This window comes from Pontitalea aquivivens (assembly GCF_046507575.1).
Taxonomy (GTDB): domain Bacteria; phylum Pseudomonadota; class Alphaproteobacteria; order Rhodobacterales; family Rhodobacteraceae; genus Pontitalea; species Pontitalea aquivivens.
The window spans coordinates 1-56,085 of the sequence record NZ_JBKFEY010000013.1; the positions used below are offsets into that span (position 1 = coordinate 1).

General features: G+C 66.6%; 55 protein-coding genes (1 of these 55 only partly in view). 19 read left to right on the plus strand and 36 right to left on the minus strand.

The annotated features are described in order from the left end of the window. The 9 genes from ACK8OU_RS13360 to ACK8OU_RS13400 all read right to left on the minus strand — a co-directional run. A partial coding sequence (locus ACK8OU_RS13360) for a TadE/TadG family type IV pilus assembly protein (RefSeq protein ID WP_410303915.1) occupies positions 1-428 on the minus strand: 428 nt, incomplete at its 3' end. 2 nt (positions 429-430) lie between these two features. Then, positions 431-859 (minus strand): TadE/TadG family type IV pilus assembly protein, encoded by a 429-nt coding sequence (locus ACK8OU_RS13365; protein WP_410303916.1) that lies wholly within the window; start codon positions 857-859, stop codon positions 431-433. Positions 860-1,014: 155 nt separating this feature from the next. Further along, on the minus strand, positions 1,015-1,197 hold the full coding sequence (locus tag ACK8OU_RS13370; protein ID WP_410303917.1) for a hypothetical protein: 183 nt from the start codon (positions 1,195-1,197) through the stop codon (positions 1,015-1,017). Then, on the minus strand, positions 1,184-2,617 hold the full coding sequence (locus tag ACK8OU_RS13375) for a type II and III secretion system protein family protein (RefSeq protein WP_410303918.1): 1,434 nt from the start codon (positions 2,615-2,617) through the stop codon (positions 1,184-1,186). The genes ACK8OU_RS13370 and ACK8OU_RS13375 overlap by 14 nt, the downstream gene beginning before the upstream one ends. A gap of 27 nt (positions 2,618-2,644) precedes the next feature. Then, positions 2,645-3,676: a Flp pilus assembly protein CpaB gene (gene cpaB / locus ACK8OU_RS13380; protein WP_410303919.1), complete on the minus strand. Its 1,032-nt coding sequence runs from the start codon at positions 3,674-3,676 to the stop codon at positions 2,645-2,647. A 200-nt stretch (positions 3,677-3,876) separates the two neighbouring features. Continuing rightward, positions 3,877-4,122, minus strand: a complete 246-nt coding sequence (locus ACK8OU_RS13385; RefSeq protein ID WP_410303920.1) for a Flp family type IVb pilin — start codon at positions 4,120-4,122, stop codon at positions 3,877-3,879. 373 nt (positions 4,123-4,495) lie between these two features. Beyond that, positions 4,496-6,088: a TadE/TadG family type IV pilus assembly protein gene (locus ACK8OU_RS13390; protein ID WP_410303921.1), complete on the minus strand. Its 1,593-nt coding sequence runs from the start codon at positions 6,086-6,088 to the stop codon at positions 4,496-4,498. 123 nt (positions 6,089-6,211) lie between these two features. After that, a complete protein-coding gene (locus ACK8OU_RS13395; protein ID WP_410303922.1) occupies positions 6,212-6,691 on the minus strand; it encodes a prepilin peptidase in 480 nt (159 codons plus the stop codon). A gap of 27 nt (positions 6,692-6,718) precedes the next feature. Next, positions 6,719-7,243 (minus strand): hypothetical protein, encoded by a 525-nt coding sequence (locus tag ACK8OU_RS13400; RefSeq protein WP_410303923.1) that lies wholly within the window; start codon positions 7,241-7,243, stop codon positions 6,719-6,721. A 262-nt stretch (positions 7,244-7,505) separates the two neighbouring features. Here ACK8OU_RS13400 and ACK8OU_RS13405 point away from each other — a divergent pair, with 262 nt between their 5' ends. The 4 genes from ACK8OU_RS13405 to ACK8OU_RS13420 are packed head-to-tail and all read left to right on the plus strand — an operon-like array spanning position 7,506 to position 11,347. After that, complete coding sequence (locus tag ACK8OU_RS13405) at positions 7,506-8,387, plus strand: FAD binding domain-containing protein (protein ID WP_410303924.1); 882 nt, start codon at positions 7,506-7,508, stop codon at positions 8,385-8,387. Beyond that, positions 8,384-8,863, plus strand: a complete 480-nt coding sequence (locus tag ACK8OU_RS13410; protein ID WP_410303925.1) for a (2Fe-2S)-binding protein — start codon at positions 8,384-8,386, stop codon at positions 8,861-8,863. The genes ACK8OU_RS13405 and ACK8OU_RS13410 overlap by 4 nt, the downstream gene beginning before the upstream one ends. Then, positions 8,863-11,112, plus strand: a complete 2,250-nt coding sequence (locus ACK8OU_RS13415; protein ID WP_410303926.1) for a xanthine dehydrogenase family protein molybdopterin-binding subunit — start codon at positions 8,863-8,865, stop codon at positions 11,110-11,112. Before ACK8OU_RS13410 ends, ACK8OU_RS13415 begins: the two co-directional genes overlap by 1 nt. Next, positions 11,105-11,347, plus strand: a complete 243-nt coding sequence (locus ACK8OU_RS13420) for a MoaD/ThiS family protein (protein ID WP_410303927.1) — start codon at positions 11,105-11,107, stop codon at positions 11,345-11,347. The genes ACK8OU_RS13415 and ACK8OU_RS13420 overlap by 8 nt, the downstream gene beginning before the upstream one ends. A 17-nt stretch (positions 11,348-11,364) precedes the next feature. On the opposite strand, the gene ACK8OU_RS13425 is transcribed toward ACK8OU_RS13420, so the two are convergent. Next, positions 11,365-11,790 carry a DUF2267 domain-containing protein gene (locus ACK8OU_RS13425; RefSeq protein WP_410303928.1) on the minus strand — a complete coding sequence of 142 codons (426 nt, stop codon included), beginning with the start codon at positions 11,788-11,790 and terminating at the stop codon, positions 11,365-11,367. A 132-nt stretch (positions 11,791-11,922) separates the two neighbouring features. On the opposite strand from ACK8OU_RS13425, the gene ACK8OU_RS13430 reads away from it, so the two are divergent. Further along, positions 11,923-12,471, plus strand: coding sequence for an HPF/RaiA family ribosome-associated protein (locus ACK8OU_RS13430; RefSeq protein ID WP_410303929.1), 549 nt, complete (start codon positions 11,923-11,925; stop codon positions 12,469-12,471). A gap of 30 nt (positions 12,472-12,501) precedes the next feature. Here ACK8OU_RS13430 and ACK8OU_RS13435 read toward each other — a convergent pair whose 3' ends face one another. Next, positions 12,502-13,740 (minus strand): aminopeptidase, encoded by a 1,239-nt coding sequence (locus ACK8OU_RS13435; RefSeq protein WP_410303930.1) that lies wholly within the window; start codon positions 13,738-13,740, stop codon positions 12,502-12,504. 66 nt (positions 13,741-13,806) lie between these two features. Next, the gene (locus tag ACK8OU_RS13440; protein WP_410303931.1) at positions 13,807-14,619 is read right to left on the minus strand and encodes a Crp/Fnr family transcriptional regulator; all 813 of its coding nucleotides are present in this window, start codon (positions 14,617-14,619) and stop codon (positions 13,807-13,809) included. 278 nt (positions 14,620-14,897) lie between these two features. On the opposite strand from ACK8OU_RS13440, the gene ACK8OU_RS13445 reads away from it, so the two are divergent. Beyond that, positions 14,898-15,581, plus strand: a complete 684-nt coding sequence (locus ACK8OU_RS13445) for a Crp/Fnr family transcriptional regulator (RefSeq protein WP_410303932.1) — start codon at positions 14,898-14,900, stop codon at positions 15,579-15,581. Positions 15,582-15,607: 26 nt separating this feature from the next. On the opposite strand, the gene ACK8OU_RS13450 is transcribed toward ACK8OU_RS13445, so the two are convergent. Both ACK8OU_RS13450 and ACK8OU_RS13455 read right to left on the minus strand, forming a co-directional pair. After that, positions 15,608-16,537 carry an endonuclease/exonuclease/phosphatase family protein gene (locus tag ACK8OU_RS13450; RefSeq protein WP_410303933.1) on the minus strand — a complete coding sequence of 310 codons (930 nt, stop codon included), beginning with the start codon at positions 16,535-16,537 and terminating at the stop codon, positions 15,608-15,610. 57 nt (positions 16,538-16,594) lie between these two features. Continuing rightward, the gene (locus ACK8OU_RS13455) at positions 16,595-17,272 is read right to left on the minus strand and encodes a sugar transferase (RefSeq protein ID WP_410303987.1); all 678 of its coding nucleotides are present in this window, start codon (positions 17,270-17,272) and stop codon (positions 16,595-16,597) included. Between the two features lie 343 nt (positions 17,273-17,615). Between ACK8OU_RS13455 and ACK8OU_RS13460 the strand changes: the two genes are divergently transcribed. Genes ACK8OU_RS13460 through ACK8OU_RS13480 form a run of 5 tightly spaced genes read left to right on the plus strand, consistent with a single transcriptional unit; the run spans position 17,616 to position 23,638 of the window. Next, positions 17,616-18,956: a lipopolysaccharide biosynthesis protein gene (locus tag ACK8OU_RS13460; protein ID WP_410303934.1), complete on the plus strand. Its 1,341-nt coding sequence runs from the start codon at positions 17,616-17,618 to the stop codon at positions 18,954-18,956. After that, on the plus strand, positions 18,941-19,969 hold the full coding sequence (locus ACK8OU_RS13465; protein ID WP_410303935.1) for a sulfotransferase family protein: 1,029 nt from the start codon (positions 18,941-18,943) through the stop codon (positions 19,967-19,969). The genes ACK8OU_RS13460 and ACK8OU_RS13465 overlap by 16 nt, the downstream gene beginning before the upstream one ends. Positions 19,970-19,972: 3 nt before the next feature. Next, the gene (locus tag ACK8OU_RS13470) at positions 19,973-21,220 is read left to right on the plus strand and encodes a glycosyltransferase (RefSeq protein WP_410303936.1); all 1,248 of its coding nucleotides are present in this window, start codon (positions 19,973-19,975) and stop codon (positions 21,218-21,220) included. Next, positions 21,217-22,494 (plus strand): O-antigen ligase family protein, encoded by a 1,278-nt coding sequence (locus ACK8OU_RS13475; RefSeq protein WP_410303937.1) that lies wholly within the window; start codon positions 21,217-21,219, stop codon positions 22,492-22,494. The genes ACK8OU_RS13470 and ACK8OU_RS13475 overlap by 4 nt, the downstream gene beginning before the upstream one ends. Further along, complete coding sequence (locus tag ACK8OU_RS13480) at positions 22,484-23,638, plus strand: DUF1972 domain-containing protein (RefSeq protein WP_410303938.1); 1,155 nt, start codon at positions 22,484-22,486, stop codon at positions 23,636-23,638. Before ACK8OU_RS13475 ends, ACK8OU_RS13480 begins: the two co-directional genes overlap by 11 nt. On the opposite strand, the gene ACK8OU_RS13485 is transcribed toward ACK8OU_RS13480, so the two are convergent. The 6 genes from ACK8OU_RS13485 to ACK8OU_RS13510 all read right to left on the minus strand — a co-directional run bounded on the left by ACK8OU_RS13485 (position 23,619) and on the right by ACK8OU_RS13510 (position 29,919). Continuing rightward, on the minus strand, positions 23,619-24,551 hold the full coding sequence (locus ACK8OU_RS13485) for a phage head spike fiber domain-containing protein (protein ID WP_410303939.1): 933 nt from the start codon (positions 24,549-24,551) through the stop codon (positions 23,619-23,621). The two genes, ACK8OU_RS13480 and ACK8OU_RS13485, sit on opposite strands and share 20 nt — an antisense overlap. 2 nt (positions 24,552-24,553) lie before the next feature. After that, a complete protein-coding gene (locus ACK8OU_RS13490; protein ID WP_410303940.1) occupies positions 24,554-24,817 on the minus strand; it encodes a spike base protein, RCAP_Rcc01079 family in 264 nt (87 codons plus the stop codon). Positions 24,818-24,893: 76 nt separating this feature from the next. After that, positions 24,894-27,011: a GNVR domain-containing protein gene (locus ACK8OU_RS13495; protein WP_410303941.1), complete on the minus strand. Its 2,118-nt coding sequence runs from the start codon at positions 27,009-27,011 to the stop codon at positions 24,894-24,896. 36 nt (positions 27,012-27,047) lie between these two features. Continuing rightward, a complete protein-coding gene (locus ACK8OU_RS13500; RefSeq protein ID WP_410303942.1) occupies positions 27,048-27,890 on the minus strand; it encodes a metallophosphoesterase in 843 nt (280 codons plus the stop codon). After that, complete coding sequence (locus ACK8OU_RS13505; protein WP_410303943.1) at positions 27,887-29,233, minus strand: O-antigen ligase family protein; 1,347 nt, start codon at positions 29,231-29,233, stop codon at positions 27,887-27,889. The genes ACK8OU_RS13500 and ACK8OU_RS13505 overlap by 4 nt, the downstream gene beginning before the upstream one ends. Then, a complete protein-coding gene (locus ACK8OU_RS13510; protein WP_410303944.1) occupies positions 29,230-29,919 on the minus strand; it encodes a hypothetical protein in 690 nt (229 codons plus the stop codon). The genes ACK8OU_RS13505 and ACK8OU_RS13510 overlap by 4 nt, the downstream gene beginning before the upstream one ends. A 242-nt stretch (positions 29,920-30,161) precedes the next feature. Between ACK8OU_RS13510 and ACK8OU_RS13515 the strand changes: the two genes are divergently transcribed. Further along, positions 30,162-30,566, plus strand: a complete 405-nt coding sequence (locus ACK8OU_RS13515; RefSeq protein WP_410303945.1) for a hypothetical protein — start codon at positions 30,162-30,164, stop codon at positions 30,564-30,566. A gap of 12 nt (positions 30,567-30,578) precedes the next feature. On the opposite strand, the gene ACK8OU_RS13520 is transcribed toward ACK8OU_RS13515, so the two are convergent. Further along, complete coding sequence (locus tag ACK8OU_RS13520; protein WP_410303946.1) at positions 30,579-31,082, minus strand: hypothetical protein; 504 nt, start codon at positions 31,080-31,082, stop codon at positions 30,579-30,581. Between the two features lie 277 nt (positions 31,083-31,359). On the opposite strand from ACK8OU_RS13520, the gene ACK8OU_RS13525 reads away from it, so the two are divergent. The 3 genes from ACK8OU_RS13525 to ACK8OU_RS13535 all read left to right on the plus strand — a co-directional run bounded on the left by ACK8OU_RS13525 (position 31,360) and on the right by ACK8OU_RS13535 (position 35,236). After that, positions 31,360-32,781: a mannose-1-phosphate guanylyltransferase/mannose-6-phosphate isomerase gene (locus ACK8OU_RS13525; protein ID WP_410303988.1), complete on the plus strand. Its 1,422-nt coding sequence runs from the start codon at positions 31,360-31,362 to the stop codon at positions 32,779-32,781. After that, on the plus strand, positions 32,768-34,144 hold the full coding sequence (locus tag ACK8OU_RS13530) for a phosphohexomutase domain-containing protein (protein ID WP_410303947.1): 1,377 nt from the start codon (positions 32,768-32,770) through the stop codon (positions 34,142-34,144). The genes ACK8OU_RS13525 and ACK8OU_RS13530 overlap by 14 nt, the downstream gene beginning before the upstream one ends. 78 nt (positions 34,145-34,222) lie before the next feature. Beyond that, complete coding sequence (locus ACK8OU_RS13535; protein ID WP_410303948.1) at positions 34,223-35,236, plus strand: NAD-dependent epimerase/dehydratase family protein; 1,014 nt, start codon at positions 34,223-34,225, stop codon at positions 35,234-35,236. A gap of 9 nt (positions 35,237-35,245) precedes the next feature. On the opposite strand, the gene ACK8OU_RS13540 is transcribed toward ACK8OU_RS13535, so the two are convergent. From ACK8OU_RS13540 to ACK8OU_RS13555, 4 genes are all read right to left on the minus strand, one after another. Further along, a complete protein-coding gene (locus ACK8OU_RS13540; RefSeq protein ID WP_410303949.1) occupies positions 35,246-36,874 on the minus strand; it encodes an MFS transporter in 1,629 nt (542 codons plus the stop codon). Between the two features lie 69 nt (positions 36,875-36,943). Beyond that, on the minus strand, positions 36,944-38,017 hold the full coding sequence (gene tcuB, locus ACK8OU_RS13545; protein ID WP_410303950.1) for a tricarballylate utilization 4Fe-4S protein TcuB: 1,074 nt from the start codon (positions 38,015-38,017) through the stop codon (positions 36,944-36,946). Then, positions 38,007-39,416: an FAD-dependent tricarballylate dehydrogenase TcuA gene (gene tcuA / locus ACK8OU_RS13550; RefSeq protein WP_410303951.1), complete on the minus strand. Its 1,410-nt coding sequence runs from the start codon at positions 39,414-39,416 to the stop codon at positions 38,007-38,009. Before tcuA ends, tcuB begins: the two co-directional genes overlap by 11 nt. Before the next feature lie 49 nt (positions 39,417-39,465). Continuing rightward, entirely contained in the window at positions 39,466-40,140 is a 675-nt protein-coding gene (locus ACK8OU_RS13555) for a GntR family transcriptional regulator (RefSeq protein ID WP_410303952.1), read from the minus strand. An 81-nt stretch (positions 40,141-40,221) separates the two neighbouring features. Between ACK8OU_RS13555 and ACK8OU_RS13560 the strand changes: the two genes are divergently transcribed. After that, positions 40,222-41,265 carry an AbrB family transcriptional regulator gene (locus ACK8OU_RS13560; RefSeq protein ID WP_410303989.1) on the plus strand — a complete coding sequence of 348 codons (1,044 nt, stop codon included), beginning with the start codon at positions 40,222-40,224 and terminating at the stop codon, positions 41,263-41,265. Between the two features lie 15 nt (positions 41,266-41,280). Here the strand turns inward: ACK8OU_RS13560 and ACK8OU_RS13565 are convergent, their stop codons facing one another. Further along, on the minus strand, positions 41,281-41,514 hold the full coding sequence (locus tag ACK8OU_RS13565; RefSeq protein ID WP_410303953.1) for a hypothetical protein: 234 nt from the start codon (positions 41,512-41,514) through the stop codon (positions 41,281-41,283). Between the two features lie 165 nt (positions 41,515-41,679). Between ACK8OU_RS13565 and ACK8OU_RS13570 the strand changes: the two genes are divergently transcribed. Then, on the plus strand, positions 41,680-42,936 hold the full coding sequence (locus ACK8OU_RS13570) for an MgtC/SapB family protein (RefSeq protein WP_410303954.1): 1,257 nt from the start codon (positions 41,680-41,682) through the stop codon (positions 42,934-42,936). Between the two features lie 3 nt (positions 42,937-42,939). Here the strand turns inward: ACK8OU_RS13570 and ACK8OU_RS13575 are convergent, their stop codons facing one another. The 9 genes from ACK8OU_RS13575 to ACK8OU_RS13615 all read right to left on the minus strand — a co-directional run bounded on the left by ACK8OU_RS13575 (position 42,940) and on the right by ACK8OU_RS13615 (position 53,987). After that, entirely contained in the window at positions 42,940-44,712 is a 1,773-nt protein-coding gene (locus tag ACK8OU_RS13575; protein ID WP_410303955.1) for an acetate/propionate family kinase, read from the minus strand. A 170-nt stretch (positions 44,713-44,882) separates the two neighbouring features. Then, positions 44,883-45,803: an FAD:protein FMN transferase gene (locus ACK8OU_RS13580; protein ID WP_410303956.1), complete on the minus strand. Its 921-nt coding sequence runs from the start codon at positions 45,801-45,803 to the stop codon at positions 44,883-44,885. 1 nt (position 45,804) lies between these two features. Then, the gene (locus ACK8OU_RS13585) at positions 45,805-46,380 is read right to left on the minus strand and encodes a nitrous oxide reductase accessory protein NosL (RefSeq protein ID WP_410303957.1); all 576 of its coding nucleotides are present in this window, start codon (positions 46,378-46,380) and stop codon (positions 45,805-45,807) included. After that, positions 46,377-47,198 carry an ABC transporter permease gene (locus tag ACK8OU_RS13590; RefSeq protein WP_410303958.1) on the minus strand — a complete coding sequence of 274 codons (822 nt, stop codon included), beginning with the start codon at positions 47,196-47,198 and terminating at the stop codon, positions 46,377-46,379. Before ACK8OU_RS13590 ends, ACK8OU_RS13585 begins: the two co-directional genes overlap by 4 nt. Continuing rightward, positions 47,195-48,091 carry an ABC transporter ATP-binding protein gene (locus tag ACK8OU_RS13595; RefSeq protein WP_410303959.1) on the minus strand — a complete coding sequence of 299 codons (897 nt, stop codon included), beginning with the start codon at positions 48,089-48,091 and terminating at the stop codon, positions 47,195-47,197. Before ACK8OU_RS13595 ends, ACK8OU_RS13590 begins: the two co-directional genes overlap by 4 nt. Then, entirely contained in the window at positions 48,057-49,391 is a 1,335-nt protein-coding gene (locus ACK8OU_RS13600; protein ID WP_410303960.1) for a nitrous oxide reductase family maturation protein NosD, read from the minus strand. Before ACK8OU_RS13600 ends, ACK8OU_RS13595 begins: the two co-directional genes overlap by 35 nt. Before the next feature lie 2 nt (positions 49,392-49,393). Next, positions 49,394-51,346, minus strand: a complete 1,953-nt coding sequence (nosZ, locus tag ACK8OU_RS13605; protein ID WP_410303961.1) for a TAT-dependent nitrous-oxide reductase — start codon at positions 51,344-51,346, stop codon at positions 49,394-49,396. Next, positions 51,339-53,606: a 4Fe-4S binding protein gene (locus tag ACK8OU_RS13610; protein WP_410303962.1), complete on the minus strand. Its 2,268-nt coding sequence runs from the start codon at positions 53,604-53,606 to the stop codon at positions 51,339-51,341. The genes nosZ and ACK8OU_RS13610 overlap by 8 nt, the downstream gene beginning before the upstream one ends. A 3-nt stretch (positions 53,607-53,609) precedes the next feature. Beyond that, positions 53,610-53,987 (minus strand): hypothetical protein, encoded by a 378-nt coding sequence (locus tag ACK8OU_RS13615; RefSeq protein WP_410303963.1) that lies wholly within the window; start codon positions 53,985-53,987, stop codon positions 53,610-53,612. 188 nt (positions 53,988-54,175) lie between these two features. Here ACK8OU_RS13615 and ACK8OU_RS13620 point away from each other — a divergent pair, with 188 nt between their 5' ends. Next, complete coding sequence (locus ACK8OU_RS13620; protein ID WP_410303964.1) at positions 54,176-54,931, plus strand: cyclic nucleotide-binding domain-containing protein; 756 nt, start codon at positions 54,176-54,178, stop codon at positions 54,929-54,931. 28 nt (positions 54,932-54,959) lie between these two features. On the opposite strand, the gene ACK8OU_RS13625 is transcribed toward ACK8OU_RS13620, so the two are convergent. Beyond that, entirely contained in the window at positions 54,960-55,655 is a 696-nt protein-coding gene (locus ACK8OU_RS13625) for a Crp/Fnr family transcriptional regulator (protein ID WP_410303965.1), read from the minus strand. 223 nt (positions 55,656-55,878) lie between these two features. Between ACK8OU_RS13625 and ACK8OU_RS13630 the strand changes: the two genes are divergently transcribed. Then, positions 55,879-56,085: the start of a tetratricopeptide repeat protein gene (locus ACK8OU_RS13630; RefSeq protein ID WP_410303966.1), read on the plus strand. Its footprint extends 1,233 nt past the window's final position; the window shows 207 of its 1,440 coding nt (coding positions 1-207); its start codon is at positions 55,879-55,881; the stop codon falls past the right edge of the window.

Sequence of the window (56,085 nt, forward strand, 5' to 3'; positions counted from 1 at the left end):
CGGGTATAGGTGACGACGACATTATCGGCACTTATACGCGGGTTGAAATCGCACATGCCCGAGGTTGACCCGGCAGTCGGACCACAAACGCCGTCACTGCCGCTGATTAACCGCTTCATTCCCCCGTCAATGCAGGGCGTAAGCCCCGCCCCACAGCGCAGCGAAAAGCCGACGTCACCGACCGGAACCGGGTCGCCGGGTTCCGGTTCGCCGCCATAAACGGTCATCTGGGCGAAATCCGGGTGGATCGGGTCCGACACCGCCAGAAGCCTTGCGCCCAGTTGCATCGCCTTGGCGGTCTGGTTCCACTGAAAGATCACGAAGCCGAATTCGACAAAGGCCGCGATCATCAACAGCATGATCGGCAGGGTCAGCAGCGCCTCGGTCAGGCTGAGGCCACGTTCGTCCCGGCGAAACCGTCGCAGCACCCCTACCATCCGATGTACCTTTCGGTATGGGTGTAGGTGAAGGTGATCGGTTCAAGCCCCAACAGGCCGAACATCGGCGAGGACGCATAGATCAGCCGCCCCGTCACAACCACAAGGTCATCGGGGCCGGGCGGGCTGGGGAAGGCATCCTGTGCGGGCGCGATCACCAGATCGGCATCGCGATACCAGTTCGGCACGCGCAAGGCGCCAGTGCCGGCGGGGTTGCCATAAAAGGCAATCTTGCGCGCGATGTCTGCGCTGCAGGTGGCGCTGAACTGCCCCGTCACGGGCCGACACCGCGACCAATAGCGCGCGGCATCGCGCACCCCGGTCTGGACCAGCTGGCGTTGCCAGAAGATATTGCCGAATTCCAGAACCCCGACCGTCAGGGCCGTCACCACCGGCACCGCGATCAATGTTTCGACCAGCACCGAGCCGTCGCGATCAGACGCGAACCCCCGCAGCATATGTCGAAACCGTCGCAGCACTGCGCACAACCCCAATGTGGCGGGACCGCGCCCGCCGGTTACAGTTCAGATCCGCCATAGCGACCCACCAGACCAACCCGACGGACCCATGCCCGGCCTTACCCGCCAAGCTTCGGGTTCGATGCCTGTGGCGGGAACGGGTTGATCGTGTGGATCGCCGTGTTCCCTTCGGGCGCATCGCCCACCCCAAGCGTGATTGAATCGCGCCGCGTCATGTAATCGGCACAGCCCGACAGCGCCGCCAGCGACAGGGCCAGCACAAGGCCCTTATTTCTTGACAATAAGCGCATCGTCGAACTCCAGATCGATCATGTGGCCAAAGGGGCCGATGACACCGTTACCCTCTTCAAAGGCCCGGATCATGTTCTTGTTCACCTCAAGCATGCCCAGCAGGAACAGCTCGACGTCATTGGACGACCGCGTATTGTCCAACGGCGAGGACAGCGGCTGGTTCGGCGTTCCCGGCTGCACCAGACGCGGCGTGACCAGGATCACCAGATCGGTTTCATTCTTCTGGAAGGCGGTGGACCGGAACAGCGTGCCCAGCACCGGGATCTGGCCGATCCAGGGCACCTGGCGCACGTTGCGTTCGTTATCCACCTGCAGCAGCCCCGCGATTGCAAAGCTTTGCCCATCACGCAGGCTGACCGTCGTATCGGCCTTGCGCGAGATGAAGGCCGGCTGACCATTCACCGAAACCGAGGTGTCGATATCGCTGACCTCGGGGCGGATCCGCAGGCTGATCAGCGAATCGTCCAGGATCTGCGGGCGGAAGTTCAGCCGCACCCCATATTCGCGGTAATCCGTTTCGGTGGCGATCGCGCCATTCTCGGCAGTGACCGCCGTGGTGATCGGAACCTCGCCGCCCACCACGAAATTCGCCTCGATTCCGTTCGAGGTCACCAGCGTCGGGTTCGCCAGCCGCCGCGCCAGACCCTTGTCTTCCAGCGTGTTGATGATGACGTCGATTTCCATCCCGGCGACTTCCAGCAGGTTGCCGATGAAGTTGCCAAAGGGCACCGCATTCTGCCCGGCATTGCCGCTGGTCTGGCCACGGATCACGCCGTTTTCGCTGGCGATCAGGTTCACGCCCAGCATGCGCCCGGCATTGCGGCTGACCTCCAGGATACGCACATCCAGCTGCACCTGCTGCGGATCGGTGACGCGGATCGCATCGACCACCGGGTTTTCGGTATATTGCTGTGCGATTTCCAGGATCCGCTGCTTGTCGACATTGTCGCGCACCGACCCCGACAGCCGCACCCGGTTGTTCACATTGGTTACCGTCACCGCCGCCGAGGGCACGGCACGGTCGATAGCACGCTGCAATTCGCCGAAATCGACCCGCACGCGCAGCACGATCACGCCCATCTGCCGCTTGTTGGCATCAAAGAAGGTGACATTGGTCGCGCCCGACTGGTTGCCCTCGACGTAAAAGGTCTTGTCGGTCAGCGGAAAGACCGCCGCCACATCGGGATTGCCCACCAGAATATCGGTAAAGGACTTGTCGGTTTCCACGGTCAGGGTGAAGCCCGGGCTAAGAACGATCGGCTCGCGCTGGCCGCCCTCGCCCAGCACGACAAAGCGATCCTGCGCCGCGGCCTTGCCCGCCGGCAGAACCGCCATCCCCAGCGCCAGAAGCATCAGGCAGGCCACCCCCCTGATCCAGCCTGCGCCTGCCGCTTGCATCCGTTTCGCCATCTGCCCTGCTCCGATCCCGTTTGCTTGTCAGTTGCCGGCGTTCGCCTTGACCTTGTATTCCACCCGCTGCCCCGCATGCAGCACACCGATCGTCGAATAGGCGGGCGGCGGCGGCGTCACCGGCACCTCGACCACGCGTTCCACGATCACGGGGTCCGGCGCGGGCCCGTCTTCGCCGCGCGCCTGGATGTTCTGTTCCACGGTCGCCAGACGGTCCGTCACCTCGGTGCCCACCTGGCGCAACATGTCCTGCAGCGTGGCGATCTGCGCCTCCAGCTGCGACTGTTCCACCTGGGCGGCCATGCTGCGGGCCAGCTCGGGCTCGCCCAGATCGATCGCGGTCACCCGTTCGGGCATCTCGATTTCCGTCGAGACCGCATTGCGCAGCGCCAGCGACAGCGTGCCCACCGATGCCGCCAGCGTCAGTTTTTGCGCCTCGGGGGTCGATACCTCGAACGTCACGGTGCGCACCACGCTGGGCTGATCCTTGCGGTCATCGGCGATCTGGTCGATGGCCAGCACCTTCACACCCTGCAACAGCACATCGACAAAGGCCTCGCCGTCATTGCCACCGCTGCGCGTCAGCAGCACATCCACCCGGTCGCCGGGCAGCACAAAGCCCGCCACGCCCAGCACATCGTTCACCCGGATCGACACCGCCTTCATCCCCGGCGTCAGCGCCGTGGACAGCTTTGCCCGCTGCCCGGGGTTGGTGACCTTGGACGTCAGGACCGGCTCGCCCTCTTCCATCGATTCCAGAACGAAACGGGCGTTGTCATCGCCGGTGCCGACCAGCGGCGGAATCGCCGTGAACGCCCCCGGCGGCTTGCGGTCGGCGGGCCAGACGATCGTGTCAAGTTTATCCGGCGTCAGCCGTTCGCCAAAGCGCAGCGGCTTGGCGGCAACCACGATCACATCCTTCGGCGCCTCATCGCCCGATTGAACGGCCTCGGCAAAGATCCGTTCGCGCTGTTCGGTCAACCAGTCGCGCGCGACGAACACGGCGACAAGACCCAGGATGATCGCGATGATCAGGCTGATGACGGTGGTTCCGCGCATGTATCCGGTATCCTGCTTGCCCCTGTGTCGCCCGATTTCAGCGGCACCGGCGCGGCCCGCCGGGCCCTGCGCAAGCGCCCACCGCGGGCCACTTGTTCTCAAGTTGACGTTTCCTGCAAAAGGATCGGAAATCAACCCTTTTGAGAGGGCTCCGCCCCCGGAAGGGACCCGGGGGCGGAAAGGGTGTCAGGTTTGCAACATTAGGGGGTAACGACCCCATTGTTCGAAGCCGCAGTGTTTCCATCAGGATCGGTAACGTTTTCGCCAAGCCAACTTGCCCAGAGGCCCCAGCCACCGCCGAGGTTAGCACCAAACAGCAGAACCGCAGCAATCACGGCCGCAGTCAGCAGACCCAGCAGGATCAGATATTCCGTCAGCGCCAGACCGTCCTCGTCCTTCTTGAAATGGCGAAAATGCAGCGACGCGTATGAGATGAGTTTGATCATGTCTATCCTCGTTTCCTTTAATTCATTCGGTCAATCGCCATCCGGCGCATTGCCGAACGCCCCCAAGCCGGAAGGTCAGATTGCGGCCATCCGAAAGACCACCGCCCGCCCTTTCGAGCTTTAATCAAATCCTAAGCAAAAAATCAGTTTGAGACCATGACGCAAATCAACCCCCGCCACAATCGCCCGAATGTCACGGCAACTTTGTGGCATTTTCAGCAGAACTGTCCCCAAAACCGGAACACTGATCGCGCAATCACAATCATGGGTTGCATTTAAAAACTTTCACTCTCTGCATCTCAAAAGATCGGATTCAAGCAATGATTGTAAATCGATCCACAACTACAATCCTGGGGCAATTTTGATTCGCCCCTTACCGCACCAGAACCGCCTCATCCCGGACAAAGGCATCCAGCGTCCCATTGCCGCCATTGCCGGTGATGTCGATGATCTCGACGTCGATGGTGCCATCACCCGTGCCCTGTTTCTGCATCGGGTTGACCATGAAGATGCTGGCAAAGGAATTGACCGGAAACTGCGTCACACCATTGCCGCCATGGGCAAGGCAATCGACGATCGCGGCAAACATCACGCGCGGGTCGTCCAGCGGATCCGTGGGCAGATCGGCGGGGTCGGGGTTACTGCATTGCGGGAAACCGCTTTCGCGCCGCCCATTGGCGCCAACTGGGACAGACCGATCAGCGATCATATCCTGTTCAATCTCATACCGATACACGTCATAGCGTGACGGCAGAACCTTGCCGTCGGAATGCATGACGTTCTTGAAACTGCTCATCTCCTCACGCTCTTCGCGGGTCAGTTCGGGCCGTTCGGTGGTCAGCGGCGTGGCCTGTGCGTGGTTCTTTTCCCAGTATTCGGCAATCGGCCAGTCCCCGGACCCGATCGCAGCGCCCGGCACACCCTGGCCAGGGGGCGCCATGATCGAATTGTCCGGGAATGCCTTGAACGGCAGAAACGCCGGGTCAGAGGTCAGCGACGTGTTGCAATCGCTGTTCCCGAAATAGCCCTTTCGCACATTCGCCGCCGACCGAAATTCATCCTTCCGGCTGTTGAACGGCCCATCGTAAATGTCGAACCGCACGTTCAGGCCCTGTGAAATACTGACCGCCGCCCCGGGCTTGGTCGTCACGGTTGAATTGTCGTAGCAACTGGGGTTATGCCCGCCGGCAAAGACATTGCGGATGGTATTGGCGCTGGCGCTGGAATCATCATTCGCACCGCGCACCTGAAGAAACCCGAAATTGCCGGGCTTGGCGGTGCTGTTACCCGGCGGGTGCAACTTGATCAGCCGCGCATGCAGATCGCCGCGCGCGAAGGCGCTTTGCAGGTCGGCCCCCTCGGGTTCTTTCTCGAACGGGTTGCAGATGAACAGCGGGGTCACATCGCAGGCCGCCGTACGATAGGTCGCCACAGCCGAGGCCCCCACAGGCACATCTTTCTCCTCGTTCGCAAGCCAGGGGACAAAGCTGACAAGCGCCCGGACAAAGAAGGAATGCAGGGGCCGGGATTCGGAATAGACATAGACATAGCGCGCATTCGCACCGCCGGTGTCATGGTTTTCCGGCGCGATGAACGTGTTCGGGTCAAGCGGGTCGTCGTCGCTGACGGGAATCGCGGTCAGGAATTCGACCCGGAAATCACCCCCCGTATCGGCCGAATAGGCCAGATCAATGTGAACATCATCGCCGACGATGCCAAGAAAGCTGACCGAATTGGTGATCTCTTCCATCGCGGCCTTGGCGCGCACGATCGCATCAACGCCGCCGTCAAGTTCACGCGCACCGGCAAGGGCCAGCGCATCCGCCGCGGCGGCGTGATCGGAATGGGCATTGTTCCCCCGACCGACATCGATGATCAGCAGCGCAAGCCCCATGAACGCCGGCAGCATGATCAATGTGAGCGCCAGCGCATAACCGCGTTCGTTCCTGAAAAAACGTCTCATCATCTTTCGGTCTCCGCGGTTTTGCCCGCCGCCCGCTGCGGAAAAGATCACCTGCCGTGCGGGCCACATGCCAGTTTGCTACCAAAAGTATGGGCTGATACCGCTTTGGCGCAAGGGGCCAACGCGTCACAGCCAGCGCGAAATGATGGCCCCCATCGCCGCCAGCGCCATCGGCACGCCATAGGGGATGCGCCGGCTGCGTGACAAGTCAGCCACCCGCGCGGCCAGCCGCCCCGCAGGCAGCCAGCGCCCGCCTGTTCTTATCAGGATGAGCACCAGCAACGACACGGGCAGCAACAGCAGCGCAAAGACCGCAAGCCCCGGCCACCCGATCAGCACCCCAAGCGGCAGATACAGTTTCGCATCCCCCGCCCCCATCATCCCCAAGAGCCAGAACACGAAACCAAGCGCGAACAGCAGCCCCCCCGCCGCAAGGTCCGGCACCAGCATGTCCCGGCTGCGCAGCGCCAGAACCGCGGCGGCAAGGACGATCATCCCCAGCACATGCAGGTTCCGTATCCGCAGCGTCCAGAAATCGATGATCGCCAGCGCCGCGAACCCGGCCAGCGCAAGCAGCATCAGACCATCGTGGACCAGCCCGGCCATGCCCTGCGCCCACGCGCCCGCCGGGCGTCAGATCCCCTGCAGATCGCCACGGCTGCGGCGCTGATAGCCGGACGAATTGCGCAGCAGTTCCAGGTTGTTCGCTACCGTCTCGTTCGCGGGGTCCATCTCATAGGCGATCAGGAAATGCTTGCGCGCAAGCTGCAGGTTGCCGCGCAGCAGCTGCGAATAGCCATAGTTGTTGTGAAACTCGATCCGGTTGCCGATGATCGGCTGCAGCTTGCGATAGGCCACATCCGCCTGATCGAACCGGCGCAGACGGTCCAGCGAGGCAGCATAGATCAGCAGCGCCTGCGGATCGCTTGACGCCACCTCGACCGCGCGCTTCGAGGCCGTATGCGCCTTGCCGTAATGGCCGTTCTGGAACTGGGTCTTGGCGGTTACGATCAGCTGGTCATTCGGGTAATAATCCCCCCGCGACGCGGTGTCAGCCACGCTGGACCCCGGATCCCCGAAAGACGAGAAATCGCCCAAACCGCCTTCGGTGCAGCTTGCCAGCATCGACATCGCAAGGATCAGGCCCGTAACACGCATCTTTCCACCCTGATTATTGAAATCAAACTGTTGCGCGAAATAGCCCGGCTGTCCACAATGCGGACTACGGATTTTCACATCTATTGCAGGAATGACACTCTCATTTCGATGTATTTCGTCAATTCTGCGGCACGTCGGGCCGCATGGCGCAAAGCCGGTGGCGGCGGGGCTGGCGTGATGTATCATGGGGCTGGGCACGGGCTTTCCCACACGAACGGCCCCGCCGGACGACGGGGCAACGGACCAGAACCAAGGGGGCGGAATGCGCTATCACAGACCCGAAAGCTTTGAAGATGCGGTGGCGCTTGCCGCAGGTTCGGGCGGCACGACGCGGTTTCTGGCCGGCGGCACCGATGTGCTGGTGCAGCTGCGCGCGGGGCTTGTGACGCCGGACGATCTGATCGACCTCAAGCACATCCCCGGTGTGGGCGACATTGCCCGCACCCCCGATGGTGGCTGGCGCATCGGCATTGCGGTGTCGGGCGCGCAGATGGGCCGCCACGCCGGGCTGGCACACGACTGGCCCGGTGTGGTCGAGGGGATGCAGCTTGTCGGGTCCACCCAGGTGCAGGGCCGCGCGACGCCTGTAGGCAACCTGTGCAACGGCTCGCCCGCCGCGGATTCTGTGCCCGGTCTTGTGGCCGCAGGCGCGCGGGTGGACATTCTTGGCCCGGGCGGCGCACGCAGCCTGGCGGTGGAAGATGTTCCTACCGCCCCCGGCCACACCGCGCTGCGCCCCGGCGAAATCATCACTGCCATCACCCTGCCCCGGCGGGGCACGCATACGGGCGATGCCTATCTGCGCTTTACCCCGCGCACCGAGATGGACATTGCCGTGGTGGGCGTGGCCGTGAACCTGCGCCTGGACGGCGGCCGGATCGCGGCCGCCCGCATCGCGCTTGGCGCGGTGGCGCCCACGGTGATCCGCGCCGATGCGGCCGCCGCGGCGCTCATCGGCACCCCGCTTGATGATCCTGCGCTGGCGGCGCTGGCGATCGCGGCCCGCGCGGCGGCGAACCCGATCAGCGACAAGCGCGGCACCGCCGATTTCCGCAAGGAAATAACCGGCGTTCTGGTGCGCCGGGCGGCACGCATCGCCTATGCGCGCGCACGGGCCCATACGCAACAGGGAGCGAAGGAATGACCAGGATCCATGTGACCGCCACCGTGAATGGCGACCCGGTCGAATTTCTGGCCGACCCGCGCGAAACCCTGCTGGATTGCCTGCGCGACCATCTGGGCATGACCGGCTCGAAAGAGGGCTGCGGCACAGGCGATTGCGGGGCCTGTTCGGTGCAGCTGGATGGCATTCTGGTTTGTTCATGCCTGGTACTGGGCGTCGAGGCCGAGGGCCGGTCCATCGACACGATCGAGGGCATGGCGGCGGGGGGCGATCTGCACCCGCTGCAGCGCAAGTTCATCGAACATGCCGCGCTGCAATGCGGGTTCTGCACGCCGGGCATTCTGGTCGCCGCCAGGGCGCTGCTGGATCAGAACCCGGACCCGACCGAACAAGAGGTCCGCTATTGGCTGGCCGGAAACCTGTGCCGCTGCACCGGTTATGACAAGATCATCCGCGCCGTGATGGATGCGGCCGCGGAACTGCGGGGGGCGGCGTGATGGCCAAGGACGAAATCCAGCGGACCTATCGCCTGATCGGCACCCGCCCCGACCGGCCCGACGGGCTGGACAAGGTGACGGGCCGGGCGCGCTATGGCGCCGACATCTCGGCCCCCGGGATGTTACACGGCGCGGTGCTGCGGTCCCCCCATGCCCATGCCCGCATCCTGCGGATCGATGCCGGCAAGGCGCTGGCCCTGCCAGGCGTGAAGGCGGTGGTGACCCGCGCCGATTTTTCCACAGGCCTGACCGGCGAGGACTGGAACCTGCAGGAAAACACCATCGCGGGCGAGGTCGCGCTGTATGACGGGCACGCGGTCGCGGCGGTGGCGGCGACATCGCGGCTGATCGCGCAGGATGCCTTGCGCCTGATTGCGGTGGACTATGAAATCCTGCCCCATGTGACCGATGTCGATGCCGCGATGCGGCCCGATGCCCCCGCGATCCGCCCCGGCGCGGCCGATCATTCGGTACCCGAAGGGCTGCATCCCAATGTCGTGAAATACCTCGACTTTGGCCATGGCGATCTTGAGGCGGGCTTTGCCGCCGCCGATCTGGTGCGCGAACAATCCTACACGACCGAGGCAACCCATCAGGGCTATATCGAACCCCATGCCTGCCTTGGCCAGCTGGGCGCCGATGGCAAGGGCGAAATGTGGGTCTGCACCCAGGGGCACTGGTACATCCGCCGGATGGCCGCCGCCGTTCTGGGCATCGAGGCCGCGCAACTTCGGGTCACGCCCTCGGAAATCGGCGGCGGGTTTGGCGGCAAGACCACGATCTTTATCGAGCCGCTGGCACTGGCGTTGTCGCGCAAGGCGGGCGGGCGCCCGGTCAAGATGGTGATGAGCCGGGCCGAGGTGTTCCGCGCCACCGGCCCCACAGCCTCGGCCGCGATGAAGGTCAGGATCGGCATGAAAAAGGATGGCACGCTGACCGCCGGCCAGGCCGAATTCCGCATGCAGGGCGGCGCCTTCCCCGGCGCCCCGGTCAGCAGCGCGCTTTACTGCGCCTTTGCCAGTTATGCGATCCCGGCGGTGGCGCATGTGGGCTATGACGTGCTGACCAACCGGCCGAAATGCGCGGCCTATCGCGCCCCGGGATCGCCCATGGCGGCCTTTGCCGTCGAAAGCCTGATCGATGAGATGTGCTGCGAACTTGGCCTTGATCCCTTGGCGGTGCGGCTCAAGAATGCCGTGCGCGAAGGCACGAAATCCAGCTATGGGCCCACCTATGGTCCCGTCGGGCTTGTGCAATCGCTGCAGGCGGCGCAGGCGCATCCGAACCTGTCGGTGCCGCTGGGCCCCAATCAGGGGCGCGGTGTCGCGGCGGGGTTCTGGTTCAACCACGGCGGCGAAACCTCGGTCTCGCTGGCGATCGGTGAGGATGGCACCGTGACCGTCTCGGTCGGCACGCCCGACATCGGGGGCAGCCGCGCCTCGATCGCGCTGATGACGGCCGAAACCTTGGGGATTCCTTACGAAAATGTGCGCATCAACGTGGTGGAAACCGGCGCGCTTGGGGTGAATGAACCCACCCACGGCAGCCGCGCGACCTTTGCCAGCGGCAAGGCCGCGGTCATCGCCGCGCGCCAGGCCATGACCGAGATGTGCCGCCGCGCCGCCGCCGCCTGGGGCATCGACCCCGAGGCCGTGGACTGGCAGGATGGCGCCGCCGTGCCCGCCGGCCCCAACGCCGGCAAGTTTCCCCCGATGCCCATCGCGCAAATCGCCGCCCGGATGGGATCGACCGGCGGGCCCATCTCGGGCCATCATGAGGTGACGGCAGGCGGCGTTGGTGCAAGCTTTGGCGTGCATGTGGTCGATGTCGAGGTTGACCCCGAAACCGGCCGTACCACGGTGCTGCGCTATCTGGTCGTGCAGGACGCCGGGCGCGCGATCCATCCCGCCTATGTCGAGGGGCAGTATCAGGGCGGCGCCGCGCAGGGCATCGGCTGGGCGCTGAATGAGGAATACATCCATGACGCCGAAGGCCGGTTGATGAATCCGGTGTTTCTGGATTACCGGGTTCCCGTCGCCTCGGACCTGCCGATGATCGACACGGTCATTGTCGAGGTGCCGAACCCCGGCCACCCCTATGGTGTGCGCGGCGTGGGCGAAACCGGGATCACGCCGCCGCTGCCGGCGCTGGCCAATGCGATCGCCGCGGCCACCGGCGCGCGACTGCGCAGCCTGCCGATGTCACCACCCAGGGTTCTGGCCGCGATCCGGGCGCAGCGCGGTGATTAAGGTCCATCTGTGGTCGGGCCTGCGCCGGGTGACGGACGGGCAGACGGTGGTGTCCGTCCAGGCCGCAACGTTGCAACAGATGCTGGATGCGCTGGCCACGGCGCATCCGGGCCTTGTGCCCTATATCCGGGCGGGCGTGTCGGTTTCGGTGAACGGGGTGATCGTCACCGACCTGCTGTCACCCGTCGATCCCGGGGATGAAATCTATCTGATGCAATACCTGAAGGGCGGCTGACGCGCGCCGGGCCGGCATCAGTGCCACAGATCGCGCAGCGATTTGCGCAAGGCGCGTGTAACCTGGTCGATCTCGCCCTGCGAGGTCTTGATCCGCAACAGGTCAAAGACGGCTGCCACGGCAAGCTCGGGCTCGTAAAGCGGCGTCACCTTGAAGGCCCCGCCCACCCGCGTCAGGAAATCCTCGCGTGAGCGGGGGTGGACGGGGGTGTGCCCGGGCACCCAGCCCTCATAATAGATGCCCCGGATCAGCACCGGCAATTGCGCGCCCAGATCCGCAGCCTCGGCCACGGTCAGGTAATCGCGCAAGGCATGCAGCGTTTCGCGCAACAGCATGTAGGCGCGGCCCCGTTCGTTCCAGCCCAGGGCGTCTTGCAGAAAATTCAGCCATTCGGCAACAACCTGCGGCGCATGGTCGATGGTTTCCAGTCCGGTGATCTTCATGCCCCTGTCCCTTTCCCCGCGCGATACCCGCGCGGCCAGATGCTGCGCCCCGAAACGTGCCCGGTCATTGACGGCAGTCAATGACCGGGCACGTCGCGCTGGTATCCTGATGCCGTCAAGTCAGGGGATATCATGCAACGCCAACCCGTCATCAGCTGGCACAATATGGACCGATCCGACGCGATGGAAGATCTGGTTCACAGGCGGCTGGCCGCGGTCGAACAGTTCTGCCCCGGCCTGATCGGCGCGCGGGTGGTGATCTCGGCGCCACAGAACCGCCGCCATACCGCGCGCGGCGTGGATGTGCGCATCCATCTGGACCTGCCGGGGCCGGATGTGGATGTCGCCAAATCCGTGCGGCAGGGTCACACCGCCGATGATCTGACACTGGCGATCGACCGGGCCTTCGGCACGCTGGAAGAGCGGCTGAAGAAAACCCGCCAGCGCATGGACCCGCAGGCGATGAAGGCCCACCCCACCGTGCTGCACGGTGAGATCGTGGAACTGGACGCCGCCTTGGGCTTTGGCTATCTGCGCGGCGACGACGGGCAAGAGGTCTATTTCCAGAAAGACAGCCTGGTCACCGGCGACTGGGACCGGCTTTCGCCGGGCGACCGGCTGCGCTTTCGCGAAATGGATGGCGACAAGGGGCCCTATGCCGTGGACATTGCCCCGGCATAAGGCCCGGCGTCACCCCCTGCCCCGCCGCGGTCAGGCCCATTCCCCGCCGCGGAACACCGGAACGCGGGTGCCATCGGCGGTCAGGCCGTCAATCTCGGTTTCGGCCGATCCGATCATCCAGTCGACATGGATCAGGCTGGAATTGCCCCCCTGCGCGGCGATCTGATCCGCGCCCAGGCCCGCGCCATTGACGAAGCACTTGGAATAGCACTGGCCAAGCGCGATGTGGCAAGCGGCGTTTTCATCGAACAGCGTGTTGTAGAACAACAACCCCGATTGCGAGATGGGTGAACTGTGCGGCACCAGCGCCACCTCGCCCAGCCGCCGGGCGCCTTCGTCGGTATCCAGCAGCTTGTGCAACACCTCTTCGCCCCGGGTGGCGCGGGCCTCGGTGATGCGGCCTTCGGCAAAGCGCACCTCGATGCCGTCGATCAGGCTGCCCTGATGCGACAGCGGCTTGGACGCGCGGACACAGCCCTCGACCCGCCGGGCATGGGGGGTGGTAAAGACCTCTTCGGTGGGGATGTTGGGGTTGCAGACCACCCCGTTCTGCGCGACCGAGGCACCGCCGTGCCATTCATGCCCATCGGCCAGCCCCACCGTCAGGTCGGTACCGGGCCCGCGGAAATGCAGCGCGGCAAAGCGGTGGCCGTTCAGCCATTCGGTGCGCGCGCCAAGTGCTGCGTTATGCGCGGCCCAATCCGCCACCGGGTCCGCCCCGTCCAGCCGCGAGGCGGCAAAGATCGCATCGGCCAGCCGCGTCACCGCCTGATCGACCGGCAGGCCGGGAAAGACGCGCGCCGCCCAGGATGGCGTGGGACAGGCCGCGATGGTCCAGTTGATGTCGAAGTTGGAAATCTTTTCCAGCGCGGGCTTGTAGGCCACCGCATTGGCCTTGCCCGCGCGCGCCACCCGGGCCGGGTCCTGCCCGGCCAGCAACATCGGATCTTCGCCCACGATCGCCATGCGCGCCGCGCCTGCAGCAAAGGCCTCGGCCATGCCGGCATAAAGCCAGCCCGGCGCGCGGTCAAAGCTGGCGTCATCGGCATTGCCGAAGCGCGCAAGCGTCACCTCTTCATCCGACAGAAGCGGGGTGACAACGCCCGCGCCCGCCCGATAGGCCGCCGCCGCGATCCGGCGCACCAGCGGCAAGGCCGCGACCGGCGCGGTCAGGATCAGGTCCTGCCCGGGTTGCAGGTTCAGCCCGACACGCACGGCCACCTCGGCCAGACGGTCAAGTTTCGCGGGATCCAGGTCAGGCGCAGTCATGGGTAATCCTTTCTTCAGGCTTGCCCGAAGACTAGGCATCCGCACGGGGCCGTCAATGGTGCCCGCTCAGACCGGCTGGAAAGCCGTGTCAACAGCGGTGCCTGCGCCCCCCCGGTCAGGGAAGGGCAACGTCCGGAACGCCTGTTCGGCGCACCCCTTGCGGATCAGCGCATCAAGCGCATGGATGCGGAAATGTTCAGGGTCGAGAATGTCGATCACCCCGGCGTCCTGCAACCTATGGGTCACCCGGCTGTAGGTTTCCGCCGAGGTGCCCAGCAGGTCGGCGATGTCGGACCGCGGCAATGATACGGTCAGCGCCAGCGTGCCATCGGGCAGCGGCTGCACCGGCAGGAACCGCGTCGCCAAGGCCAGAAAGGCGCAGATCCGTTCATCGGGGCGCAGCGCCCCAAGCGCCCAGATCATCCAGCGCATCCGCCCCAGCCGGGCCAGGCGCTGCTGCGTCAGCGCCCGGCGCAACCCCGGCTCGCGCGCCAGCACCTCGGCAAAGGCGCGCCGGTCCAGACGGCACAGTTCCACCGCCGTGGCGGTTTCCACGCAGGTGCCGGCGCGATCGGTCAACAGCTTCTCGGTCACCTCGCCGGGCAGGAACAGGCCCATGATCTGGCGCCGGCCATCGGCACCATAACGCTGAACGCGCAACACCCCGCGCCGGACGATCCAGACCGCCGCGGCAGGCGTGTCTTCGCCGATCAGCATGTGATCGCGCGGCAGGGCGATCAGGCGCGCCAGCGGGCCCAGGATCGCAAAAGCCCCCTGCCCCATCGCCCCGCAGACCCCCGTACGGCGGCTGGGGCACGGCTGGCACCGGCAGGCGCCATGCAGATCGCGTGCGATCGGGACAAGGCGGTCGTGGGCCATCGGCGTCCCCCGGCAAGCGCCATTTACGGCGCGAAAAAGGCGAAACAGATTTGGCACTCGTACGCCGGGCACAGGGCCGGCGCCGGTCATGGATCACATCATGGGTCACACCACCCGGCCCCCGGATTGAACCACAAGCCCCGCGCTGCCGACAAGCCCGAAGACCACAGGCCGGGCGCGCAACACCGATGACCGATGGCGACTTTCCGGCTATGGTCACACAATTGCCCGAATCTTTCTGGTTGGCCCGGCTTATGCGGCACGACGGAGAAGACGTCATGGCGGATTGTTCCCAACCCCGCGCGCCTTGCGCGGGCTCGGTCTTCGGGGGGCTTCTGGCCACCGTCTCACCGGATGCGCGGGCATGGCTGACGGCACGGCTGCGCGAACGCGTGGTGCCCGCCGGAACCGTGCTGGCCCGCCCCGGCAGCGATCTGGCCGAGGTGGCCGAGGTACTGGACGGGACGCTGGGCGTGATGCAGCGGATGACGAACGGTCGGGCGCATCTGATCGGCGTTCTGATGGCGCGTGACATCTGCGGGCATCCTTATGAAGGCCCCGCCACCTGCCGCATCGAGGCCCTGACCGATGTGCGCCTGCTGGCCCTCCCGCGCACCGATCTGGAAACCGTGATCGAACAGGATCCCGGGGCCGACCAGCAACTGAGCGCGCATCTGCTGGAGGTGCTGGACCGGACCGGTGACTGGTTGCAGGTGATCGGCCGACGGCGGGTGACCGAACGTGTCGCGGCCTTCGTAATGATCCTGGCCCGGCGCAGCGGCACGGCGGGGTCCCTGCGCCTGCCACTGACGCGGGCGCAGCTGGCGCTGCACCTGGGCACCCGGCCCGAAACGCTAAGCCGCAGCCTGCACGAGCTGGAGACGCGGGGCGCGATCCGCCTGCTGGACCCCTACCAGTTGTGCCTCACCGATGTGCCCCTGCTGGCGCGGATCGCAGGATAAGGCCCACCCGTCACAGCCCGGGCCCGTCACAGCCCGGGCAGATCAAGCACCAGCGCCGCGTGATCCGAGGCATGCGGCCGGTGCCGCCCAACCCCCGCAAGCCGCGGCCCGCGATAGGGGGTCACCTCACGCGATAGCCCGGTGCGGATCACCTCGGGGCAGGCCATGGGCCAGCGCGCGGCCAGCGCGGCCGAGGCCAGAAACGTGTCAGGGCGCGACAGCGGCCCGCCTTCGGGCGCGCTGAACGACCAGCGGTCGCCCTGCGCGCGCCGTTCCAGCAGATCCACCGCCATCGCCTGCAGCGGGGCGGCGGCGCGCGGACGCCCCGGCGGATCTGCCGCGGGTTCGTTCAGATCCCCCAGCACCAGCCAAAGCCCCCGCGCAGGCCGGGCGAAACGGCGCGAAATCAACCGGCCCACCGCCTGCGCCTCCAGGTGGCGAATGGGCCAGGCGGCCTCGGCATCGGGCCAGGGCGCCTTGAAATGGCAGATGTAAAGCCACAGCCCCGCAACCGACACCTCCAGGCAATCGCGGCGGAAAATCGGCAGATCGGGATCAAGCGGCCCGGGCGACAGCCCCGCCATGCGCGGCGTCAGATCGGCATGGCTGATCACCGCATCCAGCGGGCGGCGCGACATCACCGCCACATCCAGCCCGCTGCCGTCATTGCCCGGCAGGCAGACCCGGTGGGGATAGGGCGCAGCCCCGGCGGGGCGCAGAAAATGGTCGTGGAAATGATCCAGCGTCGGCTGATCGAACACCTCTTGCAGGGCCACGACATCGGCATCGGCATCGCGCAACACGGCGGCCGTCAGCTGCCGGTCCAGCGGATCAAGCGCCTCGGCCCCGGGGCCGGTATCCTCGGGCACGTCACGGTCACGCGCGCCATCCAGCGCGGGCGTTCCATCGCGCCGCCGCAGCCGCAGGTTCTGCACGTTGAAGGTCGCGATCCGCATCCCATCCCCTTTGGCGCAGTCTGGCATGGCCGCGCGCGGGACGGAAGCCGCCGCCTGCTACTGCCCCGTCATCTTCAGCACCGCCAGCCCCGTCCGCGCGATCAGCGCCAGATCCGTGCGCACCGACGCGCGGCGGTAATAGGCCTCATCATAGCGCACGCGATCGATGAACAGCGTGGTGCCACGCCCCTCCAGCTGCCACAGCCCGGTGACACCGGGCCGCATCCGGAAATAGGCGCGCCCGCCCGCCGCCTCATACATCGGCCGCTGATCGGGGGTGAAGGGGCGCGGGCCCACAAAGCCCATGTCCCCGGACAGGATGTTGAAGATCTGCGGCAGTTCATCCAGTGAACTTTTGCGCAAGAATGCCCCGATGCGCGTGATGCGCGGGTCATTGCGCAGCTTTTGATGGGCGTGCCATTCGCGGGCGATTGCCGGGTCGCGGGCGCACAGATCACGCAGGCGATCCTCGGCATCCACGACCATGGATCGCAGCTTCCAGCAGCGAAACACCCGCCCATCGCGCCCAACCCGTGGCTGTGCAAACAGGCTTGGCCCCCCATCAAGGCGCACCAGAAGGCACAGAACCGCGATGGCCGGCACAAGGACGGGCAACATGATCAGAACAAGAAACAGATCAACCATGCGCTGTGGCGCGCCGGTATAGCGGTTCCAGGCCGGTGTGCCGGCTGCGAACGGACCATCGCAGGCAACCTTGTCGGGCCGGATTGTCACTTTCAAGACGCACCCTTTCAAATCATCGGCCGAACACGAACCGGCCCTGATCTTCATCAATCGCTAACCAGTATCTGTCGAATTTCTGCGAATGGCAGCGTTCAAAGTCAACGATCCAGGCACGGTTTCATGGCTGGCGGGCCGACAGGATGCACAACTTTGGCGTGTGTTGCACGGCAGACACGAAAATGCGGCGAAACTGCGCCCGCATGCGCCCAAAGGCCCGCCACACATGAACCCGGCTTGAGGTGAACATCCTTGGGTTGTATCGTCCGTTTCGCTTGGTTGAGATAAGGGTGCAGGTGCAACGCATGAACCGCCAGGACATCAGAGGCCGCAGCCCGTGCCGGGTTTAAGGCGCGCGGCGGGCACCGTGCTTGGCCTGCGCGTGGCGGGCGCGGCGATGACCTATGCCTTCGTCATCGCGATGGCCCGGCTTCTGTCGCCCGAGGATTTCGGCATCCTGGCCACGCTGATGGCGGCAAGCCTGTTTCTGTCGATCCTGGCTTCGGCAGGCCAGCAACTGGCGCTGTTGCGCTTTCTGCCACCGCTTCTGGCGCGCGGGCAAAGCAGCGCGGCCTCTGCGCTGGCGGCGCGGGCGGGGCTGACGGCAGCGGCGGGAAATCTGGCGCTTTGGGTCATTCTGGCCGGGGCGGTGATGCTGGCCGATACGTTGGGGCAGGTCGAGCGTGGGCCGCTGCTGGCCTTCGGCCTGTCGATCGTGCCCCTGGTCGGGGTGATCGATTTTCAGGCCCATCTGGCCCGTGCGTATCGGCTGATCATGCTGGCGATCCTGCCCAAGGATGTGCTGTGGCGGCTGATCTCGATGGGGATGGCGCTGGTGGCGGCGGGGCTGTCGGGGGCAACGCCCCTGCCGCTTGGCACGGTTCTGGCGATCCTGATCGCGGTTCTGGCGGGGCTGATCCTGGCGCAGGCCGCCGCGTGCCGGCGCAGGGGGCTGCCGTCCCTGCGCGCCCTGCGCCAGGCGATGCGCACCACCCCGGCGGATGACGATTGGCGGCGCGCCCGTGGCCCGCTTTGGGGGGTATCGGTGGCAGCGGTCGCCTTTGCCAATGTCGATGTGATGCTGGCTGCGGCGCTGCTGGGGCCTGGGCCGGCGGGCCTGTATTTCGCGGCGAACCGGATCGCACAGGCCCCCGGCTTCCTTCAGAACAGCTGGAACGTCGTGACCGGCCCGGTCCTGTCGGAACTGCATGGCACGGACCGCCGGGACGCGCTTGCGCGCACCGCCGCGACCGCAAGCCTGCAGGCCTTTGTCCCGACACTGGCGCTGGCGCTGGTGCTGGCCGCGCTGGCAGGGCCGGTGCTGGCACTGTTCGGCGCGCCCTTTGTCGCGGCGCAGGGGGTGCTTTGGCTGCTTTTGGCGGCGACGGTGATGAACACCGTCTTCGGCCCGGCCGACCTGGTGCTGAACATGTGCGGGCAGGACCGCGCGGCGCTGCGCATCAGCCTGATCACTACGCTGGGCGGGGTCGGGCTGATGCTGGGGCTTGGCCTGTGGCACGGGGCCACCGGGATCGCCGCGGGTGTGCTGATCGCCGTCAGCTGGCGCAAGTGGATGTTCTGGCGGACCGTGCGCCACAGGCTTGGCCTTCGGGTTGATGTCCTGGGCGCGCTTTGGCGAAACCCGGGTGCACAGGCGGTGCCATGCCGGCCCAGATAGATGCTTGGATGTGGCGGTTGCGGCGCGGCAAGGTTCCGGGGCGGATCATCGCCTGGGCGCTGATCGAGGGGCGCCCGCTGACCACGCGCGGCCGCTGGATCAACCCGCTGGTCTTCGCACTGTTCCATGCGGCACAGATCCTGCCCGCGCCGGTCAGGGCGGGGCCACCGATCTTCATCATCGGCACCGGACGGTCGGGCACCACCATTCTGGGCAAGCTGTTCGCGCTGCACCGCGAAACGGTCTTTCTGAATGAGCCCAAGGCGATGTGGCATTTCGCCCATGGCGGCGAAGACATCATCGGCAGCTATTCCCGTGCGCGCGCCCGGATACGGCTTGGCCCCGCCGACGCCGCGCCCGCCATCGCCCGCCGGATCGCGCAGACCCAGGCCTGGGCGCTGGCCTGGGGCCGCGGGCGCCGGATCGTGGACAAATACCCCGAGCTGGTGTTTCGCACCGGCTTTGCCCGCGCGCTGTTCCCGCAGGCGCGGTTCATCGCCATCCTGCGCGATGGGGTGGACACCTGCGCCTCGGTCACCGGCTGGTCGGGGCGCAAGGGGGCGACCGTCGGGCAGGACCGGCACGACTGGTGGGGCCGCGCGGGGCGCAAATGGCAGATGATCGTGGATCAGATCGTGCCCGAACATCCCGATCTGGCACCGCTTCAGCCGCTGTTGCGCGCGACGACCGATCATCGCGACCGCGCGGCGGTGGAATGGATCGTGTCCATGCGCGAAGCGCGGCGCGCGGCCGCCGAAGACCCCGACACGCTGGCCATCCGCTATGAGGATCTTTGCGCCAGCCCCGCGCCGGTGATCGCCCGGATGCTGGATCATTGCGCCCTGCCCCCCGATCCGGTGATGCTGGACTACGCCCGCACCATCCTGTCGCCCACCCGGCCGCATGGCGATCTGGACCTGATGCCGGCCCTGGTCGCACCCTTCACCGAAACATTGTCCCAGATGGGCTATGACCAAAGCATCGGGCGGGTGCGCCCGCGCGCGGGGGGATAGGCTGTGCCGCGCCTTCTGTCGCTCAATTCCTACCATTACCGCCGGGGCGGGTCGGATGTGGTCTATTTCGACCATGCGGACCTGTTCGCGCAGAACGGCTGGGACACGACCTTCTTTGCCATGCATCACCCGCGCAATCTGGCCACGCCGGATGCCGCGCATTTTGCCGGTCTGGTGGATTTCGAATTCCCCGGGCGGGGCATCGCCCGGCTGCGCACCGCCTGGCGCACCATTTACAACGGGCAGGCGCGCAGGCAGTTGCGCGCGCTGCTGGCACAGCAATCTTTTGACGTGGCGCATGTCCATTGCATCTATCACCACCTGACCCCCGCGGTGCTTGCCGATCTGGCCGCCGCCGGTGTGCCCGTGGTGCTGACCGCGCATGACCTGAAGCTGGCCTGCCCGGCCTACAAGATGATGAATGCCGGCGGCCTGTGCGAACGCTGCAAATCCGGGTCTCTGGTCAATGTGGTCCGCCAACGCTGCATCAAGGGTTCAGCCGCCGCCAGCGCCATAATCGCCGCCGAGACCTGGCTGCACCGCCTTCTGGGCAGCTATGACCATGTGGCGCATGTCGTTGCCCCAAGCCGGTTCTATCGCGCCAAGCTGATCGACTGGGGCTTTCCCGCCGACCGGATCAGCCATATCCCGAATTTCACACGACCCCTGGACCCCCGCCACGCGGGCGCCCATGACGGAAACATCCTGTATTTTGGCCGGCTGTCCGAGGAAAAGGGCCTGTTCACCCTGATCAGGGCCGCTGCCCGCGCCGGGGTGCCGGTCGATATCGCCGGCAGCGGCCCGATCGAGGGCGCCTTGCGCGCAGCCGCGTCGCAAACCGGCGCCCCCATCCGCTTTCTGGGCCGGCTGGAGGGCGCGGCGCTTTGGGCCAGGGTCGGGCGTGCGCGGGCCGTGGTGCTGCCGTCCGAATGGTATGAAAACGCCCCGATGTCGGTGCTTGAGGCCTATCAGCTGCACCGTCCCGTGATCGGCGCCGCGATCGGCGGCATCCCCGAACTGGTCGCGCCACCCGCCGCCGCGCCCTGCGGCTGGCTGTTCGCGCCGGGCGATGCCGATGCCCTGGCCGCCTGCCTGCGCCGGGTGGCGCAAGCCCCCACGTCCGACCTGCGCGCGCGGGGGGCGGCGGGGCACGCGCTGGCGCTGGGGGATTTTGCCCCCGCGCGCTATTTCACGGCGATGCGTGCGCTTTATGCCCGCCTTGGGGTCAACGTTGCACAGGTGCCGGCATGACCGGCACCACGGCCCGCGCGCAGGACACGGCCCTGTCGCTGCCCAATGCGATACGGTTGCTGCTGGGGCTTCTGTATCTGCGCCTGATCAGCGGCGCGGCGGCGGCGCTTGGCCTGCCCGATGGCGCACGGTTCGTGACGCTGGCGCTGGCCGGGGCGGCGGCCCTGGTGTTTCTGGCCGATCCGCGCATCGCCCGGCCCACGGCCCTGGCGCTGATGGGGTTCGCGCTGTGGCTGATCGCCTGCGCGCTTTCGGTGACCTTCGGGTCTGCCCTGCCACTGCCCGATCTGGCGGCCACGCAGATGGTTCTTCTGGTGCTTTACGGCGCCATGCTGAACGGGTTGGCGCTGCATCTGCGCGGCCCGGCGGGGGTGGCGGCGGTACGCCGGTTCCTGGCGGTGTTCATCCTGACCGGGGCGGCGCTTGCGTTCCATCAGGCGGCTTCGGGCACAGGCTTTGCCGAGGCGGGGCGATCCACCTATCTGCGCGCCTTCGGGCCCGATGTGCATCCGGTGTCCTTCGGGCTGCAGCTGGTGGTGGCACTGGCAGGGCTGGAAATCGCGCGCCTGCGGTCGGGGGCGCGGCTGGGCGCCGGGATGGTCGCGCTTTACCTGCTGGGCGGGGCCGCGCTTTACCTGAGCTTTGCGCGCACCGCCTGGGTGGTGTTGCTTCTGGTCGTGCTGCTGACCGTCTGGTCCAGGTCACGGCCCGCACTGCGCCTTGCGCTGATGCCGCCCCTGGCCGGCGCCGGGATAGTTCTTGCCCTGGCCTCGGGCCGGTTCGACGATCTGACAAGTCTTTCGTTCTTTCTGGAGCATTACGACTTTTCCGCCAGCACCTATGATTTCCGCTATGTCGACAATTCCCTGTCCTGGCGCATTGCAAACTGGTCGATGGGGCTGCGTCTGGCACTGGAACAGCCGCTGACGGGTCAGGGGCCCGGCCAGGCCGCCGCGGTCAGCGCCTTTGGACTGCAGATGCACAACCTGTTTCTGGAAGCACTGGTCGAGGTGGGCGCCCTCGGCCTGATCGCGGTGGTGCTGGTGGTGGCAGGTCTTGGCCGCATGCGGCACCATGTGCCAGGGGGCTGCGCGAACGGACGGGCGGTGCGCGGGCTTGTGGGCGGGCTGGGGCTTGGGCTCTTGCCGACGATCACGCTCAGCACAAGCCTGGTAGGGCAGACGATGACGGTGCTGCTGTTGGCGCTGGTCTTCGTGCTTGCCATCGCGCCGACAGCCCCCGACCCTTCCAAAGGAACAACCGATGCAGGTTAACATTCTGGGCATCCGCGGGATTCCGGCGGCCCATGGCGGGTTTGAAACCTTTGCCGCCCGCCTGGCCCCCTGGCTGGTCGCACGGGGCCATTCCGTCACCGTCTATTGCCAGGACGACGACGGCCCGCCCGGCCCCTGGACCGACAGCTGGCAAGGCGTTACCCGGGTGCATCTGCGCCCCCGCCGCAGCGGCCCGGCCGGCACGATGGAATTCGACCTGGCCTGCCTGCGCCATCTGCTGGCACAGCCCGGCACGGGCGGCCCCGCCGTCGATCTGGTGCTGGGCTACAACACGGCGCTGTTCAACATCATCCAGCGGGTCCGGGGCCGGCGCATCGTGATGAACATGGACGGAATCGAATGGCGCCGCGCCAAATGGTCGCTGGCGGCAAAAATCTGGTTCTTCGTCAATGAAATCGCCGGGGCGAACATCTGCCACACCGCCGTGGCCGACCACCCCGAAATCGCGCGCCACCTGCGCTGGCGCTGCCGCAAGGTTCCGGTGATGATCCCCTATGGCGCGGATGCGATCACCCAGGCGTCAGACCGGCCCCTGCGCGATCTGGGGCTTGTCCCCGGGCGCTACTTCGTCTCGATTGCCCGGATCGAGCCGGAAAATTCCATTCTCGACCTTGTCCGCGCCTTCAGCGGCCCTGGCGACAGCAGCGGGGCGAAATGCGTGGTCTTGGGCCGGATCGAGGGCGGCAATGCCTATCACGCCGCCGTGCGTGCCGCCGCCGGGCCCGACGTGATCTTTCCCGGCGCGATCTATGACCCCGACCGCGTTGCAGCACTGCGCGTTCACGCGCGCGCCTATCTGCATGGCCATCAGGTGGGCGGCACGAACCCATCCCTGGTCGAGGCACTTGGCGCGGGGGCGGCGGTGATCGCCCATGACAACCGCTTCAACCGCTGGGTCGCGGGGCCCGGGCAATTCTATTTCGCGGATGAGGCCGGGGCGCGGGCCTGCATGGTCCGGGCGCTGGCCGATGATGCGGCAATCGCGGCGGCGCGCAAGGCGGCGCGGGCGCGCCATGCGGCAACCTTTGAATGGGACGCGATCCTGACCGCCTATGAAACGGTGCTGCGGGACGCGGCCCGCCCCCAAGGGGCAGGCCGTCTTCTCAACGCCCGATCGCGGTAACCCTGCGCAGATGCGGCAGGCTTGGCGTCAGTTCATATCCCGGGGCCAGCAGCGCGCCGGCGATGGTGGCCGATGCGCCCCCGGCATAGTCCAGCATCAGATCATGCATGCCGTTCAGGCCATTCAGGACCAGCCGGTCACGCGCCCGGGGGCCGGGGGCCGCCTGCGTCCCGATGAAACTGGTGGGGGTGGTCCCCGTCTCCATCTGCATCGCCAGCAGGATCACATCGGCCCCCGCCGTCGCACTGGCGGGCCCAAGCCCAAGGTGACAGGCCCCCGCCACGGCCGAGGCAAAGACAAAACTGACCCGCCAGGTCTGCCCATCGGCCAGCAGGGCCTGCCGGATGTCGGAACAGCTGCCCAGATCGCCGCGGGTGGCCGCCAGCGCCCCGATCGGGCCGGCCACATGCGTTTCCCCCCCCGCGCCCGAGATCACCACCCGCGCCGCGCCCGAACCTCCGGCGCGCAGAAAGCAGGTGACCGCATAGCTGGTGCCCGCCGCCAGCGTGACATTGGCCTTCAGCCGCGACCAGATCACGCCCGATGACGGCACGCTGACCCCCGCGAACCGCCCCAGCGCATTCATCGCAAGCGGCTGGGGGCTGCAACTGTCGGCGATCCAGCCGGGGACCGTCGCGATCGACTGTGGCACCAGATTGGTGGCCGCAGCTTCCAGCAACAGCCCGCGCAGGGCGCCGCTGGTCGGGTCATGGTCAAACCGGGGCGTATCGGCGCCACACGACACAAGCGCCCCCGATGGCGCGAAAGCACTGCCCGCACTGGCCCGCGTCAGCGCCAGCCCCGCAGGCAGGCTGCCCTGCGTCAGGTCAAAGACATGCACCCCACCGCGCCGTGCCAGACTGCTTCCCAGCCCCGGGCCGGGGCGGCCAAACCGGAAATCGAAACCCGCCATGGTCAGACCAGCAGCGCATGGATGCCATCGGCCGTGGTTCCGCTGGCATGCACCCGGCGCACGCCCACCGGCAGGATGCTCATCTCGGGCACCGACAGGGTGCGGACATGGCCGCGCACGGTGGTGACGGTCAACGCGCCCGCAGTCTGGATGAACAGGGCGGCGGCCACCTCGGGCAGATCGGCGGTATCGCTGGGCGCCACCGGCAGGATGTCGCTGGCGGGGCCAGACAGGGGCAATGCGCGGTTCTTGAACGGGTCTTGCATGGGACACTCCATCATTTGTGATCCCGGCACCCTATTTCCAATGCGTTAACGCCCCCGCTAGGCAGCGTACGCCGCCTCAGCCCGCGTAATAGCCCGCATAATGATAGCCGCCCCTGCGTTCCGGTTCGCGGTTAAGCGCGCACAGCACCTCGGCCCGTTCGGGCGTGACCTCGGCCAGCACCTGCAACGCATCGCGCAGATCGCCCTGCGCGGTCTGGGTAAACCGCACCACCATCACCACCGCATCGGCAAAGGGCGCAAGATAGCGCGCATCCACCACCGGCAGAACCGGCGGCGCGTCCAGGATGACAATGTCGAATTCGCTGCGCGCCGCCGCAATCAGTCGCGCAAAGATCGGTCCGCCCAGAAGCTGATCGGTTTCCCGATGCGCCCGCCCCCGCCCCGGCATCAGCATGGCCTGCGACAGCGGGTCCTGGACCAGAAAGCTGGTGGTCTCGTGTTCGGCACCGGGTTCAGTCAGATAATCGATCATCCCCCGCGCAGGATCAATGTCCGCCACCCGGTGCAGACCGGGCCGGCGCAGGTCCGCATCGATCAGGATCACGCTGCGCCCGCTGGCGGCAAAGGCCCGTGCCAGCACCAGCGCCGTGGTCGATTTTCCCTCGGCCGGATTGGCCGAAGTGACAAGGATGCAATCGCCCTGCCCCCCAGCCCCCCGCCTGCGCCCCAGCGCATGTTCCAGCGAGGCGCGCAACCGCCGAACCGCCTCGGCATAGACACCAAGGGGCGTGGTCACGACGGTATCCGCAATCGCGGCCCCGGCCTCGCCGCGTGGCGCCACCAGCGGCAGCGCCGTCGCGACCTTCACCCGCATCACCTCGCGCAGCTGCTGTTCGGACGTGATGCCACCGACGTAATATTCATTCAGAAACGCCAGCCCGACCCCCAGGCCCAGCCCCGCCACAAGCCCAAGCCCCAAGACCAGCGCCCGGTTCGGATGGGACGGCTGCGCAGGTGACAGTGCGGGCGAAACGATGCGGCTGTCGGCCATCTGCACCGCGGCCAGAACCTCCAGCTCGCGCATGCGCGACAACAGCGTCTGATACTGACCGCGCGCGATCGTCGCCTCTTGCTGCAACTGATACAGCTCGCTCAGCACCTGCGGCGGCAATTCCCCCGCCAGAAGCGCCTCGCGCAGCGCCCCGCGCGACTCGCGCATGGTCGCGGCCAGTGCCGTGTCCTCGGCCCGCAGCGCGACAATAGCCTCGGCGGCGGCCCGTTCCTGGTCCACCTCCAGGGCCGCCAGCGCCGCCCGCAGGTCAATGTCCGCCGACGACCCCGGCTCGGCACCGCCCAACCGGCGCTGAAGCGCCTCGCGTTCCGCCTGCAGCAGCGCCAGCGCCTCGGTTCCCAGACGGCTCGTCACCACCGCCCAATCCTCGCGCTCCAGCGCGCGCGCGGCTTCACGCCCGCGCAGATCGGCCTCCAGCCGGCGCGCATCCATCGCGCGCAGATCCTGGCGCAACCCGGCAATATCGGCCCGCCCGGTTTCGGTTTCGATCCGTTCCAGATTATCCTCGATATAGCGGTCGATCGCCGCCTCTGATCCGGTCAGCGCGGTTTGCGCGGCCGCAACCTGGCCCTGCAGCTTGTCGCGCGACCCCAGCGAGCCTGAAACCTTGCTGTCCAGCTGCGCCTGAATATAGGCCTCGGCCAGGGCATTGCTCAGCGCCGCCGCCCGGTCCGCATCGACCGAAGATACCGACACCGCGATCACATGCGTCAGCCCCCGGCGCCGCACGGATGTGGCTTGCACGAAACGGTCCAGAACCCCCTTGACCAGCACCTCGCCGCTGATTTCCAGCGCGCTTTGGAAGCCCAGGGCCGCGCGGAACCGATCCGCCAGCGACAGACCCGGCCCGAATTCCGCATCGGCGATCAGGTTCTGATCGCGCACCACCGCCAGCGCCACCGTGGGCGAACGCAGGATCTCGACCTCGCTGTCCACCCGCGCATTCTCACCCGAAGCTGAACGCGCGGTATCTTCGGCGTAAAGCAGCGATCTCGGTGCCGGATCGACCATCACCAGCGCGGTCGCGGTATAAACCGGCCGGACCAGCACCACATAGACCAGTGCCAGCACCAGCATCAGAAAGACCGACGCCAGGATCAGGCGGATCTGCCGGTGCAGCAGGGAAACGATGGATTTCAGCTCAAGCGGATCACTGGTCATCGGGTCAACTTCTTATAGGCCGGCGCGGGCGGCCGGTTACGCGCAACAGCAAGCAGGGACGGGGGCGGGGCCATGTTCGGCAATCAGGAAAGCGGGTTCGTCACCGGCGACAAGGCGCACCGCGCTTAGCCGGCCTGTCGCACAGGCGCCGCTGTCCACATTGATGCGCCAGCCGCGCTGCACCGCGCGGGGCTGCGGCATGTGGCCATGCACCACCAGCGCACCGCCAAGATCCGCAGGCGCGGGCAGGGACGGGTCGTCAAACCCGCGCGACCACAGCAGGGTGCCCAGCGACTGGCGTGTCAGCGACCGGTCCGGGGCGGTGCCGGCATGACAAAAGAAATGCCCGGCCCAAAGCCAGGCGGGCAGGCCCCGCAAAAAGGCCAGGTGCGCCGGGGGCACATGCGCGGCCACAAGCGCACGCAGGCGCCGTGCGGGCATCCGGTAACCATGCCGCGGATCTGGCACAATGCCGTAGGACGCCAGCGTCTGCGCCCCGCCATGGTCAAGCCACGCCGCCCGCGGATCGGGGGCGGTCAGAAACGCCAGCGCCATCTGTTCATGGTTGCCCATCAGGCACAGGCGGCGCAGCCCCCGCGGCGCCGGGGCCAGCAGGAAATCAATCAGCCCGGCACTGTCGGGGCCCCGGTCGATCATGTCGCCCAGGATCACCACCAGCGCGGGCCTGTCGCCAAAGCGCGTGGCCCGATCGGCCAGGATGCGCCGTTCCAACTGACGGTACAGCGCCACCTCACCATGGATGTCGCCCACCGCATAGATCGGCGGAAAGGGCCCCGGCAGGTCAAGCCCGGGCGCAGGCGCATCCGCTGACACCACGTCCCTGGGCCAGACCCGCCGCAGGATTGCCGCCAGGTTCATGCCCCTGCCCCCGCGGTCCGGTCACGTTCTTCGGGCAGGCGCCGTGCCAGCCCCAATGCCAGGATCGACAGCAACAGAAGAACGTTGCCCTGAACCTCCAGGCTGAAGTCAGCCAGCGAATGAACGGCCGCCACGCACAGCGCGCCAAGTCCCGCCACGGGCAGCAGGCTGTCCCCCGGGCGTGCAAGGCGCAACCGGACAAGACGCCGTGCCGCCAACAGCCCCGCCAGCGGCGGCAAGGATCCCGCGATCAGCCCCATCTCGGCCCAAAGCGTCAGATAGACCGAATGCGCGTGATCCCAGATCAGCCCCGGCTCCAATACCGGGCGGTGGTGCAGCTCAAAGGCCGGGGCAAAGGCATCAAGACCGTAACCCGTCCAGGGCCGCGCCCGGATCATCGCGGCCACCTGGCGCCACAGTTCCAGCCGGTGGGCCGCATCCCCCACCATCAGGATCGCGCGGTCCGCCAAGCCCGCGCCAGCCACGAACAACAACAGCGCGAACCCGCCAAGCCCGGCCCAGCCTGTTCCGCGCCGCCGCCCCCCCGGCATCGCCAGCGCCACCAGCGCAAGCCCCGCCACCGTCGCCACCAGACCCATCCGCGACTGCGTGCCCAGCAGCGCCAGCAACACGATCCCCAGCGTCGCCCAAAGCGCAGCCCGGGTGACGAGCGACGGCACCAGCCAGCCGCCCCGCGCCGATTGCCCGCGCCCACCCAGCAAAAGCGCAAGGCCCAGCGTCGCCCCCATGCCCAGAAAGGTGGCAAAGGCATTGCGGCTGACAAAGGTGCCGGTGACCGCACCACGATAGAACTGCTTTTCCCCCCAGGGGAGCTGATCGCCAAACAACGCCAGCGACAGCAATCCCCAAAGGGCATGACCGACCACACCGGCGTAGATCACCCAACCGATCCGGCGCGCCTGATCCGGGCGCGCGGCAGCCTGGATCAGCATCACGAACAGCGCCAGACTGCCCGCGATGCGCAAGATCGCCAGCTGCCCCGCCCCCGGCGCAAGGCTGATTGTCGCGGCGGGCGGCACCCCGGTTTCGGGAAGGGCCACAACTGCCTGCGGCATCGGCGCCGCGACCGGCAGAATCTGAACCCCCGCGAAGGCCAGAAACAGAAGGATCGGCACCAAGACCGGCCGCAGGTTCGCAACCCGCCCAACACCGCCCCCCCGCGCGACATGATGCCCCGCCAGGGCGCAGGCCACCACCGCACCGATCAACCAGACCGGCGCCCGGTTTCCGCCAACGGCAAGCGGGGTGACCAGCACAAACGCCACCAACACCCCGCCAGCAAGCCCCATCCGGGCTTGCGTCATGCGATCGCCCGCAGTCATGGATCCACCTCTTCCCCCACGCTCTTTACTGCGTGCAGAAAGGCACGCTGCGCCCCGGGCGGCAAAGTCTTTGCCGCTGATACCAGAACGGGCCGGATCTGCGGCTCGGCGTGCCAACGCTGTGCCATGGCCCCGCGATAGCGCGGCGCGGCGATCAGCAGCGCCGCATCCGCGCCGACCGCACCCTGTGCCTTTGCCGACAGATCCGCCCAGACCGGCAGGGCCAGATCCAGCCGCCGCGCCGCAAGCCAGCCCTCGGCCGGGGCGGTGCGCTGCGCCAGGGTGAGGGCCTGTGAAAACCCTGCCGGATCGGCCCGGACCAGCGCCGCCTCGGCCCGCACCAGATGCGCCAGGCCAAGCGTCGGCGCACGCGCCAGAATGGCCCCCGCCAGATCGGCGCAACGCCAGGCCAGCCGGGCGCGCCTGTCTGCGGTTTGCAACGCGGCAAAGGGCCCGCGCAAGGCCCGATCGCAGGCCTCCAGCTGCGCCCGCTGCCCGCGGAGCGAAAACGCCGGATGAAGAGCCGCTTCAAACGGGGTGGCCGCGACCAGCTGCTCGACCTGCGCCGCCGGGCCCCTTTGCCCAAGCATCGCTGCCCTGTATTCCCGTGGCAGCATCGCCGCAGCCAGCAGCGCCACGGCCAACGCCACGACAACAATCAGAACGCGAATTATCGGCAAAGGCATTACTGCCGAAAATGACATGCGCGGGATCCGATCCTGTGGTGTTTTTCTGCTGGCCAGGCACTTTTCCTGTGTCGACCATGAAAATGGAAACGCTACAAGATGCAATAAAAAAAAGCACATTATGCGTTGCCGTCATGCCACGCGCCACGCGCAAAGCCCCGATCCGCCATGCGAAGGAATGTTGCATCGCGGCCCGGCCCATGCTTAATGTTATACAATCTTAGGTTTAAAAAGGTTTCCGCATGCGCCACCACCTTCTTGCCACCCTTCTGTCGATCACATGCCTGTTCCCGGGGGCTGGCGGGGCGCAACAGGCGCTGTTTGATCCCGGCGCCATCAGCGCCGGCTGTGCGGCGGGTAATTGTGTTGGCGCGGTGCGCGCCTCGGTTACGGCGCTGCAGGCCCAGGGCCTGACTGCGGCAGCGATGAATTCGCAACTGGCGATCCTGGCCGCAACGCTGGTGCAGGCCGCCCAAACCGCCCCCGCCGCGACCGCCGCCGATTATGCCACAGCCCTTGAGGCCGTTGCCGCCGCCAGCACCGATCCGGCGCAGGCCCGCGCCATCGCCTCGGTGGCGCAGGCAGTCGGCGCGGGCAAGGCCGCGACCATAGACCTGACGACGGGCATCGCAGCCTCGGCCGGGTAAGGGGTGGTGGCCTCAATCACGGCATTCAGGAATGCCCAGACGGATCAACTCGGCCCCGCGCAACTCGGCAAAGCCCACAAGAATGTGGCGCGCCTCGCGCAGATACCAGCCGCGCAACGGTTCGGGATAGTGGTCAGCCACGATCCGCGACCAGCTTTCGAAGGCGTCGGGGCGCAGCGCAAGACCGGGCCGGGACGATCCGGGGCCGTGAAAGCCCAGCCGTGCCGTGCGCGCAACGCAGGTGCCCGGCAGCACCAGGAACATCGTGCAGGCCGACCAGCAGCCGCCCACGATACGCACCCGGACGCCGCGCGTGCGCAAGTCACGGATCATCGCCACCCGTTCAGCAATGCCACCACCGGGATCGTCGCGAACGATCTGAACCATCGGCGCGGCCCATGCCGCATCGAACCGGCCAAGCCCCGGCAGCAGGGCCAACAGCAACCCGACCGAAAAATGACGCGCCGCCCGCAACGCAATGCGCACACGGTGGCTGTGGTGCGAAGACCGCAGCATGGACCACCCCCAATGGTGATGCCCGTTCGTTCTGACCGGATTCCGCGCAGATCCCACATCCCCGCTGCCCCTACCTAAGCAGCAAGCCGTTAAGAACCGTTTAGCGGGCCGTAGTCCCGCCGCAGCAAGGGGCGCAATAGGCAATAGCCGAAAGGCGGGGCTGCCTGCTATGCTGAAGCGTCACCGGTTTCCCACGCCCGGGCGGGCCGCCGCACCCGCGCCACCGCCACCCGTCATTTTCAGATGTATCCGAGTATCAGCCATGACCCATTTCCCGATGATCCACCCGGTCATTCTTTGCGGCGGTTCCGGCACGCGGCTTTGGCCCTTGTCGCGGCAAAGCTATCCGAAACAGTTTTCCCGCCTGATGGGCGATCACAGCCTTTTTCAGGCCTCGGCACGGCGGATGGTCGGTCCCGCCTTCGCCCCGCCCGTCGTGGTGACCGCCGATCCGTTCCGCTTCATCGTGACCGAGCAACTGGCCGCCGTGCAACTGGCGCCAGCCGCCATCCTGATAGAACCGGAAGGCCGCAATACCGCGCCCGCGATCCTGGCCGCAGCCCTTTGGCTGGAACGGCAGGACCCCAGGGCGCTGATGCTGGTGGCGCCGTCGGATCATGTCATCCCCGACACCGCCGCATTCCAGACCGCGGTGGCAGGCGCCGCCCCCGCCGCCCGGGCCGGGCATCTGGTCACCTTCGGCATCACCCCCACCCGGCCGGAAACCGGCTATGGCTATCTGGAACTGTCCCCCGGGGCCGCGTGCGACGCGGCCACGCCCCAGCCCCTGGCACGCTTTGTCGAAAAGCCCGATGCCGCCCGCGCCGCCCGGATGATCGCGGCAGGCAGCTTCCTGTGGAACGCGGGCATCTTCCTGTTCAGCGCCGACACCCTGCTGGCCGCCTTTCGCCGCCACGAACCCGATCTGCTGGCCGATACCACCGAGTCGGTTGCCGGCGCGCGCACAGATCTGGGCTTCACCCGGCTGGCCCCGGCCCCCTGGGCCCGGCTGCGCGATGTGTCGGTTGACTATGCGATCATGGAAAAGGCGGAAAACCTGGTGGTCATGCCCTATGATGCGGGCTGGTCCGATCTTGGCGGATGGGAGGCGGTCTGGCAGGAATCCGGCCCCGATGGCGCGGGCAACGTGTGTTCCGACCACGCCACCGCGATCGATTGCACCGGCAGCCTGCTGCGATCCGAGGCCGAGGGCGTGGAACTGGTCGGCATCGGGTTGCAGGACATGATCGCGGTCGCCATGCCCGACGCGGTGCTGGTCGCCCGCCGCGCCGACAGCCAGCGCGTGAAAGAGGCAGTGACCGCCCTGAAGGCGCGCGATGCGACCCAGGCCACCGCCTTCCCGCGCGACCACAGGCCCTGGGGCTGGTTCGAAAGTCTGGTGATCGGCGACCGGTTTCAGGTCAAGCGCATCGTCGTGCACCCGGGCGCGGCGCTTAGTCTGCAAAGCCATGTCCACCGCTCGGAACACTGGATCGTGGTCCAGGGCACCGCAAAAGTGACGATCGGCGATCAGGTGCAGCTCGTCACCGAAAACCAGTCGGTCTATGTGCCCCTTGGCGCAGTGCACCGGATGGAAAACCCCGGCAAGCTGCCCATGGTGCTGATCGAGGTGCAGACCGGCAGTTATCTGGGCGAGGATGACATCATCCGCTATGAGGATATCTATGCGCGCAACTGAACCGCTGACCTGCTTCAAGGCCTATGATGTGCGCGGGCGGCTTGGCAAGGAACTGAACGAACGCATCGCCCATCGTATCGGCCGCGCCTTTGCCCAGGTGCTGGGCGCGCGCCGGGTTGTGCTGGGCCGCGACTGCCGGACCTCATCGGCGGCGCTGGCAGGGGCGGTGGCACAAGGGCTGATGGCCGCCGGGGCCGAGGTGCTGGATCTTGGCCTGTCCGGCACCGAAGAGATGTATTTTGCCACCACCCATCTGGGCGCGGATGGCGGGATCACGGTCACCGCCTCGCACAATCCGATGAATTACAACGGCATGAAGATGGTGCGCGCCGGGTCCGCCCCGATCGGCGCGGACACCGGGCTGGCCGGGATCCGGGCACTGACCGAGAGCGGCACCTTTGGCCCGGACCGCGCTGGCGGACGCATCACCCCCGCGGCGCAGGTGCGCGCGGCCTATGTGGACCGCATCCTGTCCTTCGTCGATCTGGCCGCGCTGCGCCCGATGACCATTCTGGTGAACGCCGGCAACGGGGCCGCAGGCCCCACCTTCGACGCGATCGCCGCCGCCCTGCAGGCCCGGGACGCACCGCTTCGGTTTGAACGGATCAATCACGCCCCCGATGGCCGCTTTCCCAACGGCATCCCGAACCCGCTTCTGCCGGAAAACCAGCCCGCCACCGCAAGGGCGGTTGTGGCCGCGGGCGCCGATCTGGGCATCGCCTGGGACGGTGACTTCGACCGCTGCTTTTTCTTCGATCACACCGGGGCCTTTGTCGCGGGCGAATATGTCGTGGGTCTTCTGGCCGAGACCTTTCTGGCCCGCGAACCGGGGGCAAGGATTGTGCATGACCCGCGCGTCATCTGGAACACCCGCGATGTCGTGACCCGCGCGGGCGGGCAGGCAATCGCATCGCGGACGGGCCATGCCTTCCTGAAACAGGCCCTGCGCGACACCGGCGCGGTCTATGGCGGGGAAATGTCGGCGCATCACTATTTCCGCGATTTCATGTGCTGCGACAGCGGCATGATCCCCTGGCTGCTGGTCGCCGAACTGATCTGCCGCCGGGGCCAGCCGCTGGCGGATATCCTGGCCGAACGGCGCGCCGCCTTCCCGTCCTCGGGCGAGATCAATTTCCGCGTGACCGATGCCCCCGCGGCGCTTGCACGGGTTGAAGCCGCGCTGGCGCCCGGCGCCACCGGCATTGAACGCACCGATGGGCTAAGCCTGTCCTTCCCCGGCTGGCGCTTCAACCTGCGTGCCTCGAACACGGAACCGCTGTTGCGGCTGAATGTCGAATCCCGGGGCGACACCGCGCGGGTGATCGCCGGGGTCAACCAGCTGCGCGCGCTGATCGGCGCATGACACTGGCAATGCCGCGCCCGCGGATGCTATGGCGACGCAACCCGGCCCGCCATGGCGGCCATGTGCAAGGAGTATCCCGTGAAACGCGTCCTGATCACCGGCACCGCCGGCTTCATCGGCTTCCACCTCGCCCGGCTGCTGCTGGCCGAAGGCTGGCGCGTGCATGGCTATGACGGGATGACCGATTACTACGATGTCACGCTGAAACAGCGCCGCCACGCCCTTTTGCAGCAAAACCCCAATTTTACCGCGACCGAAGGCATGCTGGAGGATCAGGCCCTGTTCGACCGCGTGGCCGATGATTTCGCGCCCGAAATCGTGGTGCATCTGGCGGCACAGGCCGGGGTGCGCTATTCGCTGGACAACCCCCGCGCCTATCTGGATTCCAACGTCATCGGCACCTTCACCGTGATCGAGGCCGCGCGGCGGCTGGGGGTGGCGCATCTGCTGATCGCATCGACCTCATCGGTCTATGGCGCCAATGAAACCATGCCCTTTGCCGAAACCGACAAGGCCGACACCCAGCTGACGATCTATGCGGCCACGAAAAAGGCCAATGAAAGCATGGCCCATGCCTATGCGCATCTGTGGAACCTGCCGACCACGATGTTCCGGTTCTTCACCGTCTATGGCCCCTGGGGCCGGCCCGACATGGCGTTGTTCAAGTTCACCGATGCGATCCTGGAAGGCCGCCCCGTCGACATCTACAACAATGGCCAGATGTATCGCGATTTCACCTATGTCGAGGATCTGGTCCGCGGTATCCGCCTGCTGATCGACGCGGTGCCCCAACGCCCCGAAACACCCGCCGGCATTGCCCCCGGTGACAGCTTGTCGCCGGTGGCGCCCTACCGGATCGTCAACATCGGCAATTCCGGCAAGGTGCGCCTGATGGACTTCGTCGAAGCCATCGAAGAGGCCCTGGGCAAGACTGCGATCCGCAATTTCATGCCCATGCAAAAGGGCGATGTACCCGCCACCTGGGCCGATGCCAGCCTGCTGCAGCAGCTGACCGGATACCGCCCGCAAACCGACGTGCGCGACGGCATCGCCCACTTTGTCGCCTGGTTCCGCGACTATTACCGCAAGTAGCCGCGACCGTCAGACGATGTCGTGATCGGGGCGCAGCGGAATATCATCCGCAGACGAAATCGTGTGCCGTTCGATCATCCGGTGCACACGGGGCGCCGTCGCCCCGCGGTGCAGCGCATAAAGCCGCTCGGACACCTCGATATCGGCCTTGGTCCGGCGCTGGTTGTGGCGCAGGTATTCGTCCCATGTGGCAACGTGGTAGCTTTCGCTCCAGATTTCAGGCTGTTCCAGATCGCGCAGCAAGGCCCAGTTGCGCGCCCCGTCCCGGCGCCGGATCTGGCGGCGTTCCGCCATCAGGCGCAGAAATTCGGGTACATCGTGCTTGTCGATCACGAAATCGACCATGACCATGATCGGCCCCGACCGACCGCGCAGGTCCAGCCGCAACATCGGCTCGCGGAAACGGTTGGCCGGGTCCAGGTCAAGCGTGCCGAAATCCGGGATCGCGACAAGGAACCCCACAACCGCGCCAAACAGCAAAACCCCGGCGGCGGTCATCAACGCGGCCTCGACCCCCGCCGAGGTGGCGACCGCGCCCCAGATCCAGCTGCCCGCCGCCATGCCGCCAAAGGTCGCCGTCTGATACAGCGACAGCGCCCGGCCCACCACCCAGCGCGGCGTGTTAAGCTGAACCGACACGTTGAACAGCGACAGCGCCATCACCCAGGCCGCACCCGCCGGCAGCATTGCCAGCCCCGACAGCCAGACACTGCGGCTTTGCGCCAGCACCACCGCGGCGGCGGCAAACAGGGCAAAGGCGATCTGCACGATGCGTTCATTGTCATACCGCTCACGCAGGCGCGGGTTCAGGAAGGCCCCGCCGATCGCGCCCAGGCCAAAGGCCCCCAGCATCGTCCCGAAGGTGAATGACCCGCCCCCCACCAGATCGCGCGCGATCAGCGGCAAAAGCGCCTGCACCGCGACCGCCGACAGACCGAACAGCGCGCCGCGCGCCATCACCCGCACCAGATTGGGCGACAGCGCAACATAGCGCAGGCCCGCGCCGATCGCGGGCAGGAAGGGTTCCGGCGTGGTGGTGCGCGGACGCAGCTGCGGGCGCCAGCGGATCAGCGCCGCCAGCAGCGGCAGATAGCTGAGCGCATTGACCGCGAAGGCCGCCGCCGCGCCAAAGACCGCCACGATGATCCCGCCCGCCGCCGGCCCCACGCTGCGCATCAGATTGAACCCGACCGAACCCAGCGTCACCGCCGCCGGAATTTCCGCCCGCGGCACCAGATCGCCGACCGAGGCCTGCCACGACGGGTTGTTCAACGCCGTGCCCAGCCCGATCAGGAAGGTGAATCCCAGCAGCACCCAGGGCGTCAGCCCGCCAAAGGCCGTGACCGCCACCAGCCCCACCGAGGCCACCGCCATCAGCGCCTGCGCCGTCAGCATGATACGCCGCCGGTCCATGTTGTCGGCCAGCGCCCCCGCCGCCAGTGCGAACAGCATGATCGGCAGGGTGTTGGATGCCTGCACCAGTGCGATCAGCGTGGGCGAACTGGTCAGCGTGGTCATCGCCCAGGCCGCGCCCACCGCCTGAACCAGACCCCCGAAATTGGAAAACAGCGTCGCCGACCAGAGCATCCGGAAGGCGCCATGCCGAAACGGCGCGAAGGGAGAGGCGCGTTCGCTCACGCCGGGGGTCCTGATCCTGTTTCCTGGGGCGAGCTTACGCAAGCCCGCCCCGGTCTGCAACCGGGCCGATCAGCGGCCCTGTTTCTGTTCCTCGGCCACCAGCGCCGTCAGACGGAAGAAGCCGTGCACCATCTTGGTAAAAGGCAGCAGCAGAAAGAACGCCAGAACCGCCCCCAGATGCAGCGCCAGCAGCGGCGCCACCGCGCCCGTCCCCGTCGCCGCATAAAGCGCCAGCCCCGAGGCCCCGACAAAGCCCAGCAACCCGACAAAGGCCATCTCGCCGCCCCAGACGCGCACCGCGCCCAGTTTCGGGTCCGCCCTGGTCTTGAGCCAGCCCAGACCCACCGTGCCGATCACCAGCAGAATACCGCCCGGAACGCCCAGCAGTTTGGGCAGGCTGAACAGCGAATAGGGCGCGGGCATATCCAGCAGATAATGCATCAGCGTGGCAACCGATGTCGCGGCAAAGCACAGCAGGAAGCCATACAGCACCGCCTGGTGCAGATGCCGGCGTGCCACGGAATAGCGATCCTCGTGTTCAAAGTTGCAACCCTGGCCCTGCCCGCCGCTCAGGTCGCGCAGCACCGCGGCCTGTTTCACAGCCCCGATCAGATGGCGCAGGCGGAACGGCCCCGCCGCGACCTCGGCCCAATAACGGCGCAGACCGATCGCCACGCCCAGCAGCGGCACAAGGAAGGCGGGCGCAAAGATCGCCACCATCGCATTATGCGCCAGATGGGCATAGAACCCCTCGCCGCCCTCGGGGCGCAGCGCGGCCAGCGCGGCAAACAGCGCGGCAAAGCCCAGCACCAGCACCACCGCGATCTTGACCCCGCTGTCGTGAAACGCCCGCGCCAGCGGCTGCGGCCAGACCAGACGTTCCCAGCTGTCCTGGCGCACCTCGGCCAGGGCCGCGGGCAGGTTCAGCGCGAATTCATGCGGGGGGGTGTATTGGCAGGAATAATAACACCCCCGGCAATTGTGGCACAGGTTCGCCAGATGGGTGATGTCGCCATCGGCAAAGGCCTTCTGCCGCGTCATCGCGGGAAAGACCGAACAGAACCCCTCGCAATAGCGGCAGGCGTTGCAGATCTCGATCTGCCGGCGGGCTTCCTGGATGAGGTTTGGGGTATCAAGCGACATGGGCGGCAGCCTCCCGGCCTGCGATGCGTCCGAAAACGGTTCCGATGGTCATGCCGAAACCGGCAAGATAGCCTTGGCCAAGGATCGACCCGGCCATGATTTCCCCCGCGGCCCAGACATTGGCCAGCGGGCCGCGCGCGGTATGCACGCGCGCATCTTCCGACACCTTCAGCCCCAGATAGGTAAAGGTCACGCCGGGACGCAGCTGATAGCCGTAATAGGGCGGCGTATCGAGCGGGCGGGCCCAGTTGGTTTTCGCGGGCGTGACCCCTTCGGTCGCCAGCCCGTCCAGTTCGGTCGGGTGGAAGGTGCCGGGGCGACAGGCCGCGTTGAACGCGGCCACGGTGCGGGCCAGCTTTTCCCCGTCAAGTCCCATCTGGTCGCCCAGATCCTTGATCGTGTCGGCCTTGTTGGGCGAAAAGACCGAGGGCATGAACAGATCATAGGATTTCGCGTCGATGATTGCATAGCCCACCTGATCGGGCTGGCCCGCGACCAGACGGCCCCAGATCGCGTAACGCTTGGGCCAGACATCCTCGCCCTCGTCATAGAACCGGTCGCCGTCGCGGTTGACCACGATGGAAAACGGCACGCAATCCAGCCGCGTGACGATGCCGCCATCGTATTTCGGCGCCCGCCCGTCGATCGCCACCGCATGGCACTGCGTCGGGTCGCCCACGGAATCGCTGCCCTGATCCAGCATGTCTTTCAGAACCACGCCCATGTTGTAGGGCGTGCCCCGGATCAGGAAATTCGCCGCCGCCGGTCCCCAGGCCCGCGTCAGCCATTCGATATCCGACTGGAACCCGCCCGAGGCCAGCACCACCGCGCGCCCCGGCACCGTCTGCACCGGCCCGCCTGCGATGGACACCTCGACATGGGTGAAGCGATCGCCCTCAAGCCCGATATGGCTGACCTGCGCCTCATAGACCACGGTGATGCCCAGATCCTCGGCCGTGTTGTAATAAGCGTTCACCAGCGCCTTGCCGCCGCCCAGAAAGAAGGCGTTGGTGCGCGACAGGCTCAGCGTGCCCGAAAGCGAGGGTTGAAAACGCACGCCATGCGCTTCCATCCAGGGCAGGCATTCTTCGGAATTGCGGATGGTCATGCGGGCCAGCGCCTCATCGGTCTTGCCCTTGGTCACCAGAATCAGGTCGTGGAAGTATTCCTCTTCCTCATAGCTGCCGGTCAGCACCGAAACCGGCCCGCGATGCATGCAGCGGAAGTTGCGCGTGTGGCGGCTGTTGCCGCCGCGATAGGTTTTGGGCGCGCCTTCAAGGATCAGCACCCGCGCGCCCGCTTCGGCGGCGGTGATCGCGGCGCACAGGGCCGCGTTGCCGCCCCCCACGACGATCACATCCCAGGGGCCCGTCAGGGGTGGTGTTGCGGTTTCTGGCATGTCTTGCTCCGGTGGTGGCTGGGTGGTCGGTTCGGTGGGCGGGATGGACTCATGGTTCATGCGGCGGTCGGTCACGGCCGCGCAGCGCACGCAGGCGGGCGCCCTGGGCCGCCTCGATATGGCTGCGCATCTCGGTCTCGGCGCGGGCGCCATCGCGGGCCTCCAGCGCGTCCAGGATGCGGGCATGTTCCAGCGCGGCCTGTTCGGCACGCTGCGGCTCAACCAAAGTTGTCGGCCCCAGGATAAGCAGCGTCTTCTGAATCGCATTGGTGGCCTTGACCAGAAACCGGTTCTTTGCTGCGTCCAGCAGCGTCAGGTGAAACTGGCGGTTCAGTTCATAGGCGTGCCGGCCATGCCCGGCGCGCGCCATTTCCCCATTCAGGGCCCGCAGTTCGGCCAGTTCGACATCAGATGCCGCCCGCGCCGCGAAGCGCGCCGCCGTACCTTCCAGCACCGCGCGCATTTCATACAGTTCCATGATCTCGGGGTAATCAAGGCTGCGCACCGTGGCCCCCTGACGGGGCAGATGCACCACCAGCCCGTCGCTTTCCAGCTGACGAATCGCCTCGCGCACGGGGGTTCGGGAAATGCCCAAGCGTTCGGCCAGCTCAATCTCGCGCAGGCGCGCACCGGGGGGCAGATCGCCGCGGCGAATCTCTTCCAGAAGGCGGCGATAGGCGCCCTGCCCTTGCGGCCCGTCAGAGTCGATTTCATCGGTGGTCATGCGCAAAGGCCCTTGAGGATTGCTGCCGGATGTATACAGTTGGATACACAACCCGTCAACCGCCCGAAACCCGAGATCCCGATGCACTTCATCACCCGCCGCCGCATGACCACGCTGATCCTTGCACTGGCGGGGGCGGTGCTGTTCCAGTTCCTCGATCTGCCGTTGCCCTTCCTGTTCGGGCCGATGGCGGCCTGCCTGATCGCGGCCCTGGCGGGAATGCGGCTGCAGGGCATGGGGCCGGTGTCGGCTGCGGCCCGCACGGTTCTGGGTGTGGCGGTGGGTGCGTCGATCACACCTGCGCTGATCGGCCAGCTGCCGGCCATGGCGCTGTCGCTGGCCTTGATCCCGGCCTACATCCTGCTGATCGCGCTGGTGGGCGTGCCCTTCTTCCGCCGGATGGGCTTTGACGCGACCACCGCCTATTACGCCGCGATGCCCGGCGGGCTGCAGGACATGGTCGTCTTCGGGCAAGAGGCGGGGGGCGATGTGCGCGCGCTGTCGCTGATCCATGCAACCCGGATCCTGATCCTGGTCACGCTGGCGCCGATTGTCCTGACAACTTTATACGGGGTCGCCCTGACCAACCCGGTCGGTCTGCCGGTATCAGAGATCCCGCTGCGGGAACTGGCACTGATGGTCGGCGCGGCGATCATTGGCTGGAAGGGCGGCGAACGGATCGGCCTGTTCGGCGCGGCGATCCTGGGCCCGATGGTGGTGACCGCGGCGCTAAGCCTTGGCGGCCTGATCCACATGCGCCCGCCAAAAGAGGCGATCCTGATCGCGCAGCTGTTCATCGGCATGGGGATCGGGGTGCATTACGTCGGCGTCACGCTGCGCGACCTGCGCGACATCGTGGCCAAGGGCGTGGCTTTCGTGATCCTGCTGGCGGTTCTGGCCGCGATCTTCACCGAACTTGTGGTGCTGAGCGGCCTGTCGAAACCTGTCGAGGGCTTCCTGGCCTTTGCACCCGGGGGTCAGGCGGAAATGACGGTTCTGGCGATCGTGGCGGGGGCGGATCTTGGCTATGTCGTCGCCCATCACCTGACGCGCATCGTGCTGGTGATCCTTGGCGCCCCGATCGCGGCGCGCCTGCTGCGCCGGGGGGACAAGCGCCCCGACTGACGGACGCCGCGCATGTCAGCCCGGCTGCACCGGTGCCAGGGCCAGAAGATAGATCAAAAGCCCGATCACAAACCAGCGCTGTTCGCCCGGCAGGCTGAACCACAATGTCTGCAGAACGGCGCAAGGCCAGCGCAACGCCCACCCCGCAGCACTGCCCCGAAGGCAGAGACGCGCATAAGGCGCCAGCGACCGCCCGTCACTTGGCACAATATCAGGAAACAATTCTGATTTCCGGCGCGTATTGTTCATCTTTGTTTTTATTTCAATGCGTTATATCTTTTGAACATAGGTCTACACCTGTCATTTTGATACTTGTCTTTTCGTGCAGGTCGGTGTCGCATCGCCCATGTCTTTCCACCCGCCGCGCGCTGAGGCATGATCGGCGGGCCCATACCAGCGGCAAGGATCGGGGGCGTGATACGGGATCTGTTTTTCCAGCTTGGCGTGGCGCTTGCCATCGGGCTTCTGGTCGGGCTGGAACGCGGCTGGCGTGAACGTGAAGAACCTGCCGGCAGCCGCACCGCAGGCCTGCGCACTTTCGGCATCTTCGGCCTTCTGGGCGGCATCTTCGCGGCCCTTGCCGCCGAAATGAACGCGCCCCTTGTCTTTGCCGCGGGCTTTCTGGGCGTGGCCGCGCTGTTCGGCCTGTTTCAGCTGCAAGAGGCCCGCCACGACGGAAACTTCAGCGTCACCGGGGTGATGGCGGGCCTGGGGGTCTTTGGTCTGGGCGCGCTGGCGGTCAGCGGCGATTACCGCGTCACCGCCGCCGGGGGCGCCGCGCTGGCCGCGATCCTTGGCAGCCGTGAAATGCTGCACGCCGCCCTGCGCCGGCTAAGCTGGGTTGAACTGCGCTCGGCCCTGGTGCTGGCGGTGATGACCACAATCGTCCTGCCGATCCTGCCCAACCGGGCGGTCGACCCCTGGGGTGGGCTGAACCCCTGGGAAATCTGGTTCTTCACGGTGCTGATCGCAACGATTTCCTATGCCGGCTATATCGCCGTGCGGGTGCTGGGCGCGACACGGGGCTTTCTGCTCAGCGCGCTGGCGGGGGCGCTGGCCTCATCGACCGCGGTCACCGTGGCGTTGGCACGCATGGCAAAGGACACAACCCAGGCCCGTCCGCTGGCAGGGGCGGCGGCCTTGGCGGGCATGGTCTCCATCCTGCGCGTGATCGGCGTGGCCGCGCTTCTGCGCCCCGAAATCCTGCCCCGGATCGCGGCACCCACCCTGTGCGCCGCCGCCGTTCTGGGCGCGGCAGGTCTGGCCATGCTGCTGCGCGGCACCGGCGCGGGTACGCCGCCCGAAACCCCGCGCAACCCATTTGAACTGCGCGCGCTTCTGGTCTTTGCGGCGTTGTTCGCGCTGGTCTCGACGGCCAGCGCCGGGCTGGTGGCCCGGTTCGGCGCCACCAGCCTTGCCGCGACATCTGCCCTGTCGGGCCTGTTCGATGTCGATGTCGCCGTGCTCAGCGCGTTGCGCATCACCAGCCCCACGGTCGGCCTGCCGATCATCGGCACCGGGATTCTGGTGGCTCTGGCCGGCAATGCGCTGGGGCGCATCGTCCTGTCGGCCTTGGCCGGGCCCGTCCGCTTCTGGCTGCCGCTGCTGGCCAGCACGCTGGCCGCGGCGGTAACGGGCGCGGCGGTCTTTGCGCTGTCGGACCTGGGATAACCCCTATTCCGCCGCCGGGATCAGCGCGCCTTCCGCCGCCGCGACGATGCCCGCGGCATTGGCCTCATCGGTGTCGATATGCATTTCGGTGAAAGCATCGGGCTGGATGCGAACGATGGTGCGCGCATAAGACACCCCGCGCCCGGTGCCGGTAACGCGCACCTCAACCTCTTGCCCGTCCGCGACACCCCAGCGCCGCGCATCCGCCGGGTTCATGTGGATATGGCGCGCCGCGATGATCAGCCCGTCGGTTTCCACCGTACCGGCAGGCCCGATCAGCCGCACCTTCGGCGTACCCTCCAGGTCGCCCGACAACCGCACCGGCGCCTGCACCCCCAACGCGAAAGTATCGGTGCGCGACACCTCGACCTGCGTGCGCCCGCGCGTGGGCCCCAGAATACGCACATGGTCAAAGCCGCCGCGCGGCCCCTCGACCCGCACCTTCTCCAGGGCGGCAAAATTCCCCGGCTGACGCAGGTCGAATTCCGGGGTCAGCGTCGCCCCCGGCCCGAACAACGCCTCGACATCGGCCTGGCACAGATGAACATGGCGCGCCGAAACCGCGACCGGCAGTGCCAGCGCGGGGCGGGCGGGCGCGGCCAGCGTGGCGGCCGTTTCCCGCGCGATCTGCAGTTGCTCGGCCGTCTCGGTCACGATCACCCGCACCCGCCCGCCCCAGGCCTGCAGCTCGGGCGCGGCGCGGTCGGCCAGACCGACATGCTGGTTGCGGTCATGATCCAGCGTAACCCCCATGAATTCCAGCCCGTCGCAGATCCGCCTGCGCATCGAGGCCGAATTCTCGCCAACACCGCCGGTAAAGACCAAGGCATCCAGCCCCCCCATCGCCGCCGCATAGGCCCCGATGTATTTGCGGGCACGATAGGCATAGATCTCGATTGCAAGCTGCGCGGCATGGTCACCCTCGGCGGCGCGATGTTCCACATCACGCATGTCCGAACTGCCGGTCAGCGCCTTCAGCCCGCTGTCCTTGTACAATGCCGACTCTATCTCGGGGATCGACAGGCCAAGCTCGCGGTGCAGATAGCCGAAGGCGCCGGGATCGATGTCCCCCGAACGCGTGCCCATCACCAGCCCCTCCAGCGGCGTCAGCCCCATGGAACTGTCCATGCTGCGACCGCGATTGATCGCGCAGACCGAGGCACCGTTCCCCAGATGACAGGAAATGATTTGCAACCTGTCGATCGGCTGGCCGATCACCTGCGCGGCGCGCAACGCAACATATTTGTGCGACGTGCCGTGAAAGCCAAACCGCCGCAGTCCCGCGCCCCGCCAGGCCTCGGGCACCGCGTAGGTGGTCACGAAGGGCGGATTGGTCAGATGGAACGACGTGTCGAACACCGCCACCTGCGCCAGACCGGGCCAGGTCGCGCGCGCCAGCCGCACCGCCTGCAGGTTGGCGGGATTGTGCAGGGGCGCAAGCGGCACAAGCGCATCCAGCGCCTGCAGCACGGTGTCATCAATCGCCACCGGCCCGGCATATTGCGGCCCCCCATGCGCCACCCGATGCCCGACCGCATCGATCCCATCCAGCCCCAGATCCGCCAGCAGGCCCGGCACCGCGGCGATCGCCGCGGCGATATCGCGCAACGGCAGGGTGCGTTCGCTGCGCCCCTCGGCCGAACGCAGGCTCAGGCTGCAGCCCTCGGGCGAAAACCTCTCGAACGTGCCCCGGACAAGCTCGGCCTCATTGCAGGCCATGTCAAAAAGCGCGAATTTGAGTGTGGAACTGCCTGCGTTGAAAACCAGAATGCGCATCAAGACCTCCTGTCGCTGCCCCCAATATGCGTAACCCGCATCACAAAGGGTAGACCCGGCGGCGCGCGGCGGCTTCGGCTTTGGCAAAATATCCTCGGGGGGTGAATTGGCCGAATGGCCAAGAGGGGGGCAGACAGCCCCCCTGGCCCGCCGGGGTGCGCGCCCGGCGATCAGACCAGCGCGACCAGTTCGGCCTGGGGAAACCGCGCCAGCGCGGCGGTGATCGCCGGGCGTTCCATCAGGCACAATGCCGTGGACAACGCATCCGCCAGCGCGGCCCTTGGCGCGGCAACAGACACCAGCGACCATTGCCCCCGCGCGGGCGCTGCGGTCCGCGGATCAAGAATGTGACCCAGCTGCGCGCGCGCATCAAACACGGTGCCCAGCGGGGCCGAACTTGCCAGCGCCCGATCGCGCAGACCCACCCGCCGGGGCAACAACGCCTCGCCCGCGCGCAGGCCCACATCCCATGCCCCCCCATCCGGATGCCCGCCAAGCGCGCGCATCTCGCCCGTGTCGATCAGCACATCCGTCAACCCCTCGCGCGCCAGCAGATCCGCGATACGGTCGGCGACATAGCCCTGCGCGATGCCGTTCAGCGTCAGCGCCATGCCGGGATCCAGCGTGATCGCGGCGGCGTCCAGCCGCACGCGGCCCCAGCCGATCGCCGCGCGCGCAGCCGCCAGCGCCGCCGCATCGGGCGCGCCGCCCTGAGCCTGCGCGCTGGCCCATGCGGCCCAAAGCGGCTGCACGGTCGGGTCGAACAGACCCCCCGTCGCCCGGTGCACCGCGCCGGCAAGGCCAAGGCATTCCAGCAATTCGAAGGGCGGCGCCTGCAGCAGGCCGGTGGCGTTCAGCCGGCTGATCGCCGAATGGGGCCGGTACAGGCTGAAGATCTCCTCCAGCCGCTCAATTTCGGCCAGGGCGGTGGCGGTGATCCTTTCGGCCTGTGGATGGGCCAGCATGATCGAGGCCTGCGCACCAAGCGCCTGGCCCCGCCAGCGATACAGCGGGGCGGCGGCAGCGGGCCTTCCCGCAACGGCGGCGGCGGCGGCGGCAATTGTCAGAAACCTGCGGCGCGTGGTGGTCATGTCAGTCCTGCCTTTCCTGCGACAGTTTGCGAAGCCGCGCGGCGAAATCCGCCTCGGCCCCGCGGGCATCGGTGTCTTCATCGCCGACCGCGACGGGGGCCAGCACCTCGACATCGGGTATATCTGCAAGCTGCAACACCTGCCCGCCGCGTTCGGCGGCAAAGGCGTCGGCATCGGCGGCGCGGGCAAAGGGCACCAGTTCGGGCGCCTCCATCCCCCCCACCGCGTCCGAACCCACGACATAGAACGCCGCAGTGGCGGGAATCCAGTTGTCCGCGCCGGTCATCTGCCAACTGGGGGCCACGGCCATGTCGTTGACAAAGATCGCCGCGATCATATGGCTTTGTTCCGGCATGCGCTGATAGGCGATGGCATCGCGCACCTGGGAAAAAAACAGCGGATGCGGCTGGCCTGTCAGATGCACCTGCGCCTTGGGGCCGGGATGTTCCAGCAGGTGCATCTGGCAATAATGGCCCACGGCTTCCTCGGTCATCGTCACCGGCTGCGGCTGGCTTGCGGTATCCTCGCGGCAGGCGGCCAGCACTAGCATCAGCACGATCAGGGCGGGGTATTTCATGGCGTCACCCTTCGAAAGGCGGCAATGGCCAGCCCCAGCGCCAGCACTGGCCACAACAGGATGGACACCAGCGCCTGCCAGGCGGGGATCGTGTTCGCCGCCCCCGCCAGGCCTGCGGCGGCGGCCGTCGCCTCGGACGCCGACAGGTTGAACAGCCGGAACGCATCCGCCGGATTGGCCAGCAACAGCCAGGGAAAGACCCCGGTGGTAAAGGCGCCGCCACCATCGGCCACGATCGCCGCCAGCAGCCCCAGATCATACAGCACGATCAGCACCAGCCACAGCCCGATCGCCAGCCCCGCCGCCCCCGACGGCCGGCGCGACAGGGCCGAAAGCGCATAGCCCGCGCCCAGGAACGTCGCCCCCAGCAGAACCGAGGACCACATCAGCCGCCACAGCGCCGGCACCCCGTTCAGCGCACGCGGGTCCACCACGGCCGCGGCGATGGCCGCGATGCCATAGCCCACCGCCACCGCCAGCGCGAGGATGCCGACATGCGCGACCAGCTTGCCCAGCAGCACCTCGGCCCGGGCAACCGGATAGGTCAGCAGCAGGGGCAGCGTGCCGCGTTCCACCTCGCCCGCGACCGCGTCGAAAGACATCAGAAGCGCCACCAGCGGCACCAGATAGACCGCCAGCGAGGTCAGGCTTGCCACCGTCACCGACAGCCGGTCGGCGCCAAGTGCGCCCGTCGGCGCCGAACCTGCCGCCGACAGAACCATGGAAAACAGCGCCATCATCACCACCGCGATGGTGACCCAGCGGTTGCGCAGCGCGATACGGAATTCGGTCGCGGCGGTGGCCAGGATGCGGTTCATTGCCCGTCCCTCCGGCTGAAATGGCTGTAAATATCCTCAAGGCTGGGGGGCAGCACCTCAAGATCGGCAACCAGATCGCCCAGGCCGCTGATCCGCGCCAGCGTCGGCAGCTTGGCATCCTGGTCGCAGGCCAGATGCAGCGTGTCGCCCTGCGCCACAGCGCCCGGCAACGCACGCGCCAGCGCGTCACCCTGCCCGGGGCGCGCGATGATCTGCATCGCCACCGGCAGCGCCGCACCGCGCCGCAGGTCAGACAACCGCCCCTCGGCCACCATGACGCCTTTCGACAGGATCACGATGCGATCGGTGCGCGCCTCAACCTCGGTCAGCGCATGGCTGGACAGCAGGATCGAGGCGCCTTCGGCCGCAAGCCCATCCAGCAGCGCGTAAAAATCACGTCTCGACACCGGATCAAGGCCCGAGGTCGGTTCATCCAGCACCAGAAGCGCGGGATGCCCGATCAGCGCCTGGGCCAGGCCCACGCGCTGGCGCATACCCTTGGAATAGGTGCCGATCCGGCGGGTGGCGGCATGCGACAGGCCCACGCGATCCAGCAGACCCATCGCGGCGCCGGCATCCTGCCCCCGCAGGCGCAGGTAGTGGCGGATCTGTTCCAGACCCGTCAGCGCCGGGTGAAAGGCCACGTTTTCCGGCAGATAGGCCACACGGCGGCGCGCCTCGGCACTGCCGGGGGCTGCGCCGGTCACCGCCACCCTGCCACCGTCAAAAGGGATCAGACCCAGGATGATCTTCATCATCGTGGATTTGCCCGCGCCGTTGTGGCCCAGAAGCGCCACCCGTTCGCCGGGGGCCACCGAAAGGCTTACATCCCGCAGCGCCATCACGCCGTCATAGGATTTAGTGAGCTGTGAGAGGGTCAATGTCTGTGTCATCTGTCATACCATTGGCCCAGACGGGCTGGGTGTCGGCTTCGATCCGGGCGATGTCTTGGGGAACCGCAATCTGTATCGGGGCCGTCAAGGGGTGGCTGTCCAGCACACCGCCGGGAAGCGTCGCGGGAAAACTGGCCTGCGACCAGCGGATCAGCTGCACCGCCGGCGCACCCAGCAGCAGCGATGCGGCGGGCTGCGACCACAGGATATGGTCCATCAGGTCATTGGGGCGAAAGGCGCTGTCGGCGATGCCATTGCCGTCCAGGTCAAAGACCGGATGATCCGACCAGTAGTTGCCCCGCCCCTCAAAGCTCCATTCGATATCGCGGGTACCGACATATTTCACCTGCGTCTGGTTGCCGATGAAGGCGTTGCCGGTCAGCACGTTGCGTTCCGACCCGGCGGTGAAGTGGATGCCGATGCCGCAGCCCTCGAAGCGGTTGTCATAGATCAGGTTCTTGTGGGCATTATAGATGAAGGTGCATTTCTCGGCCCCGCCGCGCACCAGATTGCGTGCGACCTCGGCATTGTTGGCATAGTTCAGCATGACCCCGTGGCTGCGGTCGCCCAGGCTCAGGTTGTCTTTCACCACCACCCGGTTCGAAAACATGATCGCAAAGCCCAGGTGGTTGCCGATGCTGACATTGCCCGAGACTTCCGAGTTGTGGGTATACATGTAATGCACCGCGAAGCGCAGGTCGCGGAACAGGTTGCCCCGGTAGGTGCCGTCCTTCGAGGTGTTGGAAAAGATCCCGTCGCGGCCATAGCGGATCGTATTGCCCTCGACCACGGTGCCGGGCGCGTTCCAGATGTAGACGCCGTTGCCGCGTTCGTTCATGCGCGGGTCGCGGGTGCCGGTGATCGTATTGGCGCGAACCACCGCATCAAGGCCCCCGTGAACATCGACGCCATGCATGTTGCCGGTCAGGGTATTGCCCTCGATCAGCGCACGGTCGGCGCCCTTGACGATCTTGATCGCGGAATCCAGCGCCTGGTTGTCGTGGCCCGATCCGGTCACGGTCAGACCGCGGATGGTCACGTCATCGCCGGTGATGGTGATCACCGTGCCCTGCCCCAGCCCGTCGACCACACTGCCCGCGCTGCCCTGCAACGTCAGCGACCGGTCGATGGTGACCGGGCCTTCGAAGCGCCCTTCGGCCAGGATCAGCACATCGCCGGGGATCGCCCCGGCGATGGCCGCTTGCAAGGTGCCCGCCCCCGGCGCCACGCGCCGTCCCTCGGCCGCCACGGCGGGCAGCGCGAGGATCAGGGCAAGGATCAGGGGCAGACAGCGTTTCATGATCACGCGCCTTTCGGTTCCACGAACATCCGGCCGCGCATTTCCATGTGCAGCGCATGGCAGAACCACTGGCAGTAATACCAGAAGACGCCGGGCTGCGCGGCCACGAAGGTCACGGATGAGGTCTGCTGCGGCCCCACCTCCATCGCGACGCCGTGGTTGCCCATGGTGAAGCCATGCGTCAGGTCGTCGATGTCATCCAGATTGGTGACGATCACCGTGACCTCGTCGCCTTCCTTCACGGTAAAGGATTCCAGGCTGAAGTTCGGCGCCTGGCTGGACATGTAGACCCGCACCTTGTTGCCGTCGCGGATCACGGTTTCCTGCCAGTCGTCCAGGTTCACGCCATCGGCCTCGGCCTGGGCGCGGGTTCCGGCCCACATCGGATCCTGACGGTCCCAGGCCGAACGGATATTGGTCATCTTCGAGGCATGCACCGCGATCGCGTCATGGGGTTCGGCAAACGTCGGGCCGTCATGCACCAGCACCATCTTGTCGCCCGAAATGTCGAACAACTGGTCGTTCTCGGGCTTCAGCGGGCCGACGTTCAGGAACCGGTCCTTCGAGAACTTGCACAGCACCACCATCCACTTGCCGTCGGCCTCCAGCGTCTCGCCATGCGAGGTCTTGATGTGGCCCGGCTGGTAATGCACATCGACCTTTTCCAGGATCGGATCGACATTTTCACCCGCATAGGCCTTGACCGCCGCCTCGATGTTCCACTTGACCACCTGGCTGTCCAGGAACAGCGAGGTATAGGCATTGCCCTGCCCGTCAAAGGCGGTGTGCAGCGGCCCAAGACCAAGCTCCGGCTCGGCCACCACGGCAGACCGCGGATCGGCGCCTTCGAAAACCGCATCCAGTTTCGTCACGTCAATGACCGACACGGTGGGTGACAGCTTGCCGCCGATGCACAGGTGCTTCTTGTCGGGCGCCATGTTGCAGCCGTGCGGGTTGTTGGCGATCGGGATGTAACGGGTGAACTGGCTGTTGGCCTCTTTCCGGCCGTCCAGCACGCGCACGCCGTTCAGTTCCTGGCCCTCGCCCGCGGCGACCGCCTTTTCGATCTCGGCGATGTTGAAGACCACGACGTGGTCCATCTCGCTGGCGGTCATGTCGGCCAGCGTCATCCCCATTTCCGAGTTATAAGAGGTCGAGAAGGCCCATTTGCCTTCGTAATCCGCATCGCAATTGTCCAGGTTGCCCGAGACGATCACCTGCCAGGCCACGTCCATCTTGTCGGTATCGACCGCGGTGAAGATGTTCACATAGGTCGAGGGATCGGTCATCGTAGAGCCGTCGTTGACCAACGGCGCCTCATCCTCGCCGTTGCAGAAGATATAGTTCGACCGCGGCCATTTCTGCGGACGCATACCGTGGATGCCCTTGGCGTTCGGGATTTCCAGGATGGCGTCGCATTTCATCACGTCACAGCGTACGCGGGCCACGCGGGTGTTGGCCTTGTCGTTCATGAACAGATACTGCCCGTCATACTTGCCCTCGGTATAGGACATGTGGACGTGGTGCAGGTCGCCGTTGTCATGGATCTTCTTGCCATTGGCGGCCAGATAGGCCTTGGTCTTGTCGCTCATGGTGCGCTGATGGATACGGATTGATTCATCCGTCTGGCCCCAGCCCGTGGCCGAGCAGCGGTTGAACACCGGCACGCGCATCAATTCGCGCATCGAGGGCACGCCCAGAATACGCAGCTCGCCCGTCTGGCCCGAAGACCAGAAGCCGTAATATTCATCCAGCTGGCCCGGTGCCACGTTGAAATCGCCCGCCGCATGGGCCGCACCCGCGCCGGCCAGCGTCGCAGCCCCGCCCAGGGCGGCAGCGCCGCCCCACAGGCCCAGGCGTGACCCGCCCATGGCGCCCGCAAACGCCGCGCCTCCGGCCGTGGCGCCCAGCAGGCCCCGGCGGCTGATCCCTGTCGTCTGTGTCTTGTCAGACATCGGTCTGTCCTCTCATGTTGGGATGGTTCAAAAGTTCGCCCGCGGCCCGCTTGGCACCGCCAAGGTCCGGGGTCCCCACCGCCGCGCGCCGCTTTTCCTTGCGGATCACCACGGGGCATTTCGTTTTCGACTGATACAGCACCTGGCAGTGCATGCAGTTGAGGCATTCGTTGGGGTTGATTTCCCCCGTCGGATGGATCGCCTGGACCATGCATTCATTGGCGCAGGTCTGGCAGGGATTGCCGCAGTCCTTGTAACGCTTGAGCCAGTCGAACATCCGCAACCGTGCCGGGATCGCCAGCGCCGCGCCCAGCGGGCACAGATAGCGGCAGTAGAAGCGTTCCACGAAAAGCCCCGCCATCAGCAGCGCCGCCGCATAGGCCACGAAAGGCCAGGCGCGCATGAACTTCAGCACGATCGCGGTCTTGAAGGGCTCGACCTCGGCCAGATGCTCGGCCTGTTCGATCGAGGCCAGAGAGACCCCGAACAGCCCCAGGAAGATCATGTATTTCAAGGGCCAAAGCCGTTCATGCAGCCCCCAGGGCAGCGTCCATTGCGGAACCCCCAGACGCCGCGCGATGCGGTTCGACAGTTCCTGCAGCGCGCCAAAGGGGCACAGCCAGCCGCAATAGGCGCCCCGCCCCCAGAAGATCAGCGCCGCCGCCACCGCGAACCACAGGATGAAGGTCAGCGGGTCCAGCAGGAAGGCCTGCCAGCTGAAATCCGTGGTCAGCGCGCCGAACAACGCCATCAGGTTCACGACCGACAGCTGCGCATTGGCATACCAGCCCAGAAACACCAGCGTCAAAGTCAGAAAGCCATAGCGGAACCAGGCGGTGGCCCGGTCCGACTTCGTCAGGAAACCCTGGAAGAAGAAGGCCAGCGTCAGCACCACCAGCATCGCGCCCAGACCCGTGATCTCGACGCGCTTGTCGCGCCATATCTTGCGCCAGAGTGCACTTTGCGCGGCGGATTCGTCACGATCGGCAACCGCATCGGCGCCGGTGGCGGCGGGCGCGGCAGCGGGCGGCGGGGTCAGCGTGCGCAGATAGGGTGCGGGCAACTGATAGCCCAGATCAAAGGTGGTGAAGGCCCGTTCGATCGCCGCCACATCGCGCTGCACCAGCAGTTGCAGACGGAACGGCTTGGCCGGGTCAAAGCCCGCATCGGCGGGGATCCTGAACAGGTCAAGCTCGGTGAATTCCGGCGCGCCATCAGCGGCAATGCCCAGCAGCCGGCGATGGCCACGGTCGCGGAACCGAACGGACACATCATCCTGGATCAGCACGATCCGGTCAAAGATGCCGCCACGCACATAGCCCGAGCCCTTGAAGGAATAAAGCCCCCGACCCGCAACCATGATCGCATGTTCGCCCTCGGCCAGCCAGGCCTGCAGATTGGCCTGTTCCGCCTCGCCCAGCAGCGCGCGCCCGATCGCGGGAACCGACACCAGCGCCAGCTGCATCTCGATGAAGGTGGTTTCGGGCGCGGCCTGAACCGGGCGGGCGGCGGCGCGCGGATCATCCAGCAGTTCAAAGGCCGCGTTCACCTGTCCCACATCCAGCGACAGCCGGCGCAGGGTGCCATCGCCTTCCAGCGTGAACCAGTCATCGGCAGCCTGCGCATCGGGGTTGATCTCGACCTGGGGGCCGCTGGCCGGGGTCTGTGCCGCCAGCCCCCCCAGCCCCAGCGCACGCGCCACCCGCAGGCCAGAACGCACGATCGAATCGTCGATCACCATGATCGTGACCGTCGCGCCTGAAATGATGTTCAGCTCATGTGCGGATCCGCCCGATTCCGCCTCGGCCACCAGATCCAGGCCCACATATTCCTCGACCAGCGCCTTGATCTTGCTGTCGGGAATACCAATCAGAACGATCGGTTCGGAATGCTTCACCAGTTGCAGGCCGATCACACGGGCCGCGTCGTCCACCGCCACCATCGTATGGATCGGCTTGCCCGAATAGCCCGTCGTGCCCACGAAATCCGAAGTGATGAAGGCCCAGCCGATCCGGTTTCCGCCCTTCAGGACCGGGGCGACGGGCAAATCCTCACGCAGCGGGCCATAGGCATCGGCACCCTCGACAAGGGTGCCTGCGGGAACCTCGGCCAGAAAGCGCGGCAGATGGGGGGATTGGGCGGCGGCGGGCGCGGCCAGCAGCAGGGCGCAGAACAGGCCCGCGGCAAGGGCCAGCAAGGCCACGGCACGCGCGAAACTGCGGATCGGAAAATGCGGAACTGGCAAGGCATTGGGGGTCATCAATCAGGCTTTCTGCAGTGGGGGCGCACGGGCTTGCGCCAGACGAACGCGGCGCAGGACGGGCGCCTGATGCGATGTGGGGCGCAGGGCCCGACCGAAACCGCGCACCTGCGTCGGATCGTACGATGGCAGTCCAAGCGCCACTGCCCCGGCCTGCATGCAGTCGGGGCAGAAAGTCAGGTCACAATCCTCGGCGGGGCGGGCGGCGCCATCGCGATCGACCAGCACGATCCGGGCACCCATGTCAGAGCAGATCACCATCTCGACCAACTGCGCCCGCGCGGCCCCCGCGCCTTCGGCCATGCCACGGCTGAAGCCGCCCAGGGTAAGGGCAAACACCAGCAGCGCGGTCAGCAAAAGGGGGCAACGCAACAGTTTCATGCCCGCAGCCATAGCGCAGGCGCAAGGACCCCTCCTTGACTTTGGGCAAGTCAACCCGCCGAAACCGCGCACGGATCGCCGCTCAGCCCCCCACATCACACAGCCACATCACACAGCCGCGCGAGGCTGATTGACATTGGTCAATTCAGCATCCAAAACACCGCAATGTTTCAGATGAAGGTTGTTACATGCGCGCCGAAGATCTGCCCGAGGTCCGCCGCTTGCCGCTGTTTCGCGACATGCTGCATTCAAATTTCGAACAGCTTATGCAGGGGTCCTACGCGCAACTGTTTCCGGCAGGGCTGGAACTGATCCGGCAGGGCGATCCGGCCGATTTCCTGCATGTAGTGCTGGAAGGCGCGGTCGAGCTTCATGCCGACTGGGGCGGCAACCGCTGCACCATGGCCGTGGTGCAGCCGGTGGGCACCTTTATCCTGGCCGCCTGCATCAAGGATGCGCCCTATCTGATGTCGGCGCGCACGCTGGAACGGTCGCGCGTGCTGTTGGTGCCTGCCTCGGATTTGCGTGCGATCTTCCGGCGCGATCCGGAATTTGCGGTCTCGACCATCAACGAACTGGCGGGGGCCTATCGCGCGGTGGTGCGCCATGCCAAGGGCCTGAAGCTGCGCAACTCGCGCGAGCGGGTGGCCGCTTATCTGCTGAAACAGTCGCACATGGCGGAAAATGCCGACAGCTTCATACTTGGGGTCGAAAAGCGACTGATCGCTTCATACCTGGGGATGACGCCGGAAAACCTGTCGCGCACCCTGCGCGGGCTGGAAGCCAACGGTGTTGCCCTGCGCGGCCAGCAGGTCACCATCACCGATCGTGCCGCGCTGGCCGCCGTGGCCCCGCCCGATCGCCTGATCGACGGCCCCGATCCAGGCGGCGCAACCGCAGGCGTCAGCCTGCCGCCGCCCACACGGGTCGATCCGCCGCTCTAAGCACAACGGCCCGGCAACACGCGACCGATCACGCCCAGGACAGGGCGGGGTCTTCCTCGGCAAAGTCGCGCAGCCGCGCGACGTCATCGATGCGCACCGCCGATTGCGCCATCGAAACGCCATGCCTGCGCAGGCGACCGAAAGCCCGGCTGAGGCTTTCGGGCTTCAGCCCAAGGCCACCGGCAATCACCTGTTTTTCATAAGGCAATTGCACCAACGTCTCGCCACGTTTCGATTGACTGAGATCAATCAAAAACAACGCCAGACGCTGCGCCCCGTTGCGCACCTTCAGCCGCTCCAGATCATCGGCCAGCGCATCGGCATTATCCGCCGCAACCGCCAGCAAAGCAAAGGCCAGACACGGTTCGGTTGCCGCCGCGGCCCGCATCGCCCCGGCATCAAGCGACAGGACGCGGGCATCGGTCACCGCCTGCGCCGACAGGCTGTGACCCGCCCCGCGCACCACCGCCATTTCATCCAGGCTGCGCAAACGCGGGGCCAGGCGGATGATCGCCTCATTTCCGCAAGGTGCGACGCGATACAGCTTGACCCAGCCCCCCAGCACAAACCGCAGCGCATTCGCCCGTTCCCCCTGCAGGAAAATGGTGGCGCCCCGGTCGTGGTTGCGCAGCTGCGCCGTGCGCGCAAGGCGCGCGATACAGGCGTCAGTCAATTTGGCAAAGGCCGGCACATCGCGTAGCGCGGCAAATGTCTGTTCCGTCATCTTGATCCCCGGCAAGCGAATCTCCCTGACCATTGATTGACATTTCTCAAGTTGATTCAAACATGACATAGATCAAATGAACCCGATTTCAGCGCATGCGTCAGACCCGCCGTAGGCCGCACCACCCTTGACAGCTTGCGTGGCGGGGTCTTTGCTGGTCGGCAATGACAGATCCGTGCCGGTCGCGCTTGCGCGGCACGCTTCACACCAAAGGAATGCGTCCATGACACCCAAGAAAACCTTCCGCGCAACAGGCGTGTTTGCCGCGCTGTTTCTTGGCACGGCGATCGCGGGGGCGGTCATTGCCCCCGCACTTGCGCAAGACACCACTGCGGCGGAAACCGCGACCCCGGATGCCGCAGCGATACGGACGCAGGGCGAGGCGCTGATCTATGGCCTTGGCGATGTCGCGCAGGATGTTCCCGCGGGC

Coding starts and splice junctions, on each gene's coding strand:
- ACK8OU_RS13375 (WP_410303918.1), bottom strand. CDS start 2,617: ATGGCGAAACGGATGCAAGCGGCAGGCGCAGGCTGGATCAGGGGGGTG.
- cpaB (WP_410303919.1), bottom strand. CDS start 3,676: ATGCGCGGAACCACCGTCATCAGCCTGATCATCGCGATCATCCTGGGT.
- ACK8OU_RS13385 (WP_410303920.1), bottom strand. CDS start 4,122: ATGATCAAACTCATCTCATACGCGTCGCTGCATTTTCGCCATTTCAAG.
- ACK8OU_RS13390 (WP_410303921.1), bottom strand. CDS start 6,088: ATGATGAGACGTTTTTTCAGGAACGAACGCGGTTATGCGCTGGCGCTC.
- ACK8OU_RS13395 (WP_410303922.1), bottom strand. CDS start 6,691: ATGGCCGGGCTGGTCCACGATGGTCTGATGCTGCTTGCGCTGGCCGGG.
- ACK8OU_RS13400 (WP_410303923.1), bottom strand. CDS start 7,243: ATGCGTGTTACGGGCCTGATCCTTGCGATGTCGATGCTGGCAAGCTGC.
- ACK8OU_RS13405 (WP_410303924.1), top strand. CDS start 7,506: ATGCGCTATCACAGACCCGAAAGCTTTGAAGATGCGGTGGCGCTTGCC.
- ACK8OU_RS13410 (WP_410303925.1), top strand. CDS start 8,384: ATGACCAGGATCCATGTGACCGCCACCGTGAATGGCGACCCGGTCGAA.
- ACK8OU_RS13415 (WP_410303926.1), top strand. CDS start 8,863: ATGGCCAAGGACGAAATCCAGCGGACCTATCGCCTGATCGGCACCCGC.
- ACK8OU_RS13425 (WP_410303928.1), bottom strand. CDS start 11,790: ATGAAGATCACCGGACTGGAAACCATCGACCATGCGCCGCAGGTTGTT.
- ACK8OU_RS13430 (WP_410303929.1), top strand. CDS start 11,923: ATGCAACGCCAACCCGTCATCAGCTGGCACAATATGGACCGATCCGAC.
- ACK8OU_RS13435 (WP_410303930.1), bottom strand. CDS start 13,740: ATGACTGCGCCTGACCTGGATCCCGCGAAACTTGACCGTCTGGCCGAG.
- ACK8OU_RS13440 (WP_410303931.1), bottom strand. CDS start 14,619: ATGGCCCACGACCGCCTTGTCCCGATCGCACGCGATCTGCATGGCGCC.
- ACK8OU_RS13445 (WP_410303932.1), top strand. CDS start 14,898: ATGGCGGATTGTTCCCAACCCCGCGCGCCTTGCGCGGGCTCGGTCTTC.
- ACK8OU_RS13450 (WP_410303933.1), bottom strand. CDS start 16,537: ATGCGGATCGCGACCTTCAACGTGCAGAACCTGCGGCTGCGGCGGCGC.
- ACK8OU_RS13465 (WP_410303935.1), top strand. CDS start 18,941: ATGCCGGCCCAGATAGATGCTTGGATGTGGCGGTTGCGGCGCGGCAAG.
- ACK8OU_RS13475 (WP_410303937.1), top strand. CDS start 21,217: ATGACCGGCACCACGGCCCGCGCGCAGGACACGGCCCTGTCGCTGCCC.
- ACK8OU_RS13480 (WP_410303938.1), top strand. CDS start 22,484: ATGCAGGTTAACATTCTGGGCATCCGCGGGATTCCGGCGGCCCATGGC.
- ACK8OU_RS13485 (WP_410303939.1), bottom strand. CDS start 24,551: ATGGCGGGTTTCGATTTCCGGTTTGGCCGCCCCGGCCCGGGGCTGGGA.
- ACK8OU_RS13490 (WP_410303940.1), bottom strand. CDS start 24,817: ATGCAAGACCCGTTCAAGAACCGCGCATTGCCCCTGTCTGGCCCCGCC.
- ACK8OU_RS13495 (WP_410303941.1), bottom strand. CDS start 27,011: ATGACCAGTGATCCGCTTGAGCTGAAATCCATCGTTTCCCTGCTGCAC.
- ACK8OU_RS13500 (WP_410303942.1), bottom strand. CDS start 27,890: ATGAACCTGGCGGCAATCCTGCGGCGGGTCTGGCCCAGGGACGTGGTG.
- ACK8OU_RS13505 (WP_410303943.1), bottom strand. CDS start 29,233: ATGACTGCGGGCGATCGCATGACGCAAGCCCGGATGGGGCTTGCTGGC.
- ACK8OU_RS13510 (WP_410303944.1), bottom strand. CDS start 29,919: ATGCCTTTGCCGATAATTCGCGTTCTGATTGTTGTCGTGGCGTTGGCC.
- ACK8OU_RS13515 (WP_410303945.1), top strand. CDS start 30,162: ATGCGCCACCACCTTCTTGCCACCCTTCTGTCGATCACATGCCTGTTC.
- ACK8OU_RS13520 (WP_410303946.1), bottom strand. CDS start 31,082: ATGCTGCGGTCTTCGCACCACAGCCACCGTGTGCGCATTGCGTTGCGG.
- ACK8OU_RS13525 (WP_410303988.1), top strand. CDS start 31,360: ATGATCCACCCGGTCATTCTTTGCGGCGGTTCCGGCACGCGGCTTTGG.
- ACK8OU_RS13530 (WP_410303947.1), top strand. CDS start 32,768: ATGCGCGCAACTGAACCGCTGACCTGCTTCAAGGCCTATGATGTGCGC.
- tcuB (WP_410303950.1), bottom strand. CDS start 38,017: ATGTCGCTTGATACCCCAAACCTCATCCAGGAAGCCCGCCGGCAGATC.
- tcuA (WP_410303951.1), bottom strand. CDS start 39,416: ATGCCAGAAACCGCAACACCACCCCTGACGGGCCCCTGGGATGTGATC.
- ACK8OU_RS13555 (WP_410303952.1), bottom strand. CDS start 40,140: ATGACCACCGATGAAATCGACTCTGACGGGCCGCAAGGGCAGGGCGCC.
- ACK8OU_RS13560 (WP_410303989.1), top strand. CDS start 40,222: ATGCACTTCATCACCCGCCGCCGCATGACCACGCTGATCCTTGCACTG.
- ACK8OU_RS13565 (WP_410303953.1), bottom strand. CDS start 41,514: ATGAACAATACGCGCCGGAAATCAGAATTGTTTCCTGATATTGTGCCA.
- ACK8OU_RS13575 (WP_410303955.1), bottom strand. CDS start 44,712: ATGCGCATTCTGGTTTTCAACGCAGGCAGTTCCACACTCAAATTCGCG.
- ACK8OU_RS13580 (WP_410303956.1), bottom strand. CDS start 45,803: ATGACCACCACGCGCCGCAGGTTTCTGACAATTGCCGCCGCCGCCGCC.
- ACK8OU_RS13585 (WP_410303957.1), bottom strand. CDS start 46,380: ATGAAATACCCCGCCCTGATCGTGCTGATGCTAGTGCTGGCCGCCTGC.
- ACK8OU_RS13590 (WP_410303958.1), bottom strand. CDS start 47,198: ATGAACCGCATCCTGGCCACCGCCGCGACCGAATTCCGTATCGCGCTG.
- ACK8OU_RS13595 (WP_410303959.1), bottom strand. CDS start 48,091: ATGACACAGACATTGACCCTCTCACAGCTCACTAAATCCTATGACGGC.
- ACK8OU_RS13600 (WP_410303960.1), bottom strand. CDS start 49,391: ATGAAACGCTGTCTGCCCCTGATCCTTGCCCTGATCCTCGCGCTGCCC.
- nosZ (WP_410303961.1), bottom strand. CDS start 51,346: ATGTCTGACAAGACACAGACGACAGGGATCAGCCGCCGGGGCCTGCTG.
- ACK8OU_RS13610 (WP_410303962.1), bottom strand. CDS start 53,606: ATGACCCCCAATGCCTTGCCAGTTCCGCATTTTCCGATCCGCAGTTTC.
- ACK8OU_RS13615 (WP_410303963.1), bottom strand. CDS start 53,987: ATGAAACTGTTGCGTTGCCCCCTTTTGCTGACCGCGCTGCTGGTGTTT.
- ACK8OU_RS13620 (WP_410303964.1), top strand. CDS start 54,176: ATGCGCGCCGAAGATCTGCCCGAGGTCCGCCGCTTGCCGCTGTTTCGC.
- ACK8OU_RS13625 (WP_410303965.1), bottom strand. CDS start 55,655: ATGACGGAACAGACATTTGCCGCGCTACGCGATGTGCCGGCCTTTGCC.